A 57671-nucleotide genomic window follows, 5' to 3' on the forward strand; every position below is an offset into this window, starting at 1 on the left:
ATGCAAATTGTATCTGGAGAGTATTACAAACCAAAGAAAGATGAAGAAAATCAAAAACTAATATACCAAGCTATCGATATATTACAACCTGAAGAAGATGGAAAAAATATAGACGGTATAGACTATTCGGATTATCATTCCTTTTTAATTGCTGATTTACTACAATTTGATACTAGAAAAATTTTTTCAATGAAATACTTAAATACAACAACACTAGAGTTGAAAATAGCATCAGAATTTGAAAAACAAGCCTATAATTCGGCGGAAATATTAATCGATTATCAAGAAATGAATATATTATGATATAGTTCAGTGCTAAACGGATCAACTTTTTCCGCAGATTTTAAAGAAGAAAAGTTTAAGTACCACAAATCATTATCTGCATTTTGAATCCATAATAAAGGAAGAGTAGTATAGACTCTATACGTTGTTTCGTTTTTGTTAATAAAGGCGTCATAAATCTCTGTAAATTCAGTTTCTATAAATTCTTTAGAAACGAGCAAAGAAGGATAATACTTTGTTTGATCATCTTGAGGATAATAACGATGACTCTTAAAGGACAATCTCAGTACATGTATATTTTTTGTTTCATTTAAAAAGGCATTACCATAGTAAATGTAGGGATAATTTTGATTTTGTAACTCTTCAGCAAAAATATTTTTTGATATATGTCTAAACATATCCTTTATAGGAATAGTTCTATCTGGATTTTGTTTATTTAGAGGAAAATCTTTATCAAATTTGTAGGCTTCTACATGGTCTTGAAGGGTTTTCAGATGGGAATTAACTGACCTTTTTTTCTATTTTTAAGTGTTCGTCCTCCTTTTTTAGAAGTACTAGAATCATTAGATTCTTCAACTTTATTTGTAGAAGTTGTGGAAGAACTATTTTTTGGTTCAAATCCATGTGAAATTGAAAGGTCAGAAATTATTTTACCGGTTTTCATATGTTTAAATCGTGAAGAGGTAGAAGCTTTATCTAACTCTTCAGGGCTATTGGGATGATACTTACAAGACTCAATATGTTTATTAATTGCGATACTTTGATTTACAAAAGTGGGGCTGTTTAAACTATTTTTGCTGATAGATCGGCATGTTATTGGGGCAATACAATCTTTAGTTGGACAAAGAAAATTCCGGTTATTAGTAATAATGTTTTTCTCGTATAATTTTTGAGCAGTCAAAGGAGTTATAGCAGTGTGGTTATGTAGTTCTGGATGATCACTAAGAAATTGTTTCGCAGCATTGTCTGTAGGTATTGCTGAAGTAATTAAATTTGGCATAAGCTAAGCCACCTTTCATTTATTTTTTCTTATTTTATCATGATTTTCAGAAGGAGGTGATTTTGTGATACAACAAAGTGCTGTAAGATTGAGGAAATTTACAGTAATTTCTGTAAGAAATGTATTTTCTTTCCTACTCAGTCCTCTTTTTTATGTCTTGCGACAGGTATTACATGGATTTTATTACCTGAATCATAGGACGGATTATCAGAATTTTAAAGATAGATTTGAAAATGACTTCGGAAATTCAGATCGAAAACGTGTAGATAAACGATGGTGGAAGATTACTCTCCTTTCGTTAATTTATACGTTTTTTCTTTTATCGCTAGGTATTTTGTTAAAAACTATTTTTGTGAATGTTTTGAAATTTTTCGGAAGTATTTCGTTAAGTACATTGAATCATTTAGAAAGTTCTGTAAGTAATTTACTCTTTGATCAGAAATTTCATTGGTACCAATTACTGGATATCACTTACGTACTAAATCAATGGAAAGAGATTCTAAGTTTCGGTACGAAAAATTTCGAATCGTTAGGGGCTATCTTTGGATCAATGTATTTTCTTATGATTATTATTGGTGCTTGGCGGTTCTTTATCAGGAACAAAGTAGTTTTTGGAAAACAAGAAATTAATAAGCGACAATTAGGGACAGATAGATTTGCCACCATTAATGAGTTACTGAATGACTACAAAGTAGTACCAGATTCTACTTATTCATTTAAAGGATACGGTGGTACCATTATCACGCATTTACCTTGGTATCAAGTAGCTTTCTGTAGAGGTGTTCTGACACCAGTTACCTTCGAAGAGCGTTGGTTAGCTATAAAATATCGTAAGGAATGTAAAGGTTGGTACTTAATTGACGATACAAATTCCTCAACAAGCATAATTGGTATGACAAGAGCTGGTAAAGGTGAAAAATATATCATACCTGAAATCGACTTATTTTCTAGGGCATTGCTTCAGTCTAGTTTAATTATTCATGATATGAAACGTGAATTAGCAGATTATACGGCTGAAACATTGAAGGATAGAGGTTATGATGTACATTTCGTAAATGTCATGCGTCTTGAAAAAAGTGCTTCTTACAATCCTCTATATCGTACACAAGACTTTTTATTTAGAAGAAATTTGGATAAAGCACAAAAGGATATCTACTCTTTGGCATTTAGTATTTACGAGGAAGCCAACTTTCATGGTGATCGATTTTTCATTGAATCACCTCAATCTTTACTGAGTAGCATTATTCTTCTAATGGCTTTTGAGATTATTCGGGTTACGCCAGATAGTCGCGAAGAATTAGAAAAATTAACTTTGTACAATGCTGTTGATATTTTAAATAGTTTGGGTGGGTCAGACGTCCAGATTAAAGGGACGAACAAGACAACTCATGAACTAAATCTAGCCTTTGAAAAAATGCGTGGTGAAAATTTAGATGAATACTCCTATTTATCTGATTATGATAAATCCTTTTTAGAGGAATTAAGAGAATTAGCTTTTATAAATTATGGGGCTTCTAAGTTTGCTTCTGAAAATTCACAAGGGAACATATTCAGTTCAACAGCTACTAAATTAAAAATCTACTTACAAAAAGACGTTGCTTTAATGACGTCAAGAAATGATATTGATTTAAGTAGCATTGCATTTCCTCGTATGTTTTCTATGCAAATGAAAGACCGGTCAAAGTATTTTGGAAAATTTATCGTGAAGTTCATTTCTAAAGAAGGGGAGTTATTAGAAACCTTATTGGTGGAAACAGATAAAACAGGCTATGCGAGAGTACCTTATGAGCATAATCTACCAGAGGAAGGGAAAATTATTATAAGTAGTGAACAATTGTCTGCGGAAGAAAATAGAGAAACTTTTTCATTTAAAGTAAACTTTATTCAATCCAATGGCGTACCGAAAACCAATTCGATTACTGGTCAAAAAGAAGTAAAAGATGTGGTAGTGAAATCATTACTAGGTCAATCAGATTTAGAAATTGAAATAAAAGATTCTATCAAACCAGTTGCTTTATTTTTAATTAGTCCAGACTACGACAAATCTTATAATCAGATTCTATCGTTTATCATTAACCAAGCATATACGGAAATGGCTGATTTATGTTTTAAGGTTCCTGAAGGAAAGACCCATACGAGGGTTCAAATGCTATTAGACGAGTTTGGAAACCTACCAGCAATACCCGATATGGATAATAAAGCCACTGTTGCATTAGGAAAAAATATTCTTTTTACATTTGCTGTACAGGAAGTTTTGCAGTATGTGAAAACTTATGGGGAGGAAACAGCTGAAGCCATTCAAAATAGTTGTTCTAATACGGTTTATCTATTGTCTCCTTCTGATACAACTGCTAAAAAGATTTCTGGAAAACTTGGTACTAGAACAATTAAAGGACTCTCTACGTCAAATGACGAGCGACTGGTTACGCCTGATAATAAGACGCACAACGCAACAGTAAATAATAGTCAACAAAGTCTATTAGGGCAGTCTTTATTAACAACTACGCAACTAATGGGTTTAGTTGAAGGGGAAGCCGTCATATTGCGTGCCAATAAGCAGTTTGATAAAAAGCAACGGAGAGCGAAAAAACACCCAATTTTTGATACTTTAAGCAATAGCTTACCTAGTAGTTACATTTTTTTAAAAGGGCCAAATAAAACGTTTGAACGGACAAACACAGAATTCAATTCCTCAATAAGCGAACATATGAGTATCGAACTTAGGAAAAATAAAGTAAAAATAAATGTTTGGAAGAAAAATGATCAAACGGATATCCAAGAAGAGCAAAACAAAGATGTGTTTGTTAACTTTTATAGGTTTTGGAAAAAAGAAATTGATGATTTAGCAGCCTTATTGAGTAACGAAAAGGATAAAGAATATGAAGGTGAGGATATGACCTATGTAGAAATGAAAGAAGCCATCACTATTTTAAATGATACAGATAGTATTAAAGCTGTTTTTTCTGAAGAAAATTCACTAGATCAATTTATTGACGGACTAAAAAAATACGAGCAGGAGGAACTCAAGAAAGCAAGGGAACATTTAAATGAAAAAATACATGAACAGTAAGCAGTCTCTATTCATAGAGACGCTTTTTTTGTAAGGGAGGGAAAAGATGTTAATTCTTGATATGAATAATCCTGATATCTTACATTTGTTAAATAATTATCGGGACTACACTTGGATTACCAATCCAATTATCGGCTTTTTCTTCACATTATTAGGATTGGTAGTAAAGGGACTCTACAGTGTATCGTCAGCGTTAGAGGAAATCTTTAATAAGATATTCCTAGTCTTCGGATTTATGGGGGATAGTGGGTTATTCAGTGGCTTACACAAGGTTTTCCTAGTAATCGGTGGCGTTTGTTTATTAGGCTCCATTTTGTATTTTGGTTATATGGCAGTCTTAGGTTATAAAGTAGACATAAAAAATGTTATAAGAAACGTTGTTCTAACTGTAGTTATCTTTGGTTTAATACCGGCACTGACAAGTTCCGTTGGAACCATAGTGGGGGATGCAAACCGACAAATTCAAGCAGCTCCTTCTTCTAATAGCGAAGCGATAGCTAGCGCCCAGGATAAGATGTCTTTACAACCTTTAAAAGCCAATATACATGATTTCTTATGGCTTCAGTCAAAAGGATTTCCTGATTGGGATGATTCACCAGAACATATCACTTTAACAGATAAAAAAGTGAGTCAATTAAATTTTGGAGAGCTCATACCTAATGATAATAAATGGTATGATAACTTTCTGAATTTTTCGGTAGGAAGTGAGGAAAAAGACAAATTATTCCAATACGAAGGCAGTGAAGATGTCACTGGAGATAATGAGGAATTTACCGAGTATCACAAAATACCTAAAGCCTATCTTTTAAAAGGATTAGAAAATGGTTGGATGCGGTATAAAGTATTTTATATTCCGTTATTACTCCAACAAATTCTACTAATTTGTTTGTTTGCTTTTACATTTTTAAAACTCGTAAAACTCGCTACAGAAATGGTTATTATACAACAGTTTGTACCTGTTATTGCCTTTTCAGATATTCATGACGGTAGCAAGATAAAAGCAACTTTTCAGACAATCATTAATTCCTTTATTGTCATGATCTTATTATGCGCTAATTTAAGAATCTTTTTGATTATCTCACAAGCAGTAAATGTTTATCTCAGTAGTACAGGAGGCAGTCAGAATTTAAAGAATCTAACGTATACGTTCTTTCAAATAGGTATCTTCTTGGCTGTTGTGTCTGGTGTAGGTGTCGTTGAACGAATCTTTGGTATTTCTACCAATATGAAGAGTGAAGCTTTAGGTGCTGGTATAGGCGTAGCGGCAGGTGTCAATCTTGTTAGATCTCTGGCTGGTAATGTGGGAGAGTTGGGACAAAAATTATTAGGGGGTAAATCACAAGAGGATGGATCTTCTAATAACACCAACAATAATAACTCAGATAATCCTAACTTAAACGAGAATGATAACGACAATACTAATAACAAAAATGAAGAGAATAATCAAACAGATAATAATCACAATGAAGATCATAATAATGTAGAAGATGAGGGAGATAAGGCAGACAACAACTTAGATAACCCAAATCTTAATACTGAAGGAGACGGAGATAATCTAGACAATCCAAATCTAAACGCTGATGATGAATTATCTAAAGACATTAATAACTTAGATAATCCAAACTTAACTTCTGATGAAGATCAAGGTGAAGGAGTAGACAATTTGGATAATCCGAATCTATCACCTGAAGATGAAAACGATAATGAATCCGACAATAAAAATCTTGATGATTCAAATAAAGACGATAATATCGAGAATCCGAATTTAGGTGAAGAAGAAAATATGGAACCTGACGGTATTTATCGTAAAAATCTTCATAATAGCAATAATGATAACCTTTCGGGAGAAGAGAATCAGTCTGAAAATCTTGATCAAGAGAATACAGAAGGCGACACTCCTACTCAGAAAAAAACTACTAGGAGCAGAATAAACCATTCTTCTCATAGAAGTTCTAAAGGTATGAAAAATATTATGGGAGACGCTATGATTCGTAACCAAGCCCTAGATGATGAGGGACAAACCAAAGGGAAACCATTGAATGAAGAGCCGAAAGAGTATTAAGAATGGAGGATAGCCTATGTATGGTGTGGTAAAAAATTTAAGATCAGATATTAGAGTTGTCGCGTTCATTTACGTTCAAGATGTCGCGGTGGCTTTTTTTGTTTTAGCGATTTACATGCTGTATCGACGGTATTTTTATTTTTCAGTACCGTTGCACATTGCGTTTGTCGTGTTTCTGCTGTCAATTTGTGTGTTTTTAATCAGTCGGCCATTCAACAATCCAAATAAGCGAAATTACCAACTGATTTTAATTTTAATGAATAGCTACGTACAACGACACATTTATTCAATATAGAAAAGGGGATTAAACCATGGATAACCAATCAAACAACGAGAAACAAAAACATCAAAAAAAGGCCATTATATTTGCAGTAGCAGCTGTTGCTTTAATTGGGGGTGGCTTGTATTCAGCCAGTATTCTAACGCCACCTAAAACAACAACTACACAAAGTAGTGTTGAAGCCCCCAAGACAAATAAGAAGTCGTCTGCTATTGATAGAGTCAAGAAAGCGCAAAAAGATACGTCAAAAGGTGAAGATGAAAAAGAAAGTACCGATAGCCCATTGAAAACACTAGATACATTAAACGATAAAATTTCTTTGGATAAAATTTTAGATAAAGATAATTCAACATTGAAGAAAACTCAGAAAATGGCGGATTCTATATCTGATTCGACAGGTAAAATTGCAAACTCAATTCAAGATAAATTGAATAAAAAAGAGGAAGGTAAAAAACCTGAAACAGATGATAAAGGTAATGAGAAACCCATACCAAACCCAGAACCTGTTCCTGATCCAAAGCCGAACCCGATTCCAGACCCTAAGCCAAATCCTGATCCGATTCCTGATCCAAAACCGAATCCTAAGCCTGAACCTGAACCAACACCAAGTGTTGATGAATTGATTGCAAAATCAAAAGAAGAGTTGAAGACTGTCACTGATAAAGCCAATCAATTGAATGAACAATTAGCTGAAATTCAATCGGAGTTGAATAATTTGCAGTCAATCGACACCACAACTCAGGAAAAAGGTGATTTGGCTGAGGAACAGTGGGAAACAGTTGAAAGTCTAGTTGCGGAATATCAAAGTATTTCCTCTGAGTTAAAAGCTTTGATTGAGGAAGACGGCACGATTTTAGATACAAATAAAGACTTATATCAGTCCACCTATGACCGTTTAAGTAACAAAGTAAATGAATTGAAGGATGCGCAACAACAGGCTAGTGAAACGACTGATACTATGAACAAAAATGTAATTAAAGCTGAAAATACGCTTAATCATTTAGCGGAAACACAAACTGGTTATCAAAATGCACAGCAAGGTGTTTCTGAAGCGAATAGCAACACCAACAAAGCGGTAAATAACGCTGAAAAAAATTCAGCTGTTGCCAATGCTGTTCAAGGAGAAGTAACACAAGCCAATGAAGCAACAAATAATTTAAATGCAACTAACCTGGCAGTGGGAGATCAATTGAATACGATTGATTCTACAAATAGCCAAGCGGCTGTTGATACTGCAAAAGAGACTGCAAATACAGTTAATGAGCAAGCCGTGACTCAGAATACAGCTGTCAACGAAGCCGTAAATGAGTTTAGTAATTTTCCAACTCCTGAACCTGTAACTACGCCAGAAGTTCCGGTAGTAACTCCTGGAACAGATACTCAAGCTTTGGCACCTGCTTCTGAAGGCGCTCCTGGAAGTAGCACGATTTTTGAAGGATAGAAGGGGGGCAACACAATATGAAAGAAAGTATACCCTATAGAGAAGTTTCGGAAAAAGACAAAAGTAAGTATTTAATTGAGGAGAAATGCTTTGATATAGTAGTTACTATCTTTATTTCTTCATTTATTTTATTTCTCGTTTACTGGATTCATTTATCCGTATCGATAACCTGGGTTACTAATTCTTTGATTGTACTTTCTACTTTGATTTCAGTAATAACCTTGTATGTATTGGTTGCTACTATTAGGAAAAAGTATGTTTTTAAAGAGGGTTATCTAATTCGTTTGAAGATTAGATTAACAAAAAAGCAATATTTGAAAGATAAAATCAAATTTTTACGTTGTAGTAAGAAATTTTGGTTTATTCAAATCACCAATTTATTTTTTATCTTAGAAAGTATCAGTAAATACATTCTAAAGACTTTTCTTTGTGGTTTGTTCTATTCCTTAATAGGATGGATGGTTCTTATCTTTTATACAGATGGGAAAATTAATCTGGGAAATGAAAGTGACTATCTTTTAATACTACAAAGTGTTGGTATGGTTGGATTTACCATTTTATTACTGGGAATGATTGGTGTATTTGTAGTAAGGAGAAAATGGAATTGTAAATTAACCAATGCTTCTCAACAAATCATTGCCCTATTTATATTGCTTCAGTTTTCTTCAATCAAACAATTTTTAACATTTGTAGACACCAAATTGGTGTCTACATTTTTATTTATTTTGCTCAGCTATTTAGTGTTAAAAGGATTTTTTAATCTTCTCATTAGGAAAATTAAGAAAGATGCTTTTAAAGAAAAAAATATAGAAAAAATATTCAGTACTTTAAAAAATGAAATAGTTCCAATATACGATTTTGAAGAATCACAAGCATTTTGTACGATCAAACCTGATGAAGAATGGATACATTTCATTGAAATTCAGGAAATCAATAAAAATCAACTATTTTATTCAATGGGAGAAGGTCATGGTTTAGAAGGTTTAATCATGAATCAACAATCCATATTCTCACAAGTAGAAATAGTATACAAAATTAAATATTCACCTATTACCATTGATTTTAATTCTGGTAATAGAATCATTTCAGAAGCTGTGTCTGCTACTCAAGTGAATGTTTTGATTGATGACAGAAAAGAAGGTGGCTCTAATTGACTACAGAAAGTTTAGATTCACTAGAAAAAGAATTAAAGAAAATCAATCAAGAAGTATTGGGGAAAATACCTCTTACTGAATACAACACAACAAAAAAAATTGAAGTTCCAGAATTAATATGGGACAAAAAAATCAATTTTGAAGCTTTTGTAGCTACATGTGAAAAGAAGTCGCCTTACAGGAATGTTCAATATGAACATTTGATTGATCCATACGCTGATGTTGATTCTGGTGTTAAAGAAATAGAAGAAGATCAGCCTGAATTAGAAGAAGATTACTATGAGGACTATTAAGGCAGGTGATTCATTGAAATATCTTGAAAAATATGCCATTTGTTTGAATGACAAATTAAAAAATCAGCCGATCGAAGTATTTTGTAGAGACAATGAAATTGAAATGGTCCTGGAATACTTGCAACTACGAAAAAAAAGCAATCCTTTACTGATTGGTGAAGCTGGTGTCGGAAAGACAGCAGTAGTGGAAGGAGTCGTTCAAAGGATAATCAATGGCCAAGTTCCTAAACAATTAGAAGATATCCTAGTCTTTTCATTGGAGGTTAGTTCTCTTATGTCAAAAGAAAGTTCTCCAGAATTCTTATTGAAAGAAATAATGAAAGAGCTTAACGAAGTGAACGGCATTTTATTCATAGATGAAATTCATACTATTGTGAATACCACTGATCAGTCAGGTGGTTTGGATTTGTCAAACGCCTTGAAACCTGCACTCTCCAGAGGAGAGATTAAAGTAATTGGTGCTACCACCATTGAAGAATATTATCTTTATTTGGTAAAAGATCGTGCTTTAACAAGAAGGTTTAACAAGATAAATGTAAGAGAGCTAACGATACTGGAGACAATCGATGTGTTATCTCAAGTGAGTAGGCTATATGAAGAACATTATAATATTAATATCGCAAAAGAGTTATTAGGAATTTGCTGTCTGTATGCAGAGCGGTTTATTCATAATAATCAATTTCCTGACAAAGCCCTTGATGTACTAGATGAAGCTTGTAGTATCAGCAATTTCAAGGGACATAGAGATTTATCTGAAGAGAGCATTCAGATGGCCATTAAGCAGCGCACAAATATTACCGTCGATAACTTAGATAGCCAGGAGAGTATACAGCGTTTGCTCCATTTATACGATTACTTAAAGAAACGTATCAAAGGACAAGACAATATTTTAAGGGACGTCAGCGATAAGATTACGCAGTCTAAAATGGGTTTAGGTAAGTCCAACAAACCTGTCGCAAGCTTTATGTTTCTAGGTACTACGGGGGTCGGTAAAACTGAATTAGCTAAAGCATTAAAGGACTATCTATTTCCAGAATCAGAAAAAGGAATGTTTCGTTTTGATATGAGTGAATTCAGTGATCCTAATACTGCTTTGAAGAAATTAATAGGCTCTAGTGAGTCAGACGGTATATTAATTAAGCGTATTAGAGAGAATCCTTATTGTATTTTGTTGTTTGATGAAATTGAAAAGGCGAAGTTAGAAGACGTCTACAATACTTTTCTGCAAATTTTAGACGAAGGTCGGCTGACGGATCGATTCGGAAGGGAAGTTCGGTTTAATCATTGCATTATTATCTTTACAACTAATTTAGGCGCTAAATTCATTATCGATCAAATGGATTACTCCTCTATAGACAGTACAAGAGGTCGTTTAAATTTTAGTGCTGAGCAAGAGAGTAGAGAGCGAATTTTCAATAAAAAAATTGAAAATGAGTTAAGAACAGTATTTAAGCCGGAATTATTAAATCGAATCGATCAGAAATTAGTCTTCAATATCTTAGACAATGAATCTATTGAAGACATTATCCAATTGCAACTACAACCACTGAAGGAAAAAGTGGAAAAAGAACACATTAAATTGACGATTGACCAGGATAAAATTATTCCGTTTCTTATTCGTGTTGGTTTTGATAAAGAAAATGGTGCTAGACCGATTGAAAGAGCGATTACTAGGTATATTCAATTTCCTTTGGCGGAATTGTTGCTGAAAAATCGAATCAACGAGAGAAAAATAGCGGAAGTTCTATTAACGACCAAAGGCATACCACCTTCTCTGAATGACCGATACGGTAATGAAGAAGTCAGGATAAGAGTGAGTTATACCACATAAAAGATTGGAGAGAGATCATGAAATTAGAAATTGATACAAAAAAAATTCTTGAAAAAGCTTTAGCTGAAAAGAATCAAAATTATAAGGATTGGGAGAAACAAACGATAGAAAAGAACTTAGGGCGTGTATTTGACGCTAAATCTTCCATAAGAAAGCAAGTTGACGCCATCATTCTTCAAGAAGCAAGTGAAGGTATCGTTAAGAATTATCTGAAAAAACAAGGAATCGAAATTTAAAATAAGGGAGAATTGAGAATGAATAATATCGTAAATAATGTTACTAATTGGGGTTTTGCTAGAATCAGTGAGATTGGTTTTGCTAAAGAAATCTTATCAGAAAATAAATTTGGAAGAGTTGGTTTGGGCATTCTAAGGGTTGCTGACTTTGAAAGTGGCACAATTCAAACGGTTACTGAAATCACTAATACGGTAAAAAATATTGGCTTAGGTATTGCTGTCCTTTGTTTTGTGTTAGCAGGTATCGGAATTATGCTGGGGGGAGCTTTACAGCAACATGGTAAAAAATTACTGATTGGTGGGATTATTGGCATTGTAATTCTAGTTATGTCAGTATCTATCCGAGATTACGTCCAATCAAAAGCGTCAGAGTAAAAGAAGACTTTTTAGTCTTCTTTTTTTAATTCAAGGGAGGTGCTGACAATCGCACTATTTACAAAAAAAGAAAAAGTGATCAATCCAGATAAAGTCATTTCAGTTGCAAAAAAGAATAAAACTTTGTCCTATTTATCCTATAAAAGAATCATTGATGGCACCAATATTGTCGAACATGAGGGGTTTTATTCTTCCTGGTACAACGTAAGAGGGAAAGGTTTGAAAATGTTAACTCGTGGACAGACAGAGAAGCTACTGGAAGGGTTTGAATCCTTCTTAAAAAAATATGTTGGGGACTTGAAGGTAATCATTTCCCAGTATCCTTTAGAAACGTACCTTCAGGAGCAGTATTGGCAGAAAAAAGCATTAAAAAGTAATAATCCTCAATCAAAACAACTACAATTTCAAAAAGCCGATCAGTTAAAGAAATTTTCAAAGAATCGCTCCACTCAGGAATATACAATTGCCATATTTGGCGAGACTGAGGAAGAAATTTATTACAATCAAGAAGTTTTAAGGAATACGACACGTAGTTGTCTGGATATTGCCCCATTTAGTGAAGAAAAAATCGAAGATTTATTCTATTTTCTAAATAACCAAAATTCTAATATTTTCAATATATCCAAAAAAGATCGTGATAAAAAATATGATATCGACAAACTATCTAAAAAGGAACAACGTTTATTAGAAGAAGCTGGCTATGATTTGCCATTTATCAAGCGCACGCAACCGCAAGGGAATATGAAGTTTAATAACTCTTATGTAGAAATAGGGGGTAGTTGTCAGAATTGTTTAACCTTCTATGACTATCCTACAAGTGATTTACAAGCATTCTGGTTTATTCCCCTGGTGTCTAATAAAAACACGATTAGTATGCTAGATATCAGTACAGCCGACAAAAATAAAGTATTAAACTTGTTAAAACGTTCCACTGGAGAACAAATTTCACGAGTGAATCCTAAAGCTTCTCCTATTGAACAAAAAGAAGCAATATTTAATTATCAAACGCAAGATAAGTTAATGAATGAAGTGATTGTAAATCGTGTCATTGCCAAAATGTTTAAATTGCGTATTTATGTCCATGAAAATTCTCAAGAGGAATTGGAGATTACTAATCGTAAAATCAAACAAGACTTAAATGGTAGAGGATTCAAAGCAACGAATTTTCTGCTGGGAGAACAGCTATATGAGTTTCAATCTTTGTTTTTACCAATGTCAGAACAAAGTAAATTAGCGAATAAACGGCATGGCCAACATATTGCTTCAGATGATTTAGCAGGAGGATACTTGTTTAATCATATGGCTTTACAAGACCCAACAGGAAGCATTATGGGTGTTACTGCGACTAACGGTGCTTTTCTTCTTGATATTAATCATAGAAATGACCGTAGAACAAGAAGCACAATGCTTGTCTCAGGAAATGCCGGTATGGGTAAAAGTACCTTTTCAAAAAAAGTGACTGATGATAATGCTTGTCGAGAAAATTTTACCAGGGTATTTAGTGTCAATGATGAATATAACTTATTGACTGAGTATCATAATGGAAAAATTATCAATATGGATGGTTCCCAAGGTGCAATTAATATTTTTGAAATCTTTCCAACAACAACCTTAGCTGACGGAGTAGAAATTGATGAAATTGCCTCTTTTAACTCCCATATCAATAAACTTGATAGTATTTTTCAACTGAAACAAAATGGTGTGACTCCTGAAACACTAACCTTACATGCAGAACTACTGACTGACTTTTATATTGAAGACCAAGGTATGTGGTTTAAAAATCCTCAGAGGCATAAAGAGGAGATTAAGGTAACAGGATTACCAACAACTCAATATCCATTGTTAGAAGAATGGATCATTTATTTAAAATCTAAAATGCGTACGTTTATTGCTGAAGGCTATACCTCCACTCGTATTGACCAACTGACGAGCATTATTTCTACTTATAATCTGATGTTGACGCAAGAAGGAAGTATCTTTAATCAATACACAAGCATTGAAAACTTTGAACAAATTAAATTCGTAAATTTTGATTTTAGTAGTTTAAAAGCAGCGTCACAAAATACCTTTAATGCTCAATTATTTAACGTGCTATTTCTTGTGAATGCTCATGCCGTTAACAATGGGAAAAAACAACGGCAATTATTGAGAAGCCACATGATCACTCCAGACGACTTTGAAAGATATTTATTGGTAATGGACGAAGGTCAGAATTTCTTAAAATCTGATTATCCTCAATCAGCTATAGTTATCTCAACAATCATGGAGGAAATGCGGAAGTATTATGCAGGAATAGTTATTAATTTACCTTCTATTCAAACCATTTTACCGACAGAATTAGAGGCAAGTAATCCTAAGTATTTAGAAGCATTAAGAAAGATATTTGGTCTATTACAATATCGTGTATTTTTTCAAACAGACAGTAGTGCCATTGACACATTGAGTAAAACATTGAAAAACTCCCTTACTATAGAGGAACTAAATATTTTACCGCGTTTAGCTAAAACGGAATGCCTGTTTAACATTAATGGCGATCAAAATATTCAACTTCGTGTCATGGCTTCAAATGAAGAGTTGATACGATTTGATGGTGGTGAATAGCCTTTGTTAAAAAAGATATTCAAGAATAAGCTCGTCTTAATAGGTATCGCTATTACAAGTCTTATGATTGTAGTCATGATGGTTATCAGTATGTTGATGGCTATATTTATGGCTACAAATGCCAATGATTGTTCACCTGTTAGTGAGTCTGGCTCTGTGTCTAATGTCGATGATTCTGCTGTTCCTACTTCAGTAGAGGCTTTTGTTCAATCTCATAAAGAAGCTTATATCCTTTCTTGGAAAGCCGGTGGTTTTTTACCATCGGCTTCTATTGCGCAAACAATGGTAGAGAATGGATTTAATTTTACCAATCCTTCAGGAACTTCCTTATGGCAGGCTCATAATATGGGGGGCGTAAAGACTTCTAGTAAGTCAAACTTCCCTATCACATTATCCACCTTTGGAGACGACGCTGTAGATATTACAGGAACTAAACCAGGAACAAACGTTGGTGATAATACAGGCGGTGCCTATACATGGTTTAAAGACTATAACGCTGGCATTGTAGGTAAAGCGGAATTTATGGCACACCAGACGCTTTATACTGGTGCCATTAATAATACGGATGGCATAGGGACTTTAACTGCCATATACAAAGGTGGTTGGGCGACTGATCCTACATACCTGGTTAAATTACAAAATGCCTATCAAAATTTAGGGACTAAATTTCAGTGGCTAGATCAAGAAGCGATTGCGCAACATGGAACAGCACCTTATGACGGTGCAGGTTCAGCAAGCGGAAGTATTCCTAGTAATTCAGATAGTGAATCAGAAAGCATGGATTCTTCAAAACGAGCTGAAATTGTCGAACTTGCCGAAAGTCGTTTGGGTATTCCTTATGTATGGGGTGGTCGAAATTGGGATAGCGGTATGGATTGTTCTGGTTTAACTATGCTTGTTTATAAGAAAGTCGGCATTGAAATTCCTGCTACTTCTGAAACGCAATCATCAGCTGCTACACGAGTGTCAAAAGAAGACGTTCAACGAGGAGATTTAGTTTTTTGGGGTGAGCCTGGTCGATCTTCCCATGTAGCAATTTATGTAGGAGACAATCAGATGATTGAAGAACCACAACCTGGAGAAGTTTGTCAAAAAGTCCCTCTAAGAGGGGATTATTGGTTTGGTACATTTGAGGGACTAGGTTCAGATGATTCTTCTAGTAAAGACGACGCTTGCGAAGTAAGCGAAACAAATACCAGCGGTCAAGTTGTAGGTGAAAATTCAGCACCGACACTTTCAGTGCCAGATGAGTATGAAGGAAAATTAACATTGCCTACTCCTGATAATAAAAATTATGCAGGAAATAATTATCCAATGGGACAGTGTACATGGGGCGCTTTTAACCGCATGGCACAAATTGGTCGTCCGATTGAGTGGTTTTCTGGAGACGGAGGAAATGGTGGTTCTTGGGGTGCTTCAGCACGAGCAAGAGGCTATACCGTCATTAAAGGGAAGCCTGAAGTTGGTTGGGCAGCTAGTTTCTATGGTGGGCTTGCAGGTTCTACACCACCGTATGGTCACATTGCGGTTGTGGAATACGTCAATGAAGACGGTAGTATTTTAATTAGTGAAACCAATGTTGTGAGTCCTGGATCAGGTACACGCTCATGGCGGGTAATTAACAGCGCAACCGTTAAAGAAGTTGAGTTTATTCAAGGAGGGAAGTAATGTTGAAAAAATTATCTACAGTCCAATTAGTCGGTATTTTGTTAATAGGAGCGATTATTTGGTTATCTGTTTCACTCTATAACCAACAAAAAAAGCTATCTGTTACTACTGAAAAGTATCAAGTTGAGGTGAAAAATTTGAAAGACAAAAATACTGAAGCAACGAATAGAGTCAGTGAATTGTCGGAACAATATGACCGACTGTATGCAGAAAAAAATGGTACAGCGAACGAGCAACTCCTTTCTGCTTCAAAAAAATTGTTTTCAGCAGTCTACAATTACGACACCAGCGATGAGAAACAAAGTGTGGCTAGTCGGAAAAATGAAGCAAGTGCTATTACAAGTGAAGGAGCTTTAGAAGCTTTATTTCCAAAAGACGCTGACACGATTGCTTATTCTGTAACGACTGTTTCAACATTGGATAGTAATCCTGAATGCTACTTAATGTCGTCAGATGATAGCAATTTAAAAGCATTAGTAGTTATAAAAAATACGATTAGCATTGCAGACAGTGAAAATCTTAGTGACTCATATATCTATCGTGTTGTGTTTGATACAACTCGAAATCAGTTTGTAGAAATTACTAGTCTAGGAAATGTAAAACTATAAAAAAGGAGATTCAACTTTGAGTAGAAATGGATACGTTATTGTAGAAGCTCTTTTAGTGACAATAACATTAGGTTATATAGTTCAACTATGTAGATACAATCTGGTACTGTTTAACATGCGAAACGAACTGGGTATCCTAACTAAAGGTGCTATGGCATTTGTTTCTCAAGATCAATTAGTTCTACAAATTGTTGCGGGGGGCTTTATTCTTGTAACGTTACCTTTGTATTCTAAGTCTTGTTCTCGATCAGACGAGTTAAACGATTACCATAAATTAGTTGTTGCTGTGATCAACAGTATTTTATTACTTATTTTCGGGATACTTTATTCGAAAGTTTTTGCTGCAATGTTAGCTGCGTTTCTTTTAAGGGTAGGTGTATAAAAGATTAAACTAAATAAAAAAAATATTTTCGTTTTAAGTCTGTTGTCATTACTCTTTGTAGTGACAGCAGGCATTCAATCTGTCTCTAGTATTGAAAAAAGTAGGCATTATTTAAGTTCTGATGAACTCAATCAAGCCAAAACAATTGTCTTTTACAAAGATGATTGTCCTGACTGTCAAAAAGTAATGCCGAAAAAAATATTCGTTAATTTCTTCAAAAGAGATAGCGTATTTGTCAATTTAAACAATAAGGAAAATAGACAATACATTGCACTATATAACTTAAAAGAAGTACCAACAGTTGTTACTAACTCAGATTAGGAGGTATCTATGTATCAAGATAAAGAAAAGAAACTAAGCCAAGTAGCAAATAAAATATCTTCAAATCTAAAAGGTAGGAGTCAATTTAAGTATTTTTTCTTTTTGATTTATGTATTCCTTGGTTTCCTATTTTTTTATGGCAGTTACAAAATCAATGAAAAAAATATTTTCTATTACCCTCAATATAAATTAAATCAAAAGTTTGATGTGACTAGTAATGTCTCAATGTATTTAAGAGAGGTGAACTATTCAGAAGACAGCAACAAACTGTATCTTTCTTTTGAAGATAGACGTACCACTGAAAACATTCAACAAAGAGATAGCTACCCAGTTACTTATCGCGCAAAAATTATTCAAGGGCAACTACTAAATACAGTGAGCTATTCTACAGTTTCCAATGGATTCATTGTAGAGGTACAAAACGTGCCAAAGGATTTTAAAACAATAAAACTGAGTTTAGTGTTAAATGATTTTGATCAAACTGATTCTTATAATAGAGATCAAGCACCCTTTTTCTACGTTAATAATGAAGAATCATTTAGAAAAGAACAAAATTTTGTCTCTTCAAAAAATGAAACGAAGGACTTAATTTCTCTATCAGAACAGTTTGAATCGTCATTAATTGCTGTGAAGAAGAAAGAAATTGAAAATAAACAGAAGAAAATTACTGAACTACATGAAAAAATTTCTGACTATCAACAAACAAAAGAGTTGCCTATGAATGAAAAAGAGGAACGAACAGTTACTCAAATTGATTCACAAATCGAAGATTTAGAAACCCAAGTGCAGGAAGCAAAAGATGCTATTAAACATAAGGAAAAGAAAATTAAGTCGTATGAAGATAATATTTCTGATACTGAAAAAATAAAATCGACAATAACAAAGTTACGATTCACTTACGATATTGAAAAGGAAAAAGCAGAAAAATAATCTACTTTTTCTTTTTTTTTTATTCAATTTTTGCTTGTGAATTCAACTGAAATGTCGTCTTTTTCTAATGGAAACACAATGTGATTTAACAAATTTTCAATGGAAACACAATGGAAACAAAACGCTGTAACTCTTGCTATTATTGTTTTTTGCCGTTTCGAGTCTCCATTGAAAATACAATGGAGTATATTCAATTAGTTTTTCAATGCAATTGTATAAACAAATGCTTTAATAACAAGGTTAAAGCCCATTAAGAAAGCTATTTTTAAAAGTTTGTGAATTTTAGTCTGTGACTATTAGAAAACCCTAGCACTGCTAGGGTCAAACATAGCTCATAGCTATTTTTGACTAGTTTTCCTTATGCTCTTGCATTACACAACAATCTATCTAGGAGGAAAATTCATTGGCCGAAGACAAAATAAACATATATAAGAGGAATCAAAAATATTTATTCAACGAAGATATTCAAAGAAAAATAACTGCGGAGATCAACAATCAGATACCAAATTTGGTAAAAGAATTATTGGAAGAAGAAGAGTATGTGCCGGAACAAATTAGAATTACCACTAACAAACTTCCAAAATCAATCAGAAAAGAAATAGCTACTAGAAAAAGAAATCAATCCTCAAGTTCGTATCCCAATATTTTAATAGATATTATCGACGAAAGTTTTACTAGTAATGAGACTAATTTAACAAAAAAAATTCAAGATATTATTGAGAATGAAAGTGCCACACAATTGTATTATCTAAAAGAAACCTTAGCTCAATTAGATGAATTTTTATTAAGTTTGAAAGTAGCAAATGATTTAGATTAAGGAGAGGTGTAACTATTGAAAAAAACATACAGTATCTATATTGATGATATTTTAATAAAAAAATTAAAGAAGGAAAATCCTAATTTTAAAATGAGTAAGTTAATTGAACTTAGTATCGTTCATTATTTAGAATCTCAACAAAATTCAGATTCTAAAAGTAAACTATCCTTTGAAATGAGTGCTACATACGAACAAGTTAAAACTTTAACTGCTGAAAATGAAAGTCTGAAAGAAACATTGAAGACCCTGGGGAAAAATATCAATAGTCAAGAAAAACTTTTGATTAAACAAAATGAAAGAATGGAAGAAATTTTTAACTATCAAAATGAAGATGCGCAACAAAATTATGATTCATTAATTGAGCAGTTTAGGAATTTTGCTCGTATCAATAATAATTTTAATGAAAAGGAACTGTATTACTTAAATTATTTAATCTTGCCTTTATATAAAGAAATATCTACTTATGAAGATATGCCTAATTATAGTTTGACTGACATCTATGCTTCTGAAGACCCTCTAATTGCTATAGGTGCGCGGATTAAAAATGAAATGGCTAAGGACAAAGAGAATAGAAGGAAAGCAAAAAATATTTAGATTTATTTGAAATCAAAGGAGATGAAATTGAATGGCTGCGTCGTCACCGGCAATTATTATTAAAGCTCACGGATCATCTAGTGTCAGAGGATTTTCAAATTACATTACAAGGGAAGAGGCAATTAAGCAAGAAAAAGAAGAAATAGAAAAATTCTTCAATTATGCTTCTAATGAAGTAAAAACGAAAGAAAATGGCATTTTTAATAAAGATTCAATCGGACTTGATGAAAAGCAAAAAAAATATTTCGTAAATAAAGCGGCACAATTTCTTACTCATGATCAAGAAAATAGAAAGTACATGTATAAAGATGTTATATCTTTCGATAATCAATATTTGAAGGAAAAAAATCTTATCAATTCTTCTGGAGGAGTAGATGTAAATAAGCTAAGTAAAATTGTACAGTCAAGCTATAACGATCATTCAAAGCGTCTAGGTATGTCTGAAGACTACCAAATGTTGGGGGCAATTCATTTGAATACAGATAATGTCCATGTCCATATAGGAATCGTAGATAAGAATATAAATACTAAGTATACTCGTCCTGAAAGATCATTAAGAGAGTTAAAAAGTAAAACAATTTCAGGTATTGAGAAAGAAAATAGAATTAATCTACAAAAAAATATCGATCGTAATCGACAAATTTTGAAAAAAGAGATTTCTAAAGGAATTTCTTTAAAACCTAATCCTCAAAAGGAATTGTTGCAACTAATTAAAGAGTCTTTACCTGAAGATAAAAGATTGCACCGTATGAAATCCAATGCTAAAAGTATGGCCATTCCAAAGCAACTCGTTAAAAGATATATCGACAAGGAATTACAAAAGAATTACCCTGAAGAATTTAAGCAATTAAAATCTGACTTAGAAAAACAACAAAAATACAATGAACGCCTGTATGGTCATAGCAAGTCCAATAATTCTTATGAAAACAAATTAGATCGGTTCTATCAAGAAACTGGCAATAAAATTTTTAAAGACTTGGCTAATGAAAGAGACAAAGAAAAAGGTTCGGAAAAGAATAGAAGTGAAAAAATTCCCAATTCAAAAGAATACAATCGCGATCCAAAACAACACTCTCAGCAAAAAAAAGAATTGATAAATGAAAAGAGTCCTTCCTCAAAAGAAAGTTCTCATGTTAAAAATGGCTTTGCAAATCTACTAAAGGCTGTTTCAAAATCAAAAGTTGGTACTCATGCACCTGAAGCCAAAAAACAAAAAACAATTGAACAAATTCATGATAGGGACAGATAGGTACCCTTTTCAACTCATGATATAATTAAATTAATTATATAAATTCAAGATTGGTAGGAGGAATAGATATGCCAAAAATATTTTCAAATTACTTTACGACGCAAAAACTTGTTAGAATAAAATATCTTGCAAAGAAATGGACACTACTTTGTATTATCTTTTTTGTACTATATCGGTTTGTCTTTTATGATTTATTTGTAATGACAGGTATACAAGAATTCTTTGATTGGATTGCAGCTAATCCAATACAAAATATAGTAACTTTATTTGTTGTCTATTTACTAATCAAATTCATTTCAAAAATATGGTGGGTAGGATTATGACATTTAAAAAAATTGCCAAAACCTTAATAGACTATCTCTTTTTTTTATTTAGTTATTTTCTCTTGTCAAAATCATTGGTTTTAGTTTTTTTGTTATTAGGTAAAGTCAGCAAATATAACCTGGGAATTTTTATCTTTGGTACAGTCTTCTCAGTCATTCTATTAGGTGTCTTCATTTATTTCTTTAGGCGTTTAAATCTGTTAAAGGAAATAGAAGGCAAAAAAATACCCATACAAAAGAGGGGATTGTGTATATTAGTATCATTTGGGCTACTAATTGCAGTCTCTTTTTTATTGTCGCTCATTTCTTCAGCTCCAGGAGATCAAACCAATTCTCTAATCAATATCCTTGATACAAATAGAAGCATGTTTATTTTTTATATCATTAGAACAGTATTCATTGTGCCTATCTATGAAGAAGTTCTATTCCGTGGTGTTTTACTTTGCCTGGAGAAACAAATAATGAATAAATTAAAAATAGAAGGCAAAAAAAAATACAGCTTACTGGTAAGCTGCATTCTAGTAAACTCTGTTGTGTTTGCTTATCTACACCATTCTAATTCGATCATTTCATTTTGTATTTTTCTGGTCTTTGGTGTCATTAGTTCGTGTCTATTCTTGTACACTAAAGATTTGAAGACCAATATTATTTTGCACCAGCTGAATAATCTATTTGCAATATTTTGCTAAAATTAATTAAGATTATTAGAAAATTTTGATTGTGTAGTTTCCATATTAAAACCTATAAATCTTTCAAATACGCTGCTATATTATCTGAATCAGGATATATAAATTTCTTATTAATTCCAATCATCTCTAATTGAGAACGTATCTTTTCTTTATTTGCAAAATCAACTTCAATTTTTATGTCAGGTACTAATGATTCGAAATAACTTGGTCCCCCAAATTCAGATGTTAAAGCTTTTTGATAGATGAAGAGACCTTGCTGATTAATCATTCTGTCAAATTGAATTGTGGGCTGACAATAAAAGTAAGGAAAGGGTGGGAATTCTATTTCGTCGAAAATTGATAAATCATCTTGCACAAAGCTGATAAATACGCAAATGGCTATGTACTTATCAAAAAGAGAATTTTGCTCTGTCATATATTTTAAAAAAAACTCTTTTGAAAAAGTAAATACCGTATCCAGTTCCTCGATTCCATAATCATAAAAAAAATCTTTATATTTTAATGGTTCAATAGATGTTGTTTTTTGGATCCTATTGAAAGCATTTGATTTTTTTAAGGAGTCAATAAAACTTTGAAAAATTCCTTTTTGATCTCTATGTAGGTCCTTGTCTTTATTTTTATAAACCTCCAATATTCTAGGTAAATATCTATCAAAAATAGCATGATGTGTATTAACTCGAAAATCAGATTCTAATATTCCATAAAAATGAAAAATCAAATCAGTTTGAGTGTCTCTAACATCCTGAAGCAAATTATAGTATTGACTTGTTGTTTTTGAATTATTTAAAAAAGAATAAAATCTCATCGTATTTTTTTTTAAAAATAAATATATATATCCATTTCTGTTGTCATTTGTACTAATATCACAAGCAAAAAAAAGTGCAACTAATGGGTTTTCTGTAAAGTCAATCAATTCTGTTGGTAAGCCATGATGTTGTGCATAATAAATAAAATTATTCTGCTCTGAGTAATTTAATGTATTTCCAACTAGTCTGTAATAATCTTCTCTCAAATTGAGTAAATCTTGAAAACTTTTATTTTTAGATTCCATCCATCTATATCCACCGGACATATTTGGTCTATCATACAGTTTATTTTCTCCTCTAAAAATATAGTCATTACTATTTATCTGTTCAAATATTTCCAATAAATCTTGTACATTTTTAATTTTATAATTATCCACTATATTTTTCTCCTTTAATAATTATTAGTCTCTTCTTATCTGGTATTTTTTTATGTAGCGTTTAAATGTGCTTATAGGAATACGAGTATGTTTTTCTATTTCTTTTAAAGTATAGTTCTTTGATTTATATAAATCAAAACCGTATTGTAATAATGGATCATCTTCAGAGTAATTTTGTTTTCTACCTTTGTATAGTCCTTTTGCTTTAGCAATCTCTATACCTTGTTGTTGTCGCTCGCGAATGCGTGCTCGTTCTGACTCAGCTTGATACTTATATAATTCAAGAATTAGGTTGTTAATGAGACGTCGAAGATTTTCGTCTTCAATGTCATGGAAGGTAAGTTCAAAACCTCTAGTGTTGCGCCTTTTTGCTGAATTTCATTCATGACGTCAGTTAGGTCTTTATTATTTCTACCTAATCGATCTAACTCAGTTACAACTACAATATCACCTTCTCGAATATAATTTAACATTTCTTTTAATTGCGGACGATCTGTAGATTGTCCGCTTAATTTGTCTGAAAAAATTTTTGAGACATTTTTTAGTGCTTCAATTTGTCTATCTAGATTTTGATCTTTACTACTGACTCTGGCATATCCAATTTTTGTCATAAAATCCCTCAAATTCATTATTCTAATGGCAGACTCTAATGAGCCTTCTATATGATTGGACTATAGCACAAATAAATAAGCTCACAAGGGTGTACCTAAATGAGCTTTCCGATATACCAATTATTAATGCTACATGTGGTATGGTAAGATTAACTTTTATCTTAAATAGCATTCCAGTATTGTTGAACTTTTATCAAGTTTCCGCTGTCGTTGTTCTAAATCTGCTTGTTTGTCTGTACGATTAGTTTCATAGACATTTATCCATTTTTTGATGAGCCCTTGACTCAAGTTAAATTCTTTGGTGACGCTTGCTTTTGTTCGGCCTTCTTTAACCACTAAGTTAACACAATGTTGTTTAAATGATGCTTCATATTTCATTGGAATACTCACCTCGACTAAATTTTAGGTAGTTTTCTATTCCTGTGTCAACTTTTAGTATACTGGCTCAAATCAAGTAGTACATTACCTATTTAAAATCAATAAAAACTGACTTTCTCTTTATATGTTGAAAGTCAGTTTTTTTATAAATATAGTTAATCTTTTGAATACGATCGTACATAATTATTGATTAAATGACCAGGTGATGGTGTGTCCATTTACATCTGTTGTCCAATTACTGAACGAAATAACACCATTTTCTACAGAGTATGGAATAGTTTCATTATCAATAGTAATAGTATTATTAGTTAATGTATAAGATGTATCGTAATCAGGTCGATACGTTCCTGCTAGTTCAATGTGTACAGTGGAGTCGTCTACAAAAGTAATTAATTTAGTTCCATCATGTACTAAGTTTTGAGGAGCATTGTTTTCATTCATGGCTTGGTTGACATCTTGGCCATCATATAATAAAGGTCCAAGTATAAACCTTTTACCAATTAGTTGTTCATAGGCCAATGTTATATTATCTGGTTCAATTTTATAATACGCAGTATCTGGAATTCCACCATCTTCTTTTGGTGCAAACAAAAGTGCTCCTCCATTATTACCCATAATAATTCTATCAGATGTATTGTCTGTCCCATCCTTTACTCCCGATGGACTAGATCCTTTTGTTGCAATCATGATACTCATACCATTTGGCAATGGTCTAGGATTGAACGATAAGTAGACTAGATTCTGTTGATCAACAGGATTAACCAATGAAAATTGGGTAACACCTCCTAGACCGCTTCCAGACATAGTGACATATCCATTATTAAAAATTAATTGATATCCGTGAGAATTTTCCCACGTTCCATTTAATGAAGAATAATTTTTAGATAAAATTGCTGCTCTATCTATCTCTGTAGTGTTATCAGAAGGTGGTAAATCATATGTTGATTCCAATACTTTCAAATCCCATTCCCCTTTATAGAGTGTAAACTCTCCATTAAAATTAGACCCTAAATTTTTTAATATTGGAAATGAGTATTTTAAGTCTGCATATGCACCTATATTTGATTTTACTTGTATTTGAGAGGCATTAACAGTTGCTGAAGATGTACATTTAGCTCCTGTACCTACTGATAATTTTAGTCCTTCGATTTGGGTTAACACTGCCAATGATACGGATCCTTCTAACCCTGACTTAACAGTAACTTCTCCTTTGACATCAACATTCATGTCCGTATTTTTACTGTAGTCTTGCTTAATATTACCTTTATCGTAACCTACGTCCATTGTAATAGTGCTAGTAACTCCCATTTGAACACTCACTTTTCCTTCAACTGAAATCACAAGGTCAATAGGAACATTGGCAGTTATCCCAGGAATACCAGTAGGAATATAAATTGTCCCTATATTTTTTTTTATAGTTTCTTTTTTTCCTGTTAATGAAATATCTCCTTCAAAACTCATAGAAAGTTCGGGTTGTGCTTTAATTACTGCATTGTTGATATTAAAAGGATCAATATTAACTTCAGCACTCATTTTTCCATTAATATTTAATGAACCATCAACATTGATGCCGTTTGAATCAAATTGTATAGCTGCGGAAACACCTGTGGATGCAGTTGCGCGCCTTTGATTTGTATCGTTCACAGCTACATCTGTGGCCGGGACAAAATTGGCCTGAGTAACTGGCGAATCTGTTACTTCTCCTTGAATAGAAGTGACTACGGATCCCAACTCTGCTTGCTGTACTTTTGCAATGGTTCTTCCGTTTATCTTTTCTACAGAAGTAACTTGAAGACCCAGCCCACCTTCAAAACCATCTTGTGCTTCTAGATATAAAATATCACCCGCATTGATTTCTATGTTTTCAAAAAAAGTAATACTAGAATAGTCACTTGATATGTCGTAATTAGTTCTATTTGTATCTATTGCAATGGTTGATGGTTGTATTTGCATAGACCCATTTGAGTTTGAAATTTTTTTCCCATTTACTATTTTTCCATATTTATTTTTTGTTTCAAATTTATTTAAATCTTTAGGTGTGACTGTAACTTCAAAATTTTCCCCATTTAATGTATATGTATCTCCTAAAATTAAATGAGTAAAAAAGTATCCTTCATCATCTGTTGTAACAGTTGTTACCTGATTATCACTGTTCTTTATTTTGATGTCAGTGTTTTTTAAGATATTATTGTTCTTATCATAAACAAAGCCAGTAAAAGCAATCTTCTTATCTATATCAGAAGGATCTACTCCATACCAAGAAATTCCTTCATCTTTCCAACCATAATTTATAAGATTTTTTTGTTCTCCAGAATCTACAGTATAGTTGTGACTACCTGCATTTGCATTTGGATTGTATGCTCTGTATAACGGTATCGATTTTTTTATATCAGAATACCAGCCAACGCCTTCATATTTCCAGCCATTGTTTTCTAAATATGTTTTCTCTTTACTGTCCTTTGTATAATGATGATCACCAGCATTCCCATTATATAAACGGTAAACAGATTCGCCAGAAATTGGGGCGTACCAACCAACGCCTTCGTACTTCCAGCCTGCTTTTTGGATATTGTCTCTCTCGTTTTCATTAGCAGTATAGAAATGTTCCCCACTACTCGGATTATACAAGCGATACATTTCATTCGTTGCAGCTTCAGCATGTGAACTCAATATTAGCAGAGAAAACAACCCTGTTAAGAACATAAGCACCCTAACGATATTTTTCATTTTTAATCTCTCCTCCTACCTTAATAATAAAAATCTTCTAAAAATTAACATTTAATATGGATCTAGTAATATTAGTCTATACTAATTTAGTATGCACGGGTACCTTTTTTCATTTTTGTTCTTCTTTAGATGTTAATTGTTATTTTTTTTATTGCCTAATTCAACAAGCATGTTGTCTGTAATTGCCCTTGGAACATAACCTTGCTTACCGAAGAGTATTTGCTCCAGCTGCGGTCGATACTTTCTAATTAGTTTAACATTTTCTACGTCCAAATCTTCCGCTTCACTTCTTTTTTGTTTCCCCCACCGGTAACATTTCTCAGTAAGTCTCCGTTGCTCTTTGCGTAGTACCTTTAGTGCAATTGTTAATTCGCTGGTATTCATAACCTCCAGTTCTTCTAAATCAGTATACTGATAGAAAGAAGGGTCTTTGGTTACCTTTAATTCTCTTGTTTTAATTTTACTCATTTTTTTCCTCCTGATTACTTATTTAACCTTTTTATATGCCTTTCGCTCTTTTCTAAAATCGTCTATCCATATTCGAGCTAGTTCTGTTAGTCTTTCTTGATAAATATAGTAGTCTGTAAAATAATAATCACCAATAACTGAATAATGACCGTTTTTAGTTAATGCTAAAAAATTGGGTCTTTGAATACTACCATCTGCCGATTGTTCCATATCCACTTCCCACAAAATAGGATCATTTTTACTACTTTTATATAATGCTATTGTGACTAACTTAGGAATAAATTCTTTTTCAGGGCGATACGATACTATCTGTAGGAGGAAATCTAATAATTCTTTATCTGTCAGATGTGTATTTCCTACAAAGCGAAGGACTTTTGACTTCATATGCTTTTTTTCCTGCCGTATCATTATCAAAACAGACATTTAGTGTCTGACAATTCTTTTTCAAGTCCATTTTTTCTATACCATACTTTAGGAAGTTAAATACTTTCTGCAAAGCTACACCATTAATGGAAATTAACCAAAAATTCTCTTGTTCTTCCAGGTCATTTTTGAAAAGAGTGTAGTAACTTAATAGATCAATTTCACTTTCAAAAAAACACAAATTTTTAGGTAATCCCTCCAGGTAATTAAATCTCCATAAGCTATCTTTTTCTGTAGTAGGTGCGACGTACTTAAAATAATCTTTTTTTGTATGATATTTGTCTTTTTCTTCCTGCGTTAACTTAACTGTTCCTTGTTTACTGAAGCCGACAATTTGAGAGCCACAGTACCATTTAAAAATGATCTCTTTTCCTTCATTTTGAGTAATCAATCCTAAATGAAAAAATTTTCTAATGACACTATTTGCTATTTTTCTACTGGCTACTAAGTAACGCTGCGCTTCCAATGGAACAAAAGTTTCTTTGACCTGGTAATTAAAATATTTAGGATAAGCTTTCTTTGCTACCTTTTTCAATTCTTTACCTTCTATATCGTGAGCAACTTTATTTAAACTCTCTTGCAATGTTAATCCATACATGATTTGTAGGTATTGAACTACGCCACCACTAGCATTTTTTTCTTCAGATCGGCTATTCCAAACAAAGTAATTTTTTCTCACATTAATTTTCAAGCTATCGTGGTCTTTATGTTGATAGTAATTGTGCCCAACGTTTATTAAAGGCTCTCCTATGGAGAGTAAGTAGTCTGCCACAGGAATATTATAAAAATCAATTTTTTCCATTCTCAACACCTCAAAATCTTTCTAAAACATCTTAAAGATACAATCATTTGACTATCTTAAACTTTGCAGAAATAGCTTTGTTTTATCATCTATTACACATCTTTATTTCTATCCTTCTTAAAATATAAAAGGTGTTCCTAGTGTTAGAACAGTCCAAAAATAAAGTAAGGATACTAGAATCAATCCAATAATCAACAAGTATTTATTTATCTTTATTATAAGGCTAATCGCAAACCATGAGAACAACGTAATACTTAATAAACATATTCTGGTTAAGTAAGGTAGTTGATGGATTTTTTCTTTCATGTTTTGATGGATTGTTCCTTGTCTTTTTATCTCCATTTTTTTTGGCTCCTTCTGTTTTTTGTACTGTACACTGATCAGAGGATAGGCTGAGGAGTATTCCTCAACCTTGATTCCCTTCTGCTCTGAATATCTTTACTATTCAAATAAATAGTCAATTACCTGGAGTATCGAACAATATTCACCGCCGTATTTGATATAAATTCTTGTTTCATAAACCGGCTGCCAATTGCCAGTTACTGTGGCCGTCATAATTAAATCAAACTCCTTTTTTGTCATGTGTACTATGGGTCTATGGAAAGCTAGCAATTCTTCTTTAACCATTTGATACTTTGTAACTGTCATAGTCTTAGTCATTTTATTTCTCCTTTTCATAAATTAATTTCACTAGAACCAATAGCCAGTTGCTTCATGTTTGTTCGCTCCTTTGTTTTGATTTTATATTGAAGGCAAAGGGGACTAGTCCCCTTTGCTGACCTTTAAAGTGACGTTGATTGACATACTGCCATAGCCAAAATGTTCTACTCGACACCGCACGTTTTTTGTATCAATCCCCTTTGATTTCAAATAGCGTTTAACCTCTTTAGCATTTGTTTCCATAATAAAATTCTCCTTCTTAAATAAATTTTTTTGAAAACCCATTTCGTTTGTAAGATTCTGAAGGCGGAAAAGATTTTGATTTTTAATTTCAATTTTTCAAAGTTCAGAATACTTACAACTGAAAATATGTTGTATGGGTCATTTCGTATAATCCATACGTTTTCAAGTAAAAATGAAGTGAAGGAAAATCGGGTTGAAATTTGGGTCTTGACCTTGAACTGGCTTTTGACTTTATCTTTTGATTTAAGGTTTTGTTAAACCACTACATAAAATGTTTCTGACGTAGCGGCGGTGGCGGTTGGAGCGAAGGAAGAAACTCGTCTATTTTATATACAAAAAACCAGTTAAAAGCCTTAATCAATAAGGTTCTAACTGGTTTTATATGGTATAATATTCATGACAGTAAAGTTTAATGACGGTGGTTTATCCAATCGAAAGTGAGGTGGTGCATATGAATGTAACCACTCATTCTAAAGAAAGGAGAAACCTTTTGCCTGTTGAGTCAGCGCTAGGGCTAATGCTTAGTTTCGGTTCTTTAATCGCAACTATCATCTTTGGCATTCTAGCAATTACCAACGATAAAGACAAAAAATAGCCGTCAGCTTTAGCGGGTAGACGACTAATTTTTGTTTATTAGAAAAAACTGCCACCGTCTTTAACGGTGCTGTCCAAAGGGACGTTGTTGAAGCAACGTCTCTTTTCTATTTCATTATAGCATATTTTAAAGAATTTTGTCGTAAGTAAGTCACTTCATAAGGAGTAATTTTATGATAAAGAAAAATAAAGGCTTTTTAGGTGCTGCAGTTCCTATTCTTGTTGCCCTGTTTGCATGGGGGAGCAATTATCTTGATACGAACCAAGAACAAACAAATCAATCAAATACAGCAACTACTGAGATCAGAAATTCAACAGTGAACCAAGACGCTGTTAATTTAGACTATGACGGCACGAACAAAGTCGTCATTATCAATAATAATCAACCGAATTTCAATCAGGAAGATTTGTCCCTGGCTAATGGCTCGTGGCAAACATTTTCAGACTTAGACAATTTGAATCGTATTGGTGTTGCAAATGCCTTGTTAGGTCAGGATTTAATGCCGACAGAAGAAAGAGGCGATATTTCGTCCGTCTATCCGACAGGTTGGAAGCAAAAAAAGCTATCTAATGGTAAATGGTTATACAACCGCAGCCATTTAATTGGCTATCAACTGACAGGAGAAAATGACAATTGGAAGAATCTTTTTACAGGGACAGAACAAATGAACCAAGAAACCATGGTACAATATGAGAATCAAGTAGCAGACTATTTGAGACAGACGAAAAATCATGTACGGTACCGTGTGACGCCTTATTTCAAAAACAATGAGTTACTTTGCCGTGGAGTGCAAATGGAAGCGCAAAGCGTGGAAGATAGCACGATCAATTATAATGTGTTTATCTATAATGTGGAAGATGGTTATACGTTGGACTATGCTACTGGAAATATTAAAAAATGAGTGTGTATGTGTGAAGAAAAAAATCAAATTAATGAATACTAGACATATTTTGTTCAGTAGATTAATAATAATTTTTATTTTAATGACTTGGTTCTCCTATTGGGCATTTAAAATTAAATTTAATCAAGCTCCAGACGAATATATGAGATATTTAATTCCTACATACATTTTTAATTATGGAAAACTTCCCACTGGATACAGTAAAGAAGCTATGTATGTTTTAGGAAATTGGTCATACGCCTTTTACCCTCAATTTTTAGGGGCTATTGTTAGTTCAATATTTATGAAGATATTCGCAATTTTTACTCACTCATATCAGTTAATTTTATTTGCTGCAAGACTAACAAGTGTTTTCTTTTCTGGTATAGCTTTGTATTTCACTGGTAAAAGTGTTTCAGTAATTACTAAAAATAATATTAGTGGTCTATTTGCTATGATTCTTATGGGACTAATACCTCAATATACCTACCTTTCTTCGTATGTAAACAATGATATTATTGCGATCTCAGGAGTAGCTATTATTTCATATTGCATGTTAGATAGTGCTTTTAATTCTTGGGAATTTAAACATAGTGTTTTATTATCTTTTGGATTTATGATTTGTGCTTTGGGATACCTCAATTCATATGGTTTCATTTTGATGGGTGGCATTTACTTTTTATTTATTCAGTTATACCAAATAAAAACGGGAGCGACCGACTGGAAATTTTTTACTAAACAAACAGTATTTATCTTTTTATTTGAATTAATCCTTGTAATACCTTTCTTTGCTAGAAATTATTATTTATATAAAGATTTTTTTGGAACAAAAATCTTTAATCAGTCATTTAATAATTGGAAATTAAGAAATCCTAATTGGCGAATAACTCATCCGAGTTTAGCTATGCGAAAACCTTTTAATGGGACACTAATAGAACTTTTTAAAAATAAGGAGTTTTTAACATACACAAATCAATCATTTATTGGTGTGTTTTCGTATATGAATATTTTTATGAGTGAAAAATACTACTATATTTATAATAGTATTTTAGGCTTCGGATCATTATTGGGTAGCATTCGTGTATTAGATTCACTTAGAGTAAAAGTAAAAAACAGATTAACCAAGACTGTAGCTTTTATTAGTTTGTTGGCAGCTAGCATAATCACTATTTCTTTGTTTATTGTGTATGTGATGAAAACTGATTATCAACCTCAAGGAAGATATATATACTCATTAATACCTATATTAATATTACTTGTAGTATGTGGAATTGATTTTGTATTGAATATATTGAAAGCTAAATTCTCTTTTTTCTCAAAGGCAACTTATACTTTTCTAACGATATTCTTGATTTATATGAACTTAATAGTTTTTATGAACTATATCACTCAAACATTTGTACCTTCAAACGTCACAGAAAATGAAATAGAATTATATTTTGACAATAAATAAGATAAGCATTTTCAATTTAAAATTTATTATCAAGAGTGTTACTTATGGGTATACCCATAGGTGACACTTTTTGTTGTGACGTGACGCTTTATATACTCACTTTAATTGAATTTTTTATCTGTAACCTTTAAGTGCTACTTTAATTAACTGAGTCACTTTGAAGTTGCATCTTGTAAATGATTCAAATTTAGGTAGATTGAAATAAATTTTTCTGATAATATTATATCTTTGAAAGGAGATTATTATGAAAAGAATATCAGAACAAGGAAAAGTATCATTTTCTCAAGCTTTCAGTGATTTTTTTAAAGGATATGCTGATTTTAGAGGACGATCTACACGTAGGGGTTATTGGTTTGCAATGTTAGGTGTTTTGGTTGTTTATATTATTCTAACGATTATTACCGTTGTTTCTTCTAGTAATAGAGAATATTATGAATCACCTATCAATGGTTTTATGTTATTTCTAATTGTCGCATTTACTTTAGCAATCATCATTCCTTCTATGGCATTATCAGTAAGAAGACTAAGAGATACCGGCTTGAAAAGTAAAACAATTTTGGTTTTATACATTGTATATTATGCGCTTAGTTATACTTGGTACATGAACTTATACTCAACTGTATTAAATTCTGCATCTAGTATGGCTTCAGCCTATGGTGGTTACTCAGATGTGGCTACACCTTTAACAAGTTTGAACTTTTCTGGATCACCAATGATCACATTTTTCACTATGCTATTATCTATATTTATAACTGCTAGTGCTTTCTTACCTACAGATATTTTTGCTACAAGCAGTAAAAATTCTATATTGACTTCAATCTTTACAGAAAAATAATTATAAAGCCAAGGCAGGTTCCTTTATGGGTTCCTGTTTTTTTTTTCATTTTAAGGAGCACTTCTATAATTATTAGAAAAATGTAGATACACGATATTTTTCTAATAATAATTTTTGCACTTTTTATTGTAATAAAATTCCAGATAATCTAAAATATTCATAGGTAAATGACCACAAAAATATTGGGAGTTTGTGATTATTTACTAAGTTATAAAAAAATAGAGAAAACAGGAGAATAAAATTGAAAAAAATAGGCGTAATATTTTTAGGGATTGTGACATTATTAAGTTTAACAGCGTGCTCTAATAAGGAAACAAGTCTGTCAAGTTCTAGTACTTCAACAATCATTTCGGAAAAAAATAGTAAAAGTAGTGACGTTACTACGAGTTCTACTACTGCCTTTACAGAAAGTAGTTCGTCAGACTACCTTAGTTTGATGATTGAAGCAGCACAATCACAGTTACCAAGTTTGAAGGCACAAGCTGGTGATTCCGTTGCAGATATCACAATAGAAGAAGGTCCTGATAGCACTGTAATATATAACTACACTTTTGCTCAAGCACCTGGAGTGGCTATTGATTCTGAAGCAATGAAACCTACTTTAGTTAAGGCGATGAAGCCTACCTTAGACAGTTTAAAAGGATTTGTGCCTGATGCTAAAATAGAAGTTAATTATTTAAATCCTGATGGATCACGAGTTGCTTCTTTTACCATTACACAAGAAGATACTGCACAGGTATCTGAATAAAAAATAAAATTTATTCCTTAAGAGGAAAGAAACTTATAGGTTTCTTTCCTCTTTATCTATAGTCTATGTCCATTATAGGTATACTTATAATGGACTTTTGAATTTATTAATATTGCACTCATAGTGAGTGTCCGTTTTACATATCAATTAGACTATTTTCCTTAAAAATTAATTTTTTAATATTACATGGTATTTGAAACAAACATTTGATAATATATTGTTCGTAACAGTAAAAAAAGATAGGAGAGTAAAATGAGTAAATTAAAGAAATTTGTTTTATTTGGAATTGTTGGAATCGCTGGGGCTTTGACGTTTCAATCAGTAAATGCTGACGCTTCAACTCTTTTAAGAGTGTATAATCCTAATTCAGGTGAACACCACTATACATTAAGTTTTGATGAGCGCAATAGCTTGGTTCAAGTTGGTTGGAAAAATGAAGGTAAGGCGTGGATAGTTCCAGATCAAGGAACACCCGTTTACAGACTATACAACCCAAATGCAGGTGATCATCATTATACCTTAGATGACAACGAGAAAACTTTTTTGGAAAACTCAGGTTGGAAATATGAAGGGGTCTCTTGGCAGTCTGGAGGTTCTACACCGGTTTATAGATTGTATAATCCTAATGCTAAAACGGGATCTCATCATTATACTTTAAGTTCAAATGAACGAGATAATTTAGTACAAGCTGGATGGAAATCAGAAGGAACTGGGTTCTATTCTACTTTCGAAGGAACTATGGGTTTCCCTGCTCCAAATGACTCGGTAATGGAACCTGGTGGTTGGTAAATCAAAAATCTGATTTCAAGAAATTTTTCATTATCTTTTTTTAATAAAAGTTTTGAGGTGTTAAACTGTCAGACAGGAGATATTTTGTAGAATACAAGCCATATGAATAATTGTTTAACGTCTTAAGTAACATAGTTAATACAATTATCTGTGGTGTTGAAATATGCCAAGGTTATTCTTGATATTAATAGAAATATGTACTAAAGGGTCAGGAACTTAAAAGTTTTTGACTCTTTTAATTTACGCTAAATTTATTAGTCTTAAGCAGTGTCTAAAATTTATGTTCATTAAATAGAGATTTTATATGCATAACTTAACAGTTTTGCACACAATATACACATGGGATAGAATCAACCTTGTTACATATGCAAAAGTTATGTGCATAAGGAGGTCTCAATATGAAGTATGGTTATGCTAGAGTTTCTACAAACGAACAAGATTTAGCCAATCAAATTGAATTATTAAAAAATGCAGGAGCAGAAAAAATTTATAGCGAGAAATATACTGGCACAAAACGAGATCGACCTAAGTTAGATGAATTAATTCAATTGCTTTCTACTAGTGATGAATTAATCGTTACTAAATTAGATCGACTTTCTCGCTCCGTTCAACAAGGAACAACATTAATTTCAGAATTACAAGAAAAAGACATTGTAGTAAATATTCTCAATATGGGTCGCATTGATAAATCTCCAAATGGTAGTTTAATGTTAAATATGTTTTTAGCCTTTGCTCAATTCGAACGGGATATGATTGTTCAAAGAACACAAGAAGGAAAAGCATTTCAACGACAACATAATCCTAATTATCGAGACGGTCGGAAGCCGAAAAAAACACCTTCACAAATCAAAGAGATCTTAGATTATTTAGAGACACACACGTATAAAGAAACCGCTCAATTGTTTGAATTAGATAAATCAACGATTGTACGCTACAAACAACGGTATATTAAGTAGTCTTAGAGACTAGTAAAATACACTATTGTGATTTAAAACTTCAGCTATACCCACAGGTGACACTTTTTGTTTTTCCAAAAATCCTATTCTAAAGTCTTTTCTTTAGGGGTGAAAAATGTTTCTTTTGGGTGGTACTTATATCTTAGCTACGTTATTCAACATAAATCAAATTATACTAAGTTAAAAGATGATGTTATAATTTTATTAAAAGGGGTTAGATCCGTAATGGTTAAAGATTACCGTAAATTAAGTAAAGAAATTTCATATGCTTTAAGGCATGCACCATGGGAGTATGAGTTAGAGTTAGATGAAAATGGTTGGGTACTAATTTCTCAGTTATTAAATGCTCTTCATCAAAATAAAGAATGGAAAAATGTGGAGATCAGTGATGTAATAAAAATGATAGAAAAATCTGATAAGAAAAGACATGAAATAAACAACGATAAAATCAGAGCTATGTATGGTCACTCAATTCCTATGAAAATAATAAAAGAAATTGCTACACCTCCCAAAGTTTTATATCATGGTACCTCATACGATTTCTTAGAAAGTATTAAAACTAATGGATTACTTCCTATGTCAAGACAATATGTTCATCTGTCTGAAGATATAGAAACAGCTAATTTAGTAGGTAAAAGAAAAGATTTATCACCAACTATAATGCGCATTGATACTGAGAAGGCAAGGAAAAATGGAGACAATTTTTATTTAGGAAATGAAAAAGTATGGTTAGCTGACAAAATATCCACTACCAGCATACAAATACTTAACTGAGCTAGTTATTTTAATATTAGCTCTACATAATCACGATTATATGGAGTTCGACTCTATAAATTGAGATTTGAAGTAAAACATGCTATAATAAACTTGCGAAATGACAGTGAATTATGTGAATAGCACAAAAGCCAACCTTATTGTGAGTAAGGTTGGCTTTTTTTATTCGTTGCGATCACGAATATGCGGGTTAGTGACAACTTGCAAATTATTGTCTAATCATCTAACCAGTGATCAACTAGCGTTAAAACTAGTCCCACAAAAAGTGGTGCAATAATTAATGACAGTAAATCATGCACGAATAGCACCCCCTTTAGGGGCAAGTTGCCACTCATGATTATATCATAATCACATTTTTTTATGGTTACTCTACAGGTGTATATCCATACCCTTCATATAATTTCAAAACAGATTCTAATGAGTATGTGTCATCTTTCGTGGTCTGTATTTCATCTAGCTCAGCAACATTTGCATTTTTATTTTCATCTAAAACTATATTAGAATATCCAATTATAGCTGTCTTAGTATCTTCTAATTTACTTTCTGTTCCCCCAGAGTATCTTTTTATAGTATAAATTCCAATTAGATTTCCATTTTGATTTGAACTAGACATACTCCAGCTATATTCATCTTCTTTAGAGCTATCTTTATCAAATTGTCTATACATAAGTTTATCCAAAGTAATTTCATATTTAGAACCATAACTATATTCTGGACTACTATCTTTGTAAGTACGTCTTACTTCTTCATCTATCATGCGTTTTATATCTTCTATATTAGCAATGTCAGACGCTGATTCTGCAACTTCTTCTAACCCGTTTACTTCAAATGTAGGGGAAAAGTTTTTCTGTAATACATAACCATCATAAGACAACTGATCCTTTTGTGATTTGTCTAATACAATTTCAGCTTTATCACCATTTTTCAACTTACCATCATTCTTTATTGAGAAAAAAACAGAGTCTAAAGGAGAATCAAAAACATTATCTATTGTTGCAACTCCTCGCCCACTAACTCCATTAAAATTCACTACTAAATTCTTCTCAACCTCTTTGTTCGTCAATTCTTTAGCTTTATTTAATCCTTTTACTTCTACGGTTTTTTTGCTAGATTTAATTTTTTTTGTCTTATCTTCATTGACGTCAATTGTTAATACTACCTTGTCTCCATTAGACAAATTGCTCTCTTTATTTAATTTAATAGTATATGAATTTAGTAGATCACTAACTTCTTGTGTTTGTTCTTGAGACAATACTTCATCTTCCAGATCAATATTTAATATTTCTTTTGCCATTGCTTCTGTATCAACTCTATACGATACTACCCCTTGAGTATCAACGCCAGAGAATGAAACATCTACATATTTATTAATGTCTTTTCGTTGATTACAACCTGAAACTATAAATAGTACCAACAACATACTAAAAATACCTACAACCTTTTTCACATAAACACTCCTTTTTTTTTTTTATGTTCACAATAATACTATAATTTGCCGTTATTTGAAATGTTACATAACATAATCTCGATTAACCTCAGCAACAAGCCCACCAAGCTTTTGGTGGGCTGCTTTTGTGAATTTTAATTGGTCTAGCTAGAATCACTTATTAGAATACCCACCCTTCAATATTCTTCTTTTTCTAAAGATTATGATTCTTGGAGAGCTCTATTTTAACTTTTAATTATTTTATCCAACACTTTAGTTGTTTTTGAGATATTGATTTTAACGAGATTTTTTTGTTTTCTCAAAGCACCCAGCGTTACACCAAGTACGCTGTGTAACTCTAGATAAGAGGCAATAAAAAAAGGCTCTCGCTTTAAACGAGAAACTGTATAGATGTTTTTATTTAACAGAATCTTTTAGTTGTTTTCCTACTTTAAAAGCAGGGGATTTGCTTTCAGGAATGGTCAGTTCTTCTCCAGTTTGAGGATTCCGTCCTTTGCGAGCCGCCCGTGTTCTTACTTCAAAATTACCAAACCCAATGACTTGAACTTTTTCCCCGTTGGATAGTGCTGTTTCAATAGCTTTGAACAATTCATTGACAACAGCCAATGATTCTTTTTTAGTTAAGCCTGTTTTTTCTGCTACATTTGACGCTAAATAATCTTTGTTCATTAATTTTAATTCTCCTTTATAAAAATAGTTACGGTTCCTCTATTTTATGAATTATTTTGAGAAAAAGCAATCACAAATTACTCAAAAAAAATTCCCAGACTTTCTGATTCTTTTTTACTCAGTATGTCCAGCACAATGGTTTAATAAAGAAATGGTTGTGTTGTAATCAGCGATTTTTATTTTCATAAGACTAACGATTACATAAGAAAAAAGCCTACTTTATTGATTAAAGTAGGCTTTCTGTGTAGGCGCATACGTCCTCATGTCGTTTGTCGGTGGGCGATTCAGACCCTATATATTAGTTATCATATAATGGTTGAGGGAAGTTGTCAAATACTCTTCAGTGCTTGATAAATTTGTCCATCAAGGCTTGATCGATTTTATCCAATACGTTGGCAGGTGCTTTAATTTGACCCACAGGATCAAATTTATTCAATCGTCGGATTCTATTTTTACTAATCGATTGAATATTCAAAGGCATAATATAGGATTCTTTTGTATATTTCTTGTAAGTGTCAAATACCTTTCTAGACTGATGGATTTCTTTTAACAGCTCATTGGTTTTTTGTTTGAGCTCTTGTGGTGTATGACTAATTAGATTGAGTTTTTGGGCCTTTTCTAGAACGTCTTCTTTATTTAACGGTGCCCCTTTATCAGCAATATCAGTCAAAATAGGTGATAGTTTATTTTGATCTAATAGCCCAGTAGAAAGCGCCGCTAAGATAAGAATACGTAATTTTTCTTGTTGTTTGTCAGAGTAACTAATGACATGGCGGATACTTTGAATCCCTAGAATGACCCCAACGGGGACATAATTCTTTTTTTCTTTAGAAGAAATAGGGAGTATAGTCAATAAGCCATTTTTAGCATTGTCATAATTATTTAAAATAATCGCAAAATGGTTCCCAGATAATTCATGTCCGACATTAATGCCAAAATCTATGTAAACAATGGTACCTCTTTTATATACTTTATAATTTTTTTTAGGTTTTATTCTATCATTTGTGAGATATTGACTAAAATTAGTCAACCACTGGGAAAGATACTTGTATTTAGGATAACCGGAAAGAGACTCAGAAATAAATCGTTTATTGGCTTCATTACAAGCATCTTCAACACTTTTTTGATTCATATAAACCTCCATAAAAGATGAATATCATTTAACGCAATGTTATTTTTTTCTGTTAGTAACATAAATTGGATAGTATGAATGATGCAAGATTAGTTTAATAGATTTTTAAAGTAATGTAAAATTACTTAAAATCGGTCATTTTTATCAGAGGGAAACTTTCATATTTTTAGTTATTTAATTAAACTAAATAGATAAATAAAAAAACCTGTTATACAGTCTTCGAGAAATAGAGAAGACGATATAACAATTTTTTTTTAGTTATCTTATCTTGGTATTACCTATACCAAGTACCGTTGAGAACGATTGATAATATAGGATATATTGAGGGGAACCTGACGATGAATGACGGCTATAAATGATAAATAAAAATAGATAAAAAAATAGTCCCCCTACAAAATGTAGAGAAACATTGATTGATCAAAAAAAAGAAAAAAAAGGAACCTGTTTTTTTCCATTGGTCATTTTTTTATTTAATTTATTTGAATATTGACATCAAGCAAGTTGTTCTCGCTTTAAAATAGCCATTTTTCGACTAGCTAAATTAGCATCTGTATACACATCCAACGTCATTTGAGTAGAGGCGTGCCCTAACAATGCACTCACAGCTGTAATACTTGCATTGGCTTCAATACATCTTGTGGCAAAAGTATGACGTAATTGATGGAAGTGAATAGATGCTAATCCACTTTTTGCGAGTATTTGATGAAAATAGTAGGTGATTAATCGTGGTTCTCTAGGCTGTGATTGTGTAGAACAAACATAAGGGCTACGTGCTTTTCTATACCCTCTCTTCAACCATTTATAAAGATTTCTACCAATCGGTATTCTACGAACAGATTCTTTACTTTTTGCAGAAGTAAAGATTAACGTGGTTTGTCTTGCCCCTTGCTTTAGGGGGATTCTTTGGTAAGAATGGGTAATGTGAATCAATCTATTTTTTAAATCAATATCACTCCATTTTAAAGCGGCTATTTCACCAATACGCAAACCTGTATGTAACGCTAAAATAATTGGTAATCCTTCTGTTAAAGGGGCTTTTTTGGCTGTATCTTCAATTTGTTTCTCTTCTTTTTCTGTTAGGGAAGAGATCTGGCTTTTTTGTTTCTTAGGCAACTGAACACCTTGACAAGGTTGTTGTAAAATTTTGTCAGTATCTAACGCATCTTGCAGACTCTTTTTAACAATTTGATAAATGACATGAATCGTTGAAGATTTTAATTGTTGCTCGCTTAATTGATTGATTAATTCTTGAATGCTCTCAGTCGTTAGTTGGTTCAGTGGATAGTCACCAATGATAGGAAAGACATAATGCTTTAATTTATAGAAATAAGTGGCATAAGTACTTTCTTTTATCATCCTTTGTCTACTTCTTAACCAATGACAAACCCAGTCCTCATAGGACTGGACACAAAGACCATTTTGTTGTGTCATTTGTTGGTACTTTAATTTGTAATAGTAGAGATTTTCCTTTACTTCTCGATAACTTTTCCCATAGATATAACCATAATGAATAGATCCATTACTTTTATACCCTTTTTTCTAACGCCCTTCCCATCGTGTATCTTTTCGTTTATAAATATTTTCGCCTCGTTTTGCCATGGTAGTCAGCTCCTTTTTTTGACGGCTCATAAAATAACTATATATTACAAAAATTATCTCTTTTTTTTTTATTTAGCATTAAAAATATAATGTTTCTTAAAAAAAAAACTTGTGAAAAAAATGAATATTGTTATAATATATAAAGTGATAGAAAACAAAAACAAAAAATCAGTAGTGGCATTGCTAGGTTTACTTGGTATAGGTAATACCAAGTAAAAAAGAACGAAATTAGTCTAGCCTATTTCGCACATCGCATAAACAAAAGGAGGTGATTATATGGTTCGTATGTTGATTTTAACAAAAAATATAGAAAATGAACTAGATTTGTATCGAAAATTACGCAACCTAAGTTATGAAGTTTTTTTATCTAGTGGTTTACTGACAGATTGGATAAAAAAAAAGATGTTACCTTCTTGGACAAGAGGATTTTCCATTGTCATTTTTAGCGAAACATTGATAAAAAATGAAGTCTTACAATTAACAGCTTACTGTAAAATGCAGCAACAAATTTGTTTTTTAAAATTAGATACACAACAATCTGGAGAACACACAGCTTTTTGGAAGGAACAAGGAATTGAAAACTGTTTTTCTACGGGAATCACTACTTCTGAATTGGGGGGGTTATTGAGTGCTGTAGAAATGACACATGCCAACTGCACTTCTTTTGAAAGGATTTCTGTAGACCAATTCCAACTGCAGTTGCCTAAAGTGAATAAGCGCTTATTTTCAATTTTACTTGAGGGAAAAGGCAACACCATCTCTAGAGAAGCGCTCTCTCAAAAATTATGGGGAAAATCAGACCCTTCGAGTCTTAGTCAATTATCTTATCGAGTAAGTAAAATTAATCAACAAATTTCCACTTCTTTCGAGATTCGACCAGGAATTGTGACTGTTTGGGGAAAAGGCTATCACTTAAATGAGAAATTTTATGAGTTTTGGTGATTGGTGTTTCCATCATTTTTGTTGACGCAATTTTACTATTTACAAAATAGATTTTCATTTTTTGTTTAAGAGTTTTGCGTGTACAAGATATTTTACGCTATAAATTTTTGGTATGATTGTTACGTTATATATTTATTAAAAATAACATAAGGAGAAAAATGAATATGAAAAGAAAGTTTCCAATTTTTTTATTAGGTCTAATGGCAATGCTTGGGATAACTATGTACACGGGAGGGGAAAAAGTTCATGCGTCTACGGATGCTGATAAAGCTCAATATAACGCAGCTATGCATAAAGGGACGTTGCAAGCGACTGGAGATACAACAGTATCATTTATAAAACAAGATGGTAGTGTGATTGGCTGGGATAATCCTTTATTGAAAAGTGATTCTAATTCTCTCGGTGTACAAGCTAAATTCGATTTGAATAATATTGATGGAATTATTCAGGCGGTCTCTACAGGGCAGATATCTACAATTTCTCCCCTTGAACAAACTTTTATAGGACAGTTCAAGTCTGCTGCACTGATTTCGGGCTCTTTTGACTTGAATATTGATTTAAATAGTGCGCTATCAAATTATTTTTCCTTGAACCAAAACACTATAAATCAATTACAAACTACGACAGATTTTAATAGTTTGTTATTTGATGGAGAAGAAGCTGCAGCGTATTCAAATATTTTTGAGATAAAGTCTGTAACGTCAGCAAATAACATTTTGAAAATTTCTGTATCAGTAAAACCAAATGTTACGGGACAAAATATTTTAGACTTACAAAATAAATTTGGCACCTTGAATTTTTCATTTAAAAACTTGTTAGTTATGAAAGATAGTACTTGGGATGATGTTAACCAAATAAATAAAGGTGAATTTGACAGATTGCTGACAGTCTCATCGCCTTCTGGAGAGACTACATTCATCGTAAGTGTTCCAGATGCGTTGTTACCATATGCTTCATTGGCTGGAATCACAGTGACTAATCCATATGTGGGTATCAATTTAGAAACTAATCCAGGATATGGAAAGTTAAGTTTAGGGTATGTAATGGTATATGACGGAAACGGAAATTCTTCAGGAACAGCGCCTGTTGATTCGGATAGTCCATATGATGGTGAAAAATCAATTGTACTAAAAGATCAAAATGATATGAAAAAAGATAATGCAAAATTTATTGGTTGGAGTACAGATCAAAATTATGTAGCAGGTACATCTCCTCTATATAATGCTGGAGACAAATACACTATTGCAAAAAATACTATTTTATATGCTGTTTGGAAAGATATTGTTCAGGGAGGAAATGTGACAGTTAGTTACGTTGATGAATCTGGCAATAAGTTACAAGAAAAAGATACCGTTTTAGAAGGTGAAGTTGATGAAGACTACACCACAGTTCAAAAAGATTTTTATGGGTATAGATTTAAAGAAGTTGTCGGAAATGCAAATGGGAAATTTACTTCTAGTCCGCAACAAGTCACCTATGTATATTCTAAAATAGTTCCTGGTAAATTAACTGTTGAGTATTGGGAATATGATACTAAAGGAAATGCAGTAAAAAAACTTGATGAGCGAACTATTACTGGAGAATATGGAGACTATTATAATGCCGAAATTCTTTATCTTACTGGATATGGATTTAATGGTGTAGTTACTGATACAGAAGCGGGATATGCACCAGCTGCAGGTAGATTACTGGATGAAGAAGATCGCACAATCAAGTTGACCTATCACAAGCTTGCAGGTGAGAGTACTGAAGGAATGGTACTTGTCCAATATCAAGATGTTGATGGAAACGAAATCAAATCTAGCTATATAGAACGCGGTGAAATTGGCAAGCCATATACAACAAAAAAAGAAGATATTGTTGGATATAAATTTAAGGAAGTTATTGGAAATGCTACAGGTACATTTACTAATGCCGTTCCGATTGTAACTTATGTTTATCAAAAAGACAGTGTAGTACCTAAAGATGTTTTAGTACCTGTATATAGAGCATACAACCCGAATGATGGAGACCATTTATTTACAACAAGCAAAGATGAATACAATTGGATTCAAGATCAAAAATGGTCTGGTGAAGGAACTGCCTTCCAGAGTGTTAAAGCAACATATGCAGATGCAGTAAAAGTTTATCGTTTATACAATGTTAACTCTGGAGAGCATTTTTATACAACCAGTTTATCTGAGTATGAAACTGTAGCTGCAGCTGGCTGGAAAAAAGAAGGAACATCTTTCTACATGGTTCCTAAAGAACAAGGTAATCCAATTTACCGTGTATTTAATCCAAATGCTACTGGGCCAGGTTCTCATATGTATACAGCTTCTAAAATAGAAGCCGATTGGTTAATTAGTTTGGGATGGAGAGATGAAGGAATAGCTTTCTATACTCCTAAATAAAGGTGAGTAAAAAAGGACTAGTATCTATATACCGCTAGTCCTTTCTTTTGAAAATATATGGATAATTTTTAAGGAGAGTATTGTGAAGAAAATACGTAAAGAAAAAATATTTAATAAAGTAATCAATGTATTTATGTTGATTGTGATAATGTTTTCTCAATTCTCATCTTTTGGGGCAGCCTTTGCAGAAGAGGTTCCAAATATAGAAAACAATGAAGTTCAAACTGAACAATCAATTCCCCCTATTGAGAAAGCTGATCAAACGGTGAACCCAAGTATAACGAGAACCGATAAGATTGCTAAATTAGGAGTTGATGTTGCTGTTGATAAAAATAATCCTCCTTCAGGAGATTATTTCAATCTTATATTAACTTTTGGTGGAATGTCTTACGGAACGGACAATACTGTATATAATGCGGTTGCAACGATACCACTATCTTCTTCAGATAAACTTGAGGCAGGGACTTTACCAACAGATCCTAATGGTGAATACACTTGTTCAATAGAAGGAAATAATATTGTCATTAGATTTGCAGAATTTCAGGCCGGTGGGAATTACGATGTTAAGATCCCTGTAAAATTTAAAGAGGGTGTAAGTTTGCCTTCAGAAATTTTATCAGGCCAGGTTACTTTTACCGGAGATAATGCAGATGATGCAGATGCGGCAAGTATACCAGAGGTTTCTCCGTATAATACTGCAAAACCGGTATACATGAATATTATTGACCAAGTTAGTACATTCAAGGCTTATATACCACATTCAGCTCAAATCAATTTGACACCAGAATTAAAAGAAGGTGGGCTAAATGTAGCTAACGGTAAATTGAAAGTTGATTTTCCAGCAGATATTGTCTTAAATGGGCTAAATTTCAAAGGACAAAATCTTGATTTATCAACTGTAAAAGCTAATCCAGATGGAACTAAGTATATATTACTAGATGTATCTCCATTTGATGTAGATAAATCGAATTTTTCAGGTCTAACGATTGATTACAATTATCCGAAGCTAAAGGATGGAGATCTTCCTGATGGTGTTAATGAGAAGAATTATGAAATAAAAGCTACTTTTACAGGCACAAGATACAACGGTGAAGAATTTACTGAAGCAGGTACCATTAAAGAAAAACAAACACTATATAAAGGTGCTGGAGTCTTAGGAAAGACTGCAACTGAAGAAATTTATAAAAAAGCAGATCAATCAATTGAGTATTCAGTTAATTATACATCTGGTTCTGAAACAAAAAACATGGTTATCATAGACGATCCATATAAAGAGACAGATTTTTTTAAAGGATATAATTACACTGACTTTAATTGGAATTCGACATTAAACAATATAGATAGTCAATTCTCTTATCAAACCAATAAAAATAGTTCATGGCAAGTGGTTGGTGACCCTAGTAAAAATGGTTCCGTGACTGTTTCTTCATTAAATTTAGCAAGTGATGAATATGTTACATTGGTAAAATTAGATCTTTCTTATGGTGGAAGTAAGGTTATTCCAGCTAACAGTGGAGATGTAATTTTCAAATTAAATGGAAAAACAACAGAAAATATTACGGACACTACTTTAAGTACAAATAATAATATTGTTAACACTGCCAAGTTTTCTGGAGAGTATTTAGACGGAGATAGCTATGTAGAAATTAACAAAGAGTACGATGCTACAACCGTTTATATCCCAGAAGTACAGGGAGCTTATCCAGGCTGGGAAGGCTGGATGCAACCATTTTACAACAAAGATTCAGTAACTTCTCAAAATACATTTGCTGCAGGAGATACATTTTCCTATAAAAATACACCGGCAAATGTCGGATGGGCAGGTGGCAATATAGCCATAGAAGACCCTGTTGTATATGTTAGATACCCCAATACATTAAAAATTGATCCTGAAAAAGTAACCATAAAAGGATACGAAGATGGTGTTTTTAAAACAAAACCAACGGTTGAAATTATTTCTAGTGACGGTGGGTATAATTTAGTCAAAATTAGTATTAACGAATCTATGCCGGCTACAACATATGATTCGAAATATCAAGTGATCATTAGAGACATTGAACCAACGAGTAGAACAGGTTCAGCTGTTAATTTTACAGCTTTTTTAGGATCTAATAATCCAAATCAAAAATATGTGGCAGGAGTTGGATGGCGAGGAGCTACAGGAATGCCATGGGCAAACTATGCTGTTGCTGGTGAACAATGGGCTACTTTTGACTCTTCTTTAAAATTTTCAAGCGAAATTAAAGTAAGTACTGGTGGAACAAATGAAGAAGACTTTTCGTTTGTAAATTCATTAGTAAATCAAAGTGGAGGAAAAAATGTAATATTCCGGTTAAGTGCTGAAAATATCGGAACAAATCCCACAAATCAAACAGAGTTAATCAGTATGTTGCCTTACAAAAACGACACTGTCACAACTAATGATGTCTCTAAAAACAGTACTATTTCAGGTTATCTAAAAGGTTTATCGATCGATGATGGATCCGGCATTTCTGGAGTCAATTTTGATGAATATGAAATATATGTTTCTAAAGACGCCACCGCTGCTAATAATAAAAAAGATTTAAAAAATACCGGTGTTTCAGGGTATTCTTCTAATTCTACATGGGAACCTTGGGATGGAGCGACTGAATTAACGGATGATTATAGAGCGATAAAAATTGTTAAGAAAAGTGGCCTTGGTATTGGTGAGGGCATAAAAGTTTATATGGATTATCATGTCCCAGAAATTACCACAAATACAGAATCTTTATGGGCTAGTGTGGCACTAGGCGGATATTATAAGTCTGGAAATAATAAATTTAATATAGCAGTGACTGAACCAAGAAAAGCAGGTCTGATGGTTGGGAATGATGCTGTTAAAAGTCTGAACGGATATGCATGGGAAGATAGCAATTGGGATGGGATCAGAAATGATAGTGAACCAGTTATTCCTAATTATCCAGTTTATTTAGTAAATGAGAACAATGATATTATTGATCAAACTACTACAGACGTAAATGGATATTATGAATTCACTCAATTATTTGCAGGTAAGTATCGTGTGATTATGCAAAATGATCGCTATGATGCTGGTTGGGATCTAACTAAAAACCTGGAATTAAATGATAATAACGTGAATGATATGAAACCCATGAGTGATAAAAGTGTCATTTATGATTATGCTCCTTGGCTATCAGATAAAAAAGGTGGTTATCTAGGTATTACAGATACTATCGATCTTACACCTGAAAATATAATTAAGGTAGATAACATTGATGGTGGATATGTAGATAAATCAAGTGCAAATAATAGTGTAGCTATATCGGGAAATGTTTGGCTAGACACTGCTATAAACGGTATCTGGCAGACTACTTTAGAAGATACGTACCCAGAAGGTACAACGATGAATTTGTATAAAAAGGAAGCAGATGGCACCTATGCTTTTGTAAAAGCAACTGTCACAGATAACAATGGATACTATGAATTTTCTGGTCCCGATTTAACTTCAGGAGATTATGTAGTTGGACTAAAAGAAATGCCGGCATCATATAAGCGAACTGTCAATGGTAGTAGCATGAAATTTGATGATCGGAGCGATACCACTTCTCAAGGGATAGATGCGCCATATGTAACTGCAGAGTTCCATGTAAATGATGGACAAAGAAGTGAGAACTGGGATCTAGGTCTTATTGAAACTGTAGACCTTTATGTAACAAAAATCTGGGAAGACGGCGGGAATACTTCCAAACGTCCAGAAAATATCGTAGTTGAGTTGAAAAAAGATGGCAAAGCATTTAATCAAGATGGCTCAACTGATCCATATGAAATCGTTAAATCAACAGATGGTACTTGGGAAACGCTGGAAATTAAAGGCTTAGAAAAATATCATATGTCTAATGCAAAAGCAGTGGAAAATAAATATACTGTGAACGAAAAAGACGTACCAAGTGGCTATACTATGACTCAGACGGATAAGAGTGATCCTAACGAAAAAAATACTTACCGTTATGAAATTACTAATAAATTAGACAAGACGACCATTGAGGGAACTAAATCATGGGATGACGCCAATGATCAAGATGGTAAACGTCCAAATTCAATCACAGTAAATTTACTGGCTGACGGAAAAAAAGTGGATTCAAAAACAGTCTCTGAGGCAAATGGTTGGAAATACTCTTTTTCTGATTTAGAAATATACAAAGATGATGGAACCGAGATTTCTTACACAATTAACGAAGAAGCTGTGGCTGATTATACACCGACAGTAACAGGGACTAACCTTACCAACACACACACGCCTGAGAAAACGACCGTCGAAGGTACGAAGACTTGGGATGATGCTAATGATCAAGATGGCAAACGTCCAGAATCAATCAATGTGAACTTGTTAGCAGATGGAACAAAAATAGATTCAAAAACAGTTTCTGCAACGGAAGATTGGAGATACTCTTTTACTAACTTAGATAAGTACAAAGATGGTAAAGCAATTTCTTACACAATTACTGAAGATACAGTAACTAACTACACAACCAAAATTACAGGAGCAAATATAACTAACAGCTACACACCAGGAAAAACTAGTGTAACTGTTACTAAGGCTTGGGATGACAATAATGATCAAGACGGTTTAAGACCAGAAAAAATCTCTGTTCAGCTTTATGCGGATGGTGTGAAATCTGGTGCTCCTGAAGAGTTATCTAGTGGAAACAACTGGACAACTACTTGGGTTGATTTAGCTCAAAAGCAAAATAAGAAAGACGTTTCTTACACTGTGAAAGAAGAGGGAACAGTTACAGGGTACACAACTGCTGTTGACGACACTGATAAAGGGAACGTCATCATTACCAATTCACACACGCCTGAGAAAACAACTGTCGAAGGTACGAAGACTTGGGATGATGCTAATGATCAAGATGGTAAACGTCCAGAATCAATCGTCGTAAACTTGTTAGCAGATGGAACAAAAAAAGATTCAAAAACAGTTTCTGCAACGGAAGATTGGAAGTACTCTTTTACTAATTTAGACAAGTATAAAGACGGTAAAGCAATTTCTTACACAATTACTGAGGATACAGTGACAGACTATACGCCAAAAGTAACGGGTAGTGATATTACCAATAGTTATACACCAGGGAAAACCAGTGTAACTGTTACTAAGGCTTGGGATGATAACAATGATCAAGATGGTTTAAGACCAGAAAAAATCTCTGTTCAGCTTTATGCGGATGGTGTGAAATCTGGTGCCCCTGAAGAGTTAAATAGTGATAACAACTGGACAACTACTTGGGTTGATTTAGCTCAAAAGCAAAATAAGAAAGATGTTTCTTATACTGTGAAAGAAGAGGGAACAGTTACAGGGTACACACCTGTTGTTGATGATACTGATAAAGGGAATGTCATCATTACCAATTCACACACGCCTGAGAAAACCACTGTCGAAGGTACGAAAACCTGGGATGATGCTAATGATCAAGATGGCAAGCGTCCAGAATCAATCAAGGTGAACTTGTTAGCTAATGGGACAAAAGTAGATTCAAAAACAGTCTCTGCAAAAGAGGACTGGAAGTACTCCTTCGCTAACATAGATAAGTACAAAGACGGTAGCAAGATTCTTTACACCATCACCGAAGATACAGTGACTGACTATACACCAACAGTAACAGGTACTGATATTACCAATAGTTATACACCAGGAAAAACCAGTGTAACTGTTACTAAAGCTTGGAATGATAAGAATGATCAAGATGGCTTAAGACCAGATAAAATATCTGTACAACTTTATGCGGATGGTGTGAAAACGGGTAATCCTGAAGAGCTAAATAGTGGGAACAAATGGACAACTACTTGGAAAGACTTAGACCAAAGAAGAGATGGGAAAGATATTACTTACACAGTGAAAGAAATCGATGATGTGCCTGGATATACGACAGTTATTGATGATTCTGATAAAGGGAACATCATTATTACCAACTCTCATACACCAAAAGTAATAACGACTACGAATAATCCCACTAGTTCTGGCAAGAGCTTTTTAAGTAAAATACTCCCTAATACAGGTGAGAACTATAATTATTTATTTTCTATTTTAGGAACATTAATTGTATTGATGGCGGTTGTTCTTTTTTTCATAAGAAAATTAAGAAAACTAAATAGATAAATATTATCGAAATTATCATTGCAATACGTGATTTATTGATAGCAAAAATAAATGATCTTTAGGGTTCAATCAAAATAATTTATACAGTAGATTCTAAAAGGATAGTACTTCTTTTATTTACGAAAGAAGTACTATCAATCAAAAAGGGGATTTAAATATGAACAAAAAGTTTTTCTGGTTAAATGGACTACTCGTCTTTTTAACATTATTTATTGGTAAAGGGGTGCTCGCAGATACAGTACAAGTATCAACAGTTGATGATTTAATCACACAAGTAAATACTGCGACACAAGCTAGAACGATTACTTTAGATTCCAACTTTCCTCAAACAATATCAAAAACAATCGATTTGAAAGAAAATACCAGTTATCCAATTATAATTGATGGACAAAATAAAACCTTCACTTCAGATGGAAGCACTCTAATGTTTTCATATTCTGGAGGGAGCTCTAGTACTGCTGGCTCTGTAACACTTAAAAACATGATTCTTCAAGGAAATAACTCTTCTGGTAAAGCAATAAATACCAGTGGATATAAAGGCGATTTCAATTTAGATAATGTCTATGTTGGAGACTTCCATAATCCTTCTGATGGTGGAGCTATGAATATTGGCGGGAATACGTCTATTGTAGATAGCACATTTGAAAATAATACGACAAATGCACCTGGATATGGTGGTGGAGCTATTGCTGGAAAACAATTTTCTAGTAAATTAGTAGTTGAAAATTCTAAATTTTTCAATAATGAAACTTTAGCTCTTGGTACAGGAGCTGTTGGTGGCGAGGGTGGAGCAATGTGGTTTTATGCTCCTTCAACTTCTGCTTCTTTTGAATTTAAGAATAATTACTTTAAAGAAAATAAAGCTGTGGAAAATGCTTCTTCTATGACCGGTGTTCAAACACTAGCCGATGGTGGTGCGATCGCATTTTTCAATGTAATGCAAGGAATCAAAATAGATTTCGATTCTAACACATTTGATTCTAACGTTGCCGGAGATAACGGAGGAGCCATTCTAATACAAGCGAATGGTTCGACTTCCACTGATGGCGTTACTTCTGGGATCCTTTTCCAGAACAATACTTTTTATGATAATAAGTCAAATGGTTCTGCAAGCAGTGGCGTAACTCAAAGTGGTGGAGCAATTCAGATTTATCAAAATGGTGGTAGAAGTACCAGTAGAAAAACTATGGTTGACTTTATTTCTAACACATTTGCTGCAAACAAATCAGTAACTTCTGGAGGAGCTATTGGTTTTGCCGGAGCGCCGTTTTTTAATGGTGCTGGAGGAAATTTTACAAACAATATCTTGGTGGATAATGTAAATGGTTATTCTACTGGAACAGAAACACTAAACTCCATTGCATCTTCTTCTGTAAAATCGACTGATAAAGGAAATAATATCGGTTATGATGCGACAGGAGCAACAGGGGACATTGTAAAAGATGGAAAACAAGTTTTTGGAAATATTCCATATGGTCTTGTCCCAGATAATTCTACTATCAGTGCAGGAAGTTCGAATACCAGAGAAACAGTTCCAACTATTCCAATTGCACCAGAACTTCTAGCAGATGCTAAAGTTAAAGATGGAACTAGTTTACCTGTAGACCAAAGAAATATTCCTAGAATAGAACCTTCAGACATCGGATCTGTTGAAATTTCTTGGTTGAAATATGATAGTAATGGAGGTAAATTTAATTTCGATAATTTACCTGATAAATATGATGGCTCAACTTATTACGGAGAAAAACAACCTACTACTTATTATCAAGTAGGAAATAATACTCAAAAAGTTAATATAATTAATGGACAATCAGATTTAAATGCAAGTAGAGAAAATTATGATTTCTTAGGATGGTCTACTGATCCAAGTGCCACGAAACCAGATGACAATTTAAAAGCTGGCAATCAAACTACAATTGTTTCTGAAGGAGCTACTTTATATGCAGTTTGGACACCAGCGGCTGGTGCAAGCGTAACTGCTCACTATGTAGATGAACAAGGTAAAACAATATCTGAGGATATTATTTTAACTGGTCCAATAGGAGAATCATATACAACAACGCAACAAGAAGTTTTTGGTTATAAATTTAAAGAAGTTGTTGGTAATACAACAGGAACCTTTACGAATGAATCTCAGGAAGTAACCTATATCTACTCAGAAATTGTTCCTGGAAAAATAACTGTTGAGTATTGGGAGTACGATGTAAATGGTAATCCTATTAAAAAAATCCATGCGGATGAAACGATAACTGGTAAATACGGTGAACGTTATGATGCACCAATTATTTATGTACCTGAGTACGGATTTAATGGTGTTATTACAGATGATGGATTTGCTCCTCTTAGTGGCCTATTACTGAACGAAGAAGCACAAACAATTAAACTTTCTTATCACTTGTTAACAGATGATAATCCTCTTCAAGAAGGAGTTGTAGTTGTTCAGTATCAAGACTCTGAAGGTAAAACTTTAAGAGAAAATGAAATACTCCGTGGTGCAATTGGTTCTGACTATGCAGCGACTCAATTAAATATTGATAACTATACAATGATTGAAGTTGTTGGAGAACCTACTGGTCAATACACATCAAATGTTAAAGTCGTTACCTTTGTATATAAGAGTAATAGTATTCCGAAAGATGAATTGATTCCTGTATATAGAGCATATAATTCAAATGACGGAGACCACTTATTTACGACTAGTAAAAAAGAATATGATTGGATTCAAACATATAAATGGACACCAGAAGGTATTGCCTTTCAAAGTGTCGTGCCAACTCATAAAAGTGCGACTAAAGTATACCGTTTGTATAATCCCAATTCAGGAGAACATTTCTATACAACTGATGTAACTGAATACAATAGTGTTGGGGCTGCAGGATGGAAGCAAGAAGGCATTGGTTTCTATATGGTTACTAAAGAAGAAGGAGATCCTGTATACCGAGTATTTAATCCTAATGCAACTGGACCTGGATCACATATGTATACTAAGGTTCGTTCAGAAGCAGATTGGTTGATTAGTTTAGGTTGGAGAGATGAAGGTATTGCCTTCTACACACCTAGATAATCAAAGTATTAATAAAAAAGAACCCTCGTAAAAAGCGTAGTGTGAAGTGAGACCCAATAGTTAGACCAAAACTCGACCAAAGAAATTTGGTCGAGTTTTATGCTGTCATCCGTTCGCGGTATTGAAAGGAGAATGAACTTTTAAAAGAAGAAATCGCTGCTATTTTTAAAGAACATCATGGAAGATATGAGGCGATTCGAATAACAAAAGTACTAAATAACAGAGGCATCCTTGTAAATCGAAAACGTGTAGGAAAGCTCCTCCATCAACTCGGACTATACGCCAAAGGGAGTACTTATAAATACAAACACTATAACCGAAAAGCGCCCTCTCTTTTACAGCCCAATCTCATTAACCAAATTTTTCAAGTAACAGAAAAAAATAAAATTTGGCTAGAGATATCACGTATATTCCATTGAAAAAAGGAACGCTCTATTTGTCTGTCTTTATTGATGTCTGTACGAGAAAAATTGTTGGTTGGGCTATGTCACCTAGAATGAAAACCCAACTAGTTGTAGACTCTTTTCTCCAAGCATTTAGAAAAGAACAGCCTAAGCCTGGATTAATTATTCACACAGATCAAGGATCGCAATACACAAGCGCGAAATTTCAAGAAAAAGTAAGAAAAAAAGAGGCAATTTCTAGCATGAGTCGTAAAGGAAATCCTTACGATAATGCCTTAATGGAATCTTTTTATAAAACAATAAAAAGAGAGCTGACCGATGATGCTCAATTCAGAGATATCGACCAAGCTCAAATGGAGATATTTAAATATATTGAAACTTACTATAACACCAAACGAATGCATTCTGCTCTTGACTATCAATCTCCTAGAGACTTCGAAAAGAATTCCACTTATTCTCTTAACTAAGTGTCTAGTTTTTCTTGACAATTCCACCCAAAAAGTTAGATTTTCGGTCTAACGTTTTGGGGTCGGCACACTACATTAGGGAATACCTTTTCATATTTTTTGTCAATTTTATAGATTAATCTTGTAGCTATGGTTTTCTGAATCACTATTCTCTAAATCGAAACTAATTCCATCAATACTTTTTAAATCTTCTTTTCCGTTCAAACCTATATAAAAATAGCCACCTTTTGTTTCATTCAGAGATATTTCCATATCAATTAGTACATCATCAAAACTGATTCCTTTGACTTCTTTGTTTCTACCTAAAAAATTTATTTTAATATTTTGGGGAGTTATCTCAGTCATTTCTGAGCCAGTATTTTTTATTTTATATTTTAAAGATATCAATGTTTTATATTCTTTATCATCTATATAACTAAAATCTGATACATTTACTAACCGTACTTCGTTGATTGTAAAAATAGTATTCTTCCAATCTGAATTTTTTGAATTAACCTTGTAGGTCAATTTGTTTTGTATTATAGGGTCTAAACCATTCGTAATAATCTCTTTAAAAAAATTATCTTCTGAAAGTATTTCTTGTTTTAAATCACTGTTCTTATTTTCTTTAGAAATCTTTTTTTCAGGACTAACTTTTCCTGAAAATTGACTAGTTTGAGAATTCGTACATGCACCTAATATTAATAATAATAGCAATGTACATCCAATTAGTACCTTTTTTTTCTACTCACATTTATTCCTCACCTTTATGATTTGAAATTCTTATTTTCTAATACTTACACATTGAATTGACATCGTCAATAATTATATGTGACCGGAACGTTTATTCATATAATTAAATTAAAATATTGATAATAGTGTACATTAAATTTCTTTTTATACACTACCTATAAATTTTTAGTTATATTGCTTGGATTTAGATACAAGAAGTTCTCCATAGTTTCTTCGTTAGGGAGCTATTCTTATATATATCTTTTTAGTTGTATATTAAATTTTCCATTTGATTTATATAATATTAGTATATCAAGGATTAGAAGTTATTTAATCACTTTTTTCACTTATCTATCATAAAATCTATGTATTTTTCGCCTCTTTCTTTTAAGTTTATTAGTAGGCATAGTTGAATGCAGCGTAGGATTCTTTTCGGTCATTAACACGAACTCTATGTGAAATATTTCTATCCACAAGAATACAACATTTTTGAAATTGCCACCCTGAGAAAAATACTATCTTCAATATCATCATTCAGAATCGTCTGTTAACACAAACAGAAACTCACGAAAATTAAAATATTTCTTTCTCATTATAGGCCGACTTAATATTATATTGAAAAAAGTAAGGATTAACAGGAGAAAAGAGTACCGATGCTAATATCAAAAATAGCAACATTACCAAAGAATAAGAAATGGCCGGTGAAGGCTATTTCAATAAAATCTAAAATATATACCCAATAACCTGATCAATTTTGGCCATATCAGAAATGGATAATTTCTCTATATACTCTACCTTATTATTCCTTGTATCTAAAGACTCTAATTGTGGAATCAATACTTGTCCTTTCACTTCTCCAGAGTCTTTTAGGGTAAATCTTGTTGCACCTGGTTGAATGGTTGCAGTAATTGGACAAATCACCACCAATAATGTGGATTGATTAAATTGATTATTTGAGACGACTAATCCAGGTCGTCTTTTTTTATCTTCTTCCGTTGAACCTGCCTTCGGATTCATCCAGATAATGTCTCCTTTTTTTGGTGTATAAAATTCACTACTCTCCATTTACCTATTCCTCCTGTTTATATTGAGATTCGTCTAACTGACTCTCGTTATATAATTCTCCAATGTTAGATGACGCAAAAGGGTTTTCTACTTTTGGAATTAAAGTAATGGTACCATCTTCTTCATATATAACAATGTACTCTTTATTAGCATCTGGTCTCTTACCTTCTCCAACAGGAAGTGTAAGAACAACTGATTTTCCTTGTAACCTTGATTTCGCTAACAACATATTAAAATCACCTCTTTTATATAAAATATAATATATTTCAAAAATAATCAAGTCACGCATGATATTTCTACTTATCTCAACGAGATTATTTCGGGTTTTTCCAAATTATCCAACGTTACACAACCCTGTTGTGTAACGTTCGTCAAAATAGCTGTATCCTTTGCGGCTCTAAGGAAATCATGACATTTTTATCAGAGTTCTTTTTTATATCCGCTTTTAACGTTACATATTATGTGTTATAGTATATTTAAGTAACGTTAATAGGAGTTGATAAAAATGAAGACTGTTTCACCTATTCGAGATAAAAAAAAAATAGAAGATATGAAAAAAATTTTGCTTAGCACCCCATATGGAGAAAGAAACCTCTTAATATTTTCTATAGGCATAAATACTGCCTACAGGATTTCTGATTTACGTCAATTAAAATTATCTGATGTTTTAGAAGTTTCTCGTGGCCGAATTGTTGTTAAAGATCGATTGGATATGAAAGAACAAAAAACAAGCAAGCAAAACTCTGTATTTATTTCTAATAAATTAAAGAAATTAATTTTAGATTTTGTACAATCAGAATTCCCTAAGGAAATTTCCGATCATGACTTCGATGTGTTCTTGTTTCAGAGTCGCAATGGACAGAATCAACCACTGAGTCGACAAAGTTTCTGGCGAATTATTCATACTG

General features: G+C 32.9%; 51 protein-coding genes and 2 pseudogenes (1 of these 53 running past the window's edge). 35 read left to right on the forward strand and 18 right to left on the reverse strand.

Annotated elements, in window-relative coordinates:
- The coding region (locus tag ACVWNY_RS18550; protein ID WP_454072508.1) for a hypothetical protein at nucleotides 1-303 on the forward strand (303 nt) is incomplete at its 5' end.
- 469 nt (nucleotides 304-772) lie between these two features.
- Here ACVWNY_RS18550 and ACVWNY_RS18555 read toward each other — a convergent pair.
- On the reverse strand, nucleotides 773-1282 hold the full coding sequence (locus tag ACVWNY_RS18555; protein WP_454072509.1) for a hypothetical protein: 510 nt from the start codon (nucleotides 1280-1282) through the stop codon (nucleotides 773-775).
- A 64-nt stretch (nucleotides 1283-1346) separates the two neighbouring features.
- Between ACVWNY_RS18555 and ACVWNY_RS18560 the strand changes: the two genes are divergently transcribed.
- The 20 genes from ACVWNY_RS18560 (at nucleotide 1347) to ACVWNY_RS18655 (ending at nucleotide 22206) form a co-directional block, all read left to right on the forward strand.
- The gene (locus ACVWNY_RS18560; RefSeq protein WP_461211765.1) at nucleotides 1347-4352 is read left to right on the forward strand and encodes a VirD4-like conjugal transfer protein, CD1115 family; all 3006 of its coding nucleotides are present in this window, start codon (nucleotides 1347-1349) and stop codon (nucleotides 4350-4352) included.
- 46 nt (nucleotides 4353-4398) lie between these two features.
- Nucleotides 4399-6414: a pLS20_p028 family conjugation system transmembrane protein gene (locus ACVWNY_RS18565; RefSeq protein WP_454072511.1), complete on the forward strand. Its 2016-nt coding sequence runs from the start codon at nucleotides 4399-4401 to the stop codon at nucleotides 6412-6414.
- A gap of 16 nt (nucleotides 6415-6430) precedes the next feature.
- A complete protein-coding gene (locus tag ACVWNY_RS18570; RefSeq protein ID WP_454072512.1) occupies nucleotides 6431-6709 on the forward strand; it encodes a DUF5592 family protein in 279 nt (92 codons plus the stop codon).
- Nucleotides 6710-6725: 16 nt separating this feature from the next.
- Entirely contained in the window at nucleotides 6726-8135 is a 1410-nt protein-coding gene (locus ACVWNY_RS18575; RefSeq protein WP_454072513.1) for a hypothetical protein, read from the forward strand.
- Between the two features lie 17 nt (nucleotides 8136-8152).
- On the forward strand, nucleotides 8153-9289 hold the full coding sequence (locus tag ACVWNY_RS18580) for a hypothetical protein (RefSeq protein ID WP_454072514.1): 1137 nt from the start codon (nucleotides 8153-8155) through the stop codon (nucleotides 9287-9289).
- Nucleotides 9286-9582 carry a hypothetical protein gene (locus ACVWNY_RS18585; RefSeq protein ID WP_454072515.1) on the forward strand — a complete coding sequence of 99 codons (297 nt, stop codon included), beginning with the start codon at nucleotides 9286-9288 and terminating at the stop codon, nucleotides 9580-9582. The genes ACVWNY_RS18580 and ACVWNY_RS18585 overlap by 4 nt, the downstream gene beginning before the upstream one ends.
- Before the next feature lie 13 nt (nucleotides 9583-9595).
- Nucleotides 9596-11413: an AAA family ATPase gene (locus ACVWNY_RS18590; RefSeq protein ID WP_454072516.1), complete on the forward strand. Its 1818-nt coding sequence runs from the start codon at nucleotides 9596-9598 to the stop codon at nucleotides 11411-11413.
- A gap of 17 nt (nucleotides 11414-11430) precedes the next feature.
- Complete coding sequence (locus ACVWNY_RS18595; protein WP_454072517.1) at nucleotides 11431-11649, forward strand: hypothetical protein; 219 nt, start codon at nucleotides 11431-11433, stop codon at nucleotides 11647-11649.
- Nucleotides 11650-11667: 18 nt separating this feature from the next.
- Complete coding sequence (locus tag ACVWNY_RS18600) at nucleotides 11668-12024, forward strand: hypothetical protein (protein WP_454072518.1); 357 nt, start codon at nucleotides 11668-11670, stop codon at nucleotides 12022-12024.
- Between the two features lie 39 nt (nucleotides 12025-12063).
- Nucleotides 12064-14625: a TraC-like domain-containing protein gene (locus tag ACVWNY_RS18605; RefSeq protein ID WP_454072519.1), complete on the forward strand. Its 2562-nt coding sequence runs from the start codon at nucleotides 12064-12066 to the stop codon at nucleotides 14623-14625.
- Nucleotides 14626-14688: 63 nt separating this feature from the next.
- Nucleotides 14689-16293 carry an NlpC/P60 family protein gene (locus ACVWNY_RS18610; protein ID WP_454072520.1) on the forward strand — a complete coding sequence of 535 codons (1605 nt, stop codon included), beginning with the start codon at nucleotides 14689-14691 and terminating at the stop codon, nucleotides 16291-16293.
- The gene (locus tag ACVWNY_RS18615) at nucleotides 16293-16901 is read left to right on the forward strand and encodes a hypothetical protein (protein ID WP_454072521.1); all 609 of its coding nucleotides are present in this window, start codon (nucleotides 16293-16295) and stop codon (nucleotides 16899-16901) included. Before ACVWNY_RS18610 ends, ACVWNY_RS18615 begins: the two co-directional genes overlap by 1 nt.
- Before the next feature lie 16 nt (nucleotides 16902-16917).
- Nucleotides 16918-17283, forward strand: coding sequence for a hypothetical protein (locus ACVWNY_RS18620; protein ID WP_461211766.1), 366 nt, complete (start codon nucleotides 16918-16920; stop codon nucleotides 17281-17283).
- A gap of 42 nt (nucleotides 17284-17325) precedes the next feature.
- Complete coding sequence (locus ACVWNY_RS18625) at nucleotides 17326-17604, forward strand: thioredoxin domain-containing protein (protein WP_461211767.1); 279 nt, start codon at nucleotides 17326-17328, stop codon at nucleotides 17602-17604.
- Between the two features lie 9 nt (nucleotides 17605-17613).
- Entirely contained in the window at nucleotides 17614-18534 is a 921-nt protein-coding gene (locus ACVWNY_RS18630) for a hypothetical protein (RefSeq protein WP_454072524.1), read from the forward strand.
- Between the two features lie 403 nt (nucleotides 18535-18937).
- Nucleotides 18938-19351, forward strand: a complete 414-nt coding sequence (locus ACVWNY_RS18635) for a hypothetical protein (protein ID WP_454072525.1) — start codon at nucleotides 18938-18940, stop codon at nucleotides 19349-19351.
- Nucleotides 19352-19366: 15 nt separating this feature from the next.
- Nucleotides 19367-19945 (forward strand): hypothetical protein, encoded by a 579-nt coding sequence (locus ACVWNY_RS18640; protein ID WP_454072526.1) that lies wholly within the window; start codon nucleotides 19367-19369, stop codon nucleotides 19943-19945.
- A 31-nt stretch (nucleotides 19946-19976) separates the two neighbouring features.
- Nucleotides 19977-21194, forward strand: a complete 1218-nt coding sequence (gene mobL, locus ACVWNY_RS18645) for a relaxase MobL (RefSeq protein WP_454072527.1) — start codon at nucleotides 19977-19979, stop codon at nucleotides 21192-21194.
- Between the two features lie 68 nt (nucleotides 21195-21262).
- Nucleotides 21263-21517, forward strand: a complete 255-nt coding sequence (locus ACVWNY_RS18650; protein WP_454072528.1) for a hypothetical protein — start codon at nucleotides 21263-21265, stop codon at nucleotides 21515-21517.
- Nucleotides 21514-22206 carry a CPBP family intramembrane glutamic endopeptidase gene (locus tag ACVWNY_RS18655; protein WP_454072529.1) on the forward strand — a complete coding sequence of 231 codons (693 nt, stop codon included), beginning with the start codon at nucleotides 21514-21516 and terminating at the stop codon, nucleotides 22204-22206. Before ACVWNY_RS18650 ends, ACVWNY_RS18655 begins: the two co-directional genes overlap by 4 nt.
- 52 nt (nucleotides 22207-22258) lie before the next feature.
- Here the strand turns inward: ACVWNY_RS18655 and ACVWNY_RS18660 are convergent, their stop codons facing one another.
- From ACVWNY_RS18660 to ACVWNY_RS18700, 9 genes and pseudogenes are all read right to left on the reverse strand, one after another.
- Nucleotides 22259-23389: an FRG domain-containing protein gene (locus ACVWNY_RS18660; protein ID WP_454072530.1), complete on the reverse strand. Its 1131-nt coding sequence runs from the start codon at nucleotides 23387-23389 to the stop codon at nucleotides 22259-22261.
- 24 nt (nucleotides 23390-23413) lie between these two features.
- Nucleotides 23414-24000, reverse strand: a pseudogene (locus ACVWNY_RS18665) (recombinase family protein).
- Between the two features lie 156 nt (nucleotides 24001-24156).
- On the reverse strand, nucleotides 24157-24378 hold the full coding sequence (locus ACVWNY_RS18670; RefSeq protein ID WP_454072531.1) for a transposase: 222 nt from the start codon (nucleotides 24376-24378) through the stop codon (nucleotides 24157-24159).
- A 183-nt stretch (nucleotides 24379-24561) separates the two neighbouring features.
- Nucleotides 24562-27105, reverse strand: a complete 2544-nt coding sequence (locus tag ACVWNY_RS18675; protein ID WP_454072532.1) for a DUF6287 domain-containing protein — start codon at nucleotides 27103-27105, stop codon at nucleotides 24562-24564.
- Nucleotides 27106-27237: 132 nt separating this feature from the next.
- Complete coding sequence (locus ACVWNY_RS18680) at nucleotides 27238-27573, reverse strand: hypothetical protein (RefSeq protein WP_454072533.1); 336 nt, start codon at nucleotides 27571-27573, stop codon at nucleotides 27238-27240.
- Between the two features lie 18 nt (nucleotides 27574-27591).
- Nucleotides 27592-27957 (reverse strand): hypothetical protein, encoded by a 366-nt coding sequence (locus ACVWNY_RS18685; RefSeq protein WP_454072534.1) that lies wholly within the window; start codon nucleotides 27955-27957, stop codon nucleotides 27592-27594.
- The gene (locus ACVWNY_RS18690; protein WP_454072535.1) at nucleotides 27908-28798 is read right to left on the reverse strand and encodes a toprim domain-containing protein; all 891 of its coding nucleotides are present in this window, start codon (nucleotides 28796-28798) and stop codon (nucleotides 27908-27910) included. The genes ACVWNY_RS18685 and ACVWNY_RS18690 overlap by 50 nt, the downstream gene beginning before the upstream one ends.
- 441 nt (nucleotides 28799-29239) lie before the next feature.
- Nucleotides 29240-29458 carry a hypothetical protein gene (locus ACVWNY_RS18695; RefSeq protein WP_454072536.1) on the reverse strand — a complete coding sequence of 73 codons (219 nt, stop codon included), beginning with the start codon at nucleotides 29456-29458 and terminating at the stop codon, nucleotides 29240-29242.
- A gap of 102 nt (nucleotides 29459-29560) precedes the next feature.
- On the reverse strand, nucleotides 29561-29701 hold the full coding sequence (locus tag ACVWNY_RS18700) for a hypothetical protein (protein WP_454072537.1): 141 nt from the start codon (nucleotides 29699-29701) through the stop codon (nucleotides 29561-29563).
- 490 nt (nucleotides 29702-30191) lie between these two features.
- Here ACVWNY_RS18700 and ACVWNY_RS18705 point away from each other — a divergent pair, with 490 nt between their 5' ends.
- The 8 genes from ACVWNY_RS18705 to ACVWNY_RS18740 all read left to right on the forward strand — a co-directional run bounded on the left by ACVWNY_RS18705 (nucleotide 30192) and on the right by ACVWNY_RS18740 (nucleotide 36731).
- Nucleotides 30192-30296, forward strand: a complete 105-nt coding sequence (locus ACVWNY_RS18705; RefSeq protein WP_438721263.1) for a putative holin-like toxin — start codon at nucleotides 30192-30194, stop codon at nucleotides 30294-30296.
- A 172-nt stretch (nucleotides 30297-30468) separates the two neighbouring features.
- On the forward strand, nucleotides 30469-31197 hold the full coding sequence (locus ACVWNY_RS18710) for a DNA/RNA non-specific endonuclease (protein WP_454072538.1): 729 nt from the start codon (nucleotides 30469-30471) through the stop codon (nucleotides 31195-31197).
- Between the two features lie 10 nt (nucleotides 31198-31207).
- Nucleotides 31208-32629 carry a hypothetical protein gene (locus ACVWNY_RS18715; protein WP_454072539.1) on the forward strand — a complete coding sequence of 474 codons (1422 nt, stop codon included), beginning with the start codon at nucleotides 31208-31210 and terminating at the stop codon, nucleotides 32627-32629.
- Between the two features lie 244 nt (nucleotides 32630-32873).
- The gene (locus ACVWNY_RS18720) at nucleotides 32874-33464 is read left to right on the forward strand and encodes a DUF805 domain-containing protein (RefSeq protein WP_454072540.1); all 591 of its coding nucleotides are present in this window, start codon (nucleotides 32874-32876) and stop codon (nucleotides 33462-33464) included.
- Nucleotides 33465-33705: 241 nt separating this feature from the next.
- Nucleotides 33706-34212: a hypothetical protein gene (locus ACVWNY_RS18725; RefSeq protein ID WP_454072541.1), complete on the forward strand. Its 507-nt coding sequence runs from the start codon at nucleotides 33706-33708 to the stop codon at nucleotides 34210-34212.
- Nucleotides 34213-34464: 252 nt separating this feature from the next.
- A complete protein-coding gene (locus ACVWNY_RS18730; RefSeq protein WP_454072542.1) occupies nucleotides 34465-35001 on the forward strand; it encodes a hypothetical protein in 537 nt (178 codons plus the stop codon).
- 398 nt (nucleotides 35002-35399) lie between these two features.
- Nucleotides 35400-35957, forward strand: coding sequence for a recombinase family protein (locus ACVWNY_RS18735; RefSeq protein WP_454072543.1), 558 nt, complete (start codon nucleotides 35400-35402; stop codon nucleotides 35955-35957).
- Nucleotides 35958-36023: 66 nt separating this feature from the next.
- A complete protein-coding gene (locus ACVWNY_RS18740) occupies nucleotides 36024-36731 on the forward strand; it encodes an RNA 2'-phosphotransferase (RefSeq protein WP_461211768.1) in 708 nt (235 codons plus the stop codon).
- A 215-nt stretch (nucleotides 36732-36946) separates the two neighbouring features.
- Here the strand turns inward: ACVWNY_RS18740 and ACVWNY_RS18745 are convergent, their stop codons facing one another.
- From ACVWNY_RS18745 to ACVWNY_RS18765, 5 genes are all read right to left on the reverse strand, one after another.
- Nucleotides 36947-37066, reverse strand: a complete 120-nt coding sequence (locus ACVWNY_RS18745; protein WP_454072544.1) for a type I toxin-antitoxin system Fst family toxin — start codon at nucleotides 37064-37066, stop codon at nucleotides 36947-36949.
- Nucleotides 37067-37095: 29 nt separating this feature from the next.
- Entirely contained in the window at nucleotides 37096-38178 is a 1083-nt protein-coding gene (locus tag ACVWNY_RS18750) for a hypothetical protein (RefSeq protein WP_454072545.1), read from the reverse strand.
- Between the two features lie 396 nt (nucleotides 38179-38574).
- A complete protein-coding gene (locus ACVWNY_RS18755; RefSeq protein WP_454072546.1) occupies nucleotides 38575-38847 on the reverse strand; it encodes an HU family DNA-binding protein in 273 nt (90 codons plus the stop codon).
- A 340-nt stretch (nucleotides 38848-39187) separates the two neighbouring features.
- Nucleotides 39188-39979, reverse strand: a complete 792-nt coding sequence (locus ACVWNY_RS18760) for a type II toxin-antitoxin system PemK/MazF family toxin (protein ID WP_454072547.1) — start codon at nucleotides 39977-39979, stop codon at nucleotides 39188-39190.
- A gap of 492 nt (nucleotides 39980-40471) precedes the next feature.
- On the reverse strand, nucleotides 40472-41410 hold the full coding sequence (locus tag ACVWNY_RS18765; RefSeq protein WP_454072548.1) for a tyrosine-type recombinase/integrase: 939 nt from the start codon (nucleotides 41408-41410) through the stop codon (nucleotides 40472-40474).
- Between the two features lie 444 nt (nucleotides 41411-41854).
- On the opposite strand from ACVWNY_RS18765, the gene ACVWNY_RS18770 reads away from it, so the two are divergent.
- The 5 genes and pseudogenes from ACVWNY_RS18770 to ACVWNY_RS18790 form a co-directional block, all read left to right on the forward strand.
- Nucleotides 41855-42520: a helix-turn-helix domain-containing protein gene (locus ACVWNY_RS18770; RefSeq protein WP_461211769.1), complete on the forward strand. Its 666-nt coding sequence runs from the start codon at nucleotides 41855-41857 to the stop codon at nucleotides 42518-42520.
- Between the two features lie 164 nt (nucleotides 42521-42684).
- The gene (locus ACVWNY_RS18775) at nucleotides 42685-44913 is read left to right on the forward strand and encodes a MucBP domain-containing protein (RefSeq protein ID WP_454072550.1); all 2229 of its coding nucleotides are present in this window, start codon (nucleotides 42685-42687) and stop codon (nucleotides 44911-44913) included.
- Between the two features lie 82 nt (nucleotides 44914-44995).
- The gene (locus tag ACVWNY_RS18780) at nucleotides 44996-51052 is read left to right on the forward strand and encodes a Cna B-type domain-containing protein (protein ID WP_454072478.1); all 6057 of its coding nucleotides are present in this window, start codon (nucleotides 44996-44998) and stop codon (nucleotides 51050-51052) included.
- Between the two features lie 157 nt (nucleotides 51053-51209).
- Nucleotides 51210-54116, forward strand: a complete 2907-nt coding sequence (locus ACVWNY_RS18785; protein ID WP_454072479.1) for a MucBP domain-containing protein — start codon at nucleotides 51210-51212, stop codon at nucleotides 54114-54116.
- A 128-nt stretch (nucleotides 54117-54244) separates the two neighbouring features.
- A pseudogene (locus tag ACVWNY_RS18790) lies at nucleotides 54245-54987 on the forward strand (IS3 family transposase); the annotation flags it as partial.
- A 108-nt stretch (nucleotides 54988-55095) separates the two neighbouring features.
- Here ACVWNY_RS18790 and ACVWNY_RS18795 read toward each other — a convergent pair.
- The 3 genes from ACVWNY_RS18795 to mazE form a co-directional block, all read right to left on the reverse strand.
- Nucleotides 55096-55683, reverse strand: a complete 588-nt coding sequence (locus ACVWNY_RS18795; RefSeq protein WP_454072480.1) for a hypothetical protein — start codon at nucleotides 55681-55683, stop codon at nucleotides 55096-55098.
- Between the two features lie 738 nt (nucleotides 55684-56421).
- Nucleotides 56422-56763, reverse strand: a complete 342-nt coding sequence (locus ACVWNY_RS18800) for a type II toxin-antitoxin system PemK/MazF family toxin (protein ID WP_454072481.1) — start codon at nucleotides 56761-56763, stop codon at nucleotides 56422-56424.
- Nucleotides 56764-56767: 4 nt separating this feature from the next.
- Nucleotides 56768-56992, reverse strand: coding sequence for a type II toxin-antitoxin system PemI/MazE family antitoxin (gene mazE / locus ACVWNY_RS18805; protein ID WP_454072470.1), 225 nt, complete (start codon nucleotides 56990-56992; stop codon nucleotides 56768-56770).
- A 276-nt stretch (nucleotides 56993-57268) separates the two neighbouring features.
- On the opposite strand from mazE, the gene ACVWNY_RS18810 reads away from it, so the two are divergent.
- Nucleotides 57269-57671 carry the 5' portion of a tyrosine-type recombinase/integrase gene (locus ACVWNY_RS18810; protein ID WP_454072482.1) on the forward strand. 197 nt of this gene lie beyond the right edge of the window, so 403 of the gene's 600 nt are visible here — the first part of the coding sequence; it begins with the start codon at nucleotides 57269-57271; its stop codon lies beyond the right edge, outside the window.

The organism is Enterococcus sp. JNUCC 77 (assembly GCF_054819945.1).

Excerpts from the sequence above, each read along its gene's own strand:
- ACVWNY_RS18650 (WP_454072528.1), top strand. The coding sequence starts at position 21,263 with ATGCCAAAAATATTTTCAAATTACTTTACGACGCAAAAACTTGTTAGA.
- ACVWNY_RS18655 (WP_454072529.1), top strand. The coding sequence starts at position 21,514 with ATGACATTTAAAAAAATTGCCAAAACCTTAATAGACTATCTCTTTTTT.
- ACVWNY_RS18690 (WP_454072535.1), bottom strand. The coding sequence starts at position 28,798 with ATGGAAAAAATTGATTTTTATAATATTCCTGTGGCAGACTACTTACTC.
- ACVWNY_RS18755 (WP_454072546.1), bottom strand. The coding sequence starts at position 38,847 with ATGAACAAAGATTATTTAGCGTCAAATGTAGCAGAAAAAACAGGCTTA.
- ACVWNY_RS18555 (WP_454072509.1), bottom strand. The coding sequence starts at position 1,282 with ATGCCAAATTTAATTACTTCAGCAATACCTACAGACAATGCTGCGAAA.
- mazE (WP_454072470.1), bottom strand. The coding sequence starts at position 56,992 with ATGTTGTTAGCGAAATCAAGGTTACAAGGAAAATCAGTTGTTCTTACA.
- ACVWNY_RS18765 (WP_454072548.1), bottom strand. The coding sequence starts at position 41,410 with ATGACACAACAAAATGGTCTTTGTGTCCAGTCCTATGAGGACTGGGTT.
- ACVWNY_RS18760 (WP_454072547.1), bottom strand. The coding sequence starts at position 39,979 with ATGAATCAAAAAAGTGTTGAAGATGCTTGTAATGAAGCCAATAAACGA.
- ACVWNY_RS18600 (WP_454072518.1), top strand. The coding sequence starts at position 11,668 with ATGAATAATATCGTAAATAATGTTACTAATTGGGGTTTTGCTAGAATC.
- ACVWNY_RS18800 (WP_454072481.1), bottom strand. The coding sequence starts at position 56,763 with ATGGAGAGTAGTGAATTTTATACACCAAAAAAAGGAGACATTATCTGG.
- ACVWNY_RS18695 (WP_454072536.1), bottom strand. The coding sequence starts at position 29,458 with ATGACTAAGACTATGACAGTTACAAAGTATCAAATGGTTAAAGAAGAA.
- ACVWNY_RS18670 (WP_454072531.1), bottom strand. The coding sequence starts at position 24,378 with ATGAAATATGAAGCATCATTTAAACAACATTGTGTTAACTTAGTGGTT.
- ACVWNY_RS18580 (WP_454072514.1), top strand. The coding sequence starts at position 8,153 with ATGAAAGAAAGTATACCCTATAGAGAAGTTTCGGAAAAAGACAAAAGT.
- ACVWNY_RS18575 (WP_454072513.1), top strand. The coding sequence starts at position 6,726 with ATGGATAACCAATCAAACAACGAGAAACAAAAACATCAAAAAAAGGCC.
- ACVWNY_RS18735 (WP_454072543.1), top strand. The coding sequence starts at position 35,400 with ATGAAGTATGGTTATGCTAGAGTTTCTACAAACGAACAAGATTTAGCC.
- ACVWNY_RS18610 (WP_454072520.1), top strand. The coding sequence starts at position 14,689 with ATGATTGTAGTCATGATGGTTATCAGTATGTTGATGGCTATATTTATG.
- ACVWNY_RS18700 (WP_454072537.1), bottom strand. The coding sequence starts at position 29,701 with ATGGAAACAAATGCTAAAGAGGTTAAACGCTATTTGAAATCAAAGGGG.
- ACVWNY_RS18775 (WP_454072550.1), top strand. The coding sequence starts at position 42,685 with ATGAAAAGAAAGTTTCCAATTTTTTTATTAGGTCTAATGGCAATGCTT.
- ACVWNY_RS18615 (WP_454072521.1), top strand. The coding sequence starts at position 16,293 with ATGTTGAAAAAATTATCTACAGTCCAATTAGTCGGTATTTTGTTAATA.
- ACVWNY_RS18595 (WP_454072517.1), top strand. The coding sequence starts at position 11,431 with ATGAAATTAGAAATTGATACAAAAAAAATTCTTGAAAAAGCTTTAGCT.
- ACVWNY_RS18710 (WP_454072538.1), top strand. The coding sequence starts at position 30,469 with ATGATAAAGAAAAATAAAGGCTTTTTAGGTGCTGCAGTTCCTATTCTT.
- mobL (WP_454072527.1), top strand. The coding sequence starts at position 19,977 with ATGGCTGCGTCGTCACCGGCAATTATTATTAAAGCTCACGGATCATCT.
- ACVWNY_RS18745 (WP_454072544.1), bottom strand. The coding sequence starts at position 37,066 with ATGAGTGGCAACTTGCCCCTAAAGGGGGTGCTATTCGTGCATGATTTA.
- ACVWNY_RS18720 (WP_454072540.1), top strand. The coding sequence starts at position 32,874 with ATGAAAAGAATATCAGAACAAGGAAAAGTATCATTTTCTCAAGCTTTC.
- ACVWNY_RS18570 (WP_454072512.1), top strand. The coding sequence starts at position 6,431 with ATGTATGGTGTGGTAAAAAATTTAAGATCAGATATTAGAGTTGTCGCG.
- ACVWNY_RS18630 (WP_454072524.1), top strand. The coding sequence starts at position 17,614 with ATGTATCAAGATAAAGAAAAGAAACTAAGCCAAGTAGCAAATAAAATA.
- ACVWNY_RS18770 (WP_461211769.1), top strand. The coding sequence starts at position 41,855 with ATGGTTCGTATGTTGATTTTAACAAAAAATATAGAAAATGAACTAGAT.
- ACVWNY_RS18685 (WP_454072534.1), bottom strand. The coding sequence starts at position 27,957 with ATGAAGTCAAAAGTCCTTCGCTTTGTAGGAAATACACATCTGACAGAT.
- ACVWNY_RS18565 (WP_454072511.1), top strand. The coding sequence starts at position 4,399 with ATGTTAATTCTTGATATGAATAATCCTGATATCTTACATTTGTTAAAT.
- ACVWNY_RS18785 (WP_454072479.1), top strand. The coding sequence starts at position 51,210 with ATGAACAAAAAGTTTTTCTGGTTAAATGGACTACTCGTCTTTTTAACA.
- ACVWNY_RS18680 (WP_454072533.1), bottom strand. The coding sequence starts at position 27,573 with ATGAGTAAAATTAAAACAAGAGAATTAAAGGTAACCAAAGACCCTTCT.
- ACVWNY_RS18675 (WP_454072532.1), bottom strand. The coding sequence starts at position 27,105 with ATGAAAAATATCGTTAGGGTGCTTATGTTCTTAACAGGGTTGTTTTCT.
- ACVWNY_RS18730 (WP_454072542.1), top strand. The coding sequence starts at position 34,465 with ATGAGTAAATTAAAGAAATTTGTTTTATTTGGAATTGTTGGAATCGCT.